Below are 57,671 nucleotides of genomic sequence, written 5' to 3'. Positions count from 1 at the left end.
GTGGTCATGCTGCCGTGACGGATGCCGATCTGCTCGTGAATCACTTTTACGACCGGAGCCAGGCAATTGGTGGTGCAGCTGGCGGCCGTCACAATGTGGTGCTGGGCTGGATCATAAAGATGATCATTCACCCCAACCACCACATTTAAGACTCCGGCTTCTTTGACTGGCGCGGTGACGACGATACGTTTTACACCTTGATCCAGATAGGCTTGCAGCAATTCTACTTTGCGCATTTTGCCCGAAGCTTCGATGACCACATCGCAGCCCGACCAATCGGTGTCGCCAATCGCCTTATTGTGGCTGACTTTAATTCGCTGTTCGCCAATCACAATTTCATCATTGATCGCTTCAGCATTATGCGCAAAGCGCCCGTGTACCGAATCAAAGTTAAGTAAATGCGCCAAGGTGGCCGCGTCGCCAGCCGGATCGTTGATCTGCACAAATTCAATATCGGGCCAGCTCCAAGCGGCGCGTAGGGTTAAACGTCCCATACGGCCAAAGCCGTTAATACCTACTTTGATGCTCATTTTAGATTCCTTAGTTATCTTGGCCGATTTCATCAACACGAAGCTTTAATGCCAAATTATCTAATTTATCGATAGGTAAGGCAGTGAACATATCAATCCGGCGTCTCAGGATCAGCATGGTATCTAAAAAGGCTTTACGTTGAGCGTCTTTACCATCGTTTTCACTTGGAGATGCAATGCCCCAATGGGCCCGAGTCGGGTGGCCCGACCATACAGGGCATGCTTCCCCAGCGGCGGCATCACAAAGTGTAAAGACAAAATCCATTGCTGGTGCATCTGCTGTAGCAAACTCATCCCAGTTTTTACAACGTAAGCCCTCAGTCTTAACACCTGCATGTTCAAGCGTTTCGATGGCCAGAGGGTTCACTTGATTGCCAGGATGACTCCCTGCGCTATAAGCCTTAAAACGCGTATTGCTCGTATGATTTAATAATGCTTCTGCCATCTGACTGCGGGCCGAGTTGCCGGTACAAATAAATAGGACGTTGTAGACTTTGCTCACGCTTTTCTCCGTATTGGCATAAATTGCCGGTTTGGTAAGAATGACTATACAATATTTCAAATATGGTTGTATAGTTGAAGTGTATAAAAACCTGCCGCTTCCATTTTAAAATTTCTGCCATCCGCTCGAGGATCAGAAATTTAGGACAAATCGTTTGAACCAAAATCAAGGTTCAGAGCACGGGGAAAAGCACTACCTACCTTACCGAGCAAATATTTCATTGATGTTGAACTCGTCTTCAGCGCTCTAGAGCAAGGCCTTCTGGTGTCTAGAGCGAGATAAGGCGAAGGCAGTGCGTACCCAATCCTATCAACTTAAGCAAAACGTTATTCGTAGGGCGGGTGCAACCCGCGAGCAATGCTGAAAAATACGCGGGTTGCACCCGCCCTACGGTGATTCAATGCTTGTCATGGTGTGGCAGCACCATGATATATGGCTAAGTTGATAGGATTGAGTGCATACCTATTACGATCTCAAAAAGCCTCAACAGGAGAATAACTATGAACACAATTCAGATTTTTGATCCCGCACTTTGTTGTAGCACGGGTGTATGCGGTGTAGACATCGATCAGGCACTGGTGAGCTTTTCTGCCGATGTTGATTGGGCGAAGCAAAATGGTGGGCAGATTGAGCGCTTTAATTTGGCACAACAGCCCATGGATTTTGCCGAAAACGGCGTAGTTAAAGCGTTTCTTGAGCGCTCAGGCGCAGACGCTCTACCTTTGATTTTAGTGAATGGAGAGGTCGCACTCGCAGGACGTTATCCTGCACGCGCTGAATTAGCACGCTGGGCCCAGATCCCGCTGCCGGTTGAGGAAGTCGAGAGCAGCTGCTGCTCAGGTGGTCGTTGCTGCTAAGTTAGCCAAATTAAAAGAGAACATCATGAAATTTCTCGAACAAGTACCGCGTTTTATCTTTTTTACTGGTAAAGGCGGCGTAGGTAAAACATCGATTGCTTGCGCGACGGCCATTCAGCTGGCCGCAAGAGGTAAAGAAGTCTTATTGGTAAGCACTGATCCCGCCTCTAATGTGGGGCAAGTATTTGGCATTCATATTGGTAATCAGATTACCGCCATTCCTGCCGTTGCTCATTTGGCCGCCTTAGAAATTGACCCGCAAGCCGCAGCCCAAGTTTACCGTGATCGTATTGTTGGCCCGGTACGCGGTGTGTTGCCTGAGGCGGTGGTAAAAGGGATTGAAGAACAACTCTCTGGTGCATGTACTACCGAAATTGCTGCCTTTGATGAATTTACAGCCTTACTGGTTGATTCAAAACTCACCACGGCTTATGAGCATATTATTTTCGATACCGCCCCAACGGGCCACACCATCCGTTTATTGCAATTACCGGGGGCATGGAGTGGCTTTTTAGCGGAAGGCAAAGGCGATGCGTCCTGCCTTGGCCCTTTAGCGGGGCTAGAAAAACAGCGCAGTCAATATAAAGCAGCCGTTGATGCCTTGGCTGACCCGCAGCGCACCCGTCTAGTGTTGGTGGCTCGTGCTCAACAAGCCACCTTACGCGAAGTGGCCCGTACCCATGAAGAGCTGGCATCGATTGGCCTAAGCCAGCAATATTTAGTGATTAACGGCGTGCTTCCCGCCAGCGAAGCTAAGCTTGATCCATTAGCCGCCGCAATCTGCACGCGCGAAGCGGCTGCTTTACAAGCCATGCCGCTCATTCTTAAAAGCTTACCTTGCGACCAGCTGGCCTTAAAACCATTTAATCTTGTGGGCTTGGACGCTCTGCGCCACTTATTTAGCGCTGTAGCGCCTGCTACTACGGCCGTTCCAGTTCCTTTAGTCCATGCACTTAATTTGTCCGCTTTAGTGGATGAGATTGCTGCCGATGGGCATGGCTTGGTGATGTTAATGGGCAAAGGCGGCGTAGGTAAAACGACGCTAGCAGCGGCTGTTGCGGTTGAGCTGGCTCATCGTGGCTTGCCCGTTTTATTGACCACATCTGATCCTGCTGCACATTTAAACGAAACATTAGCAGGCTCGCTAGAGCAGCTCAGCGTCAGCCGCATCGATCCTCATGAGGAAACTGAGCGCTATCGTCAGCATGTACTCAAAACCAAAGGGGCCAAGTTGGATGAGGCGGGCCGAGCCATGCTAGCAGAAGATTTGCGCTCGCCTTGCACCGAGGAAATCGCCGTCTTTCAGGCTTTTTCTCGGATTATTCGTGAGGCGGGCAAAAAGTTTGTGGTGATGGATACCGCCCCTACAGGGCATACGCTGCTGCTATTAGATGCAACCGGCGCTTATCACCGTGAAGTAAGCCGCCAAATGGTCGACAAAAATCTGCATTACCTCACCCCAATGATGCAGCTACAAGACCCAAAGCAAACCAAAGTGCTACTGGTCTCCTTGGCCGAAACCACGCCGGTACTGGAGGCGGCTCAGTTGCAAGCCGATTTACGTCGTGCAGGGATCGAGCCTTGGGCTTGGGTGATCAATAACAGCATCGCCGCCACCCAAGCGCAATCCCCTTTATTGCGCCAACGCGCCCACAATGAGCTAGCAGAAATTGACGCGGTGATGAGTAAGCACGCTATGCGCTATGCACTGGTTCCCTTGCTAAAGGAAGAGCCTGTTGGCGTAGAAAGATTATTGGCACTCTCTGCGAGTAATCAATAAAAGGATGTTCAAGGTCATTAGGCCAGCCTTAAAAGGCAGGCCTAAAACAGTTTTACTTACTGATGTTACGCAGGTGTTCAGTAGGAATGCGGCCTGTAGCTCATTTGAAAAATCGTAACGCATTGATTTTTAGTTTGGGCTGCGTAACATCAGTGACTTAGAGGAAGAAAACCCGTGTCTGTTCAATGTGAAGTAAGTTGCGCACCCAGCGCATCGATGAGCGTGTTTGAGCGCTATCTCACGCTCTGGGTATTTGCGTGCATTCTGGTGGGGATAGTCTTAGGCCAGTTTTGGCCGACAGTGTTTCAGTCCATTGGCAGCATGGAGATCGCCAAAGTGAACCTGCCTGTGGGGGTGTTGATCTGGATTATGATTATCCGGATGCTCGTCAAGGTGGATTTTTCAGCCCTTGGCGAGGTGCGTAAACATATCCGTGGCATCGGCGTGACGCTGTTTATTAATTGGTTGGTCAAGCCGTTTTCGATGGCGTTTTTGGCGTGGTTATTTATTCGGCAATGGTTTTCGCCCTATTTGCCAAGCGATCAAATTGATAGCTATATCGCTGGATTGATTTTACTCGCCGCCGCACCATGCACGGCGATGGTGTTTGTTTGGAGCAAGCTCACCAAAGGTGACCCTTTATTTACTCTGTCACAAGTGGCCTTAAACGACGCCATTATGGTGGTAGCTTTTGCACCGCTGGTGGCGTTTTTACTCGGGATGTCGGCAATTATTGTGCCGTGGGATACGCTGATTACTTCGGTGGTTTTATATATTGTGATTCCGGTGATCATCGCCCAAATCCTGCGCAAATCTTTATTAAGCAAAGGCCTAGCGGCATTTGATACGGCGATGTCTAAAATTGGGCCGTGGTCGATTACTGCATTATTAGCCACCTTAGTGCTGCTGTTTGCCTTTCAAGGTGAGGCGATTCTGAAACAGCCTTTAATTATTGCTCTATTGGCCGTGCCGATCTTGATTCAAGTGTTATTTAACTCTGGCTTGGCTTATTGGCTGAACCGTGTAGTGGGTGAGAAACACAATGTCGCCGGGCCATCGGCGCTCATTGGCGCATCTAATTTCTTTGAGCTCGCTGTGGCTGCTGCTATTAGTCTCTTTGGCTTTCATTCTGGCGCGGCGCTGGCCACGGTGGTGGGTGTATTGATTGAAGTGCCTGTGATGTTGCTGGTGGTGAACGTAGTAAATCGCAGCAAGCCTTGGTATGAGAAAAAGGCGGTGATTGAGCTTTAAGCTTTGAGCGTTAGGGCTTGGCCTTAATGCCGTGTTTTTATGGGCTGCGCGGTGTGAGGGAGATTACACACGTTTTTATGCTTTTTGCATGATTGAGCTAAAAAATCATAATTTATCCTTTAAAAAATGCTTATTTTTCAGAATTAATGGTTTTTTATTTAGAACGAGGCTAAGCAGCTGTTTTAGTCTAGCAGGCATAAGCCACCATCCGACGGGAGGGGCAATTGCTGAGTTTAGTTAAGTCTAGAGTGGATTAATACTTATTTGAATAGGAGTTAAATCATGCCCACCCAGCTGCTTGCGCTTGGTGTGATCGGCGTGCGTTTATATGAACGTATTTTGACATCTAAGGCACAGTATTCGAATGAATTAGCGGATCACGTTGTTGATGAAATTAACTATTACCTGCCTATGGCACCTTTGAAAGAAAAAACTTTATTGTTTCACTTGGCTTGCGAAATTCATGTGGCTCTAGAAGAGTGCGATGAAAAAATTAATACAATTGCAGGTCGTCATCAGGCTGCGGTGATTGTGGCTGGCTTAATTGCTCAATCTAAGCGCTTCTCTTACCTATACCATGACTAAATTAGACTGTTTTTATAATCTGATTTGGCTATTTCTTCAAGTGTAGCTTGGTCTCTTATTTTTAGATGTTTGTAATGCCACTGATTAGAGTGAATCGTAGATGAGCTGCGGGGAGAGCGCTTCGCGTCTGTGAGTTTGCTTTTAAAGTGATTTAGAGTAATTGAACATTCAAAAGTAAAAAACAGGAATGTTCTTAGGCAATATGTAGCGGTCAATTACCACTTTTAAGGGTATGCTAGCAACGCCCATTCTGGAGGCTAAAGGCGAGCTGATATGCGTATACGTAGTTCTGATTTGATCGAACCTCTGGCAGCAATCCTGGCGATGGGGGCGCTAATCTGGTTGGGTTTAATGATTATGGCACCGTTTCTAGCTTCGGTTATTTGGGGTGCCATTTTGGTTTATACCACCTGGAAACCTTATCAATGGTTAGTCAGGCTTTGCAGAGGAAGCCGTTTTAGTGCTGCTTTGCTATTAATGGGGGCTTTGCTGACTTTCTTAGTGCTTCCTTTGTTGATGGCTGGCTTTGAATTTGCGAGTCAGGCTGCTACCTTAATTAAAACCATTAGCCAGCAATTTCAAATGGGCTGGCCAAGTTTGCCTGCTTGGATTAGCACATTTCCTTATTTGGGCGAGTGGGTTAATGGTTTCTGGATTCAATTAGGCCAGGGGGACCCTGCCTTATTAGAGCGTATTCGGGGCCTGAGTGGCCCGGTGGCTTCGGGGCTATTACATTTTGGCGGGATTGTGGGTGGCGGGTTTTTGTTATTGGTTTTAAGTTTGATTGTGGCCTTTTTCTTTTATCTACATGGTGAAAATGCCGCTGCATGGCTAAAAGGCATGATGTGGCGTATTGCAGGCGAGAAGGGGGAGGCACTTCTCAATGTGGCAGCAGGCACGGTGAGAGGCGTAGTGTATGGCTTCTTGGGCACAGCTTTGGTGCAAGGCGTTTTAGCTTGGTTTAGTTTCTTTATTGCGGGCGTGCCTAATTCTCTGACCTTGGGTTTTGCTAGCTGCTTTCTTTCTATTTTGCCGGGTGGGCCGGGGCTGATTGGTTTACCTGCAGCAGCTTGGCTTTATTATCAAGGCCATACTGGTTGGGCCATTTTTATGGCGATCTGGATGATTTTTGTGGTGGGCACTGCAGATAATGTGGTGAAGCCACTCTTTATTGGCCAAGAAAGCGATTTGCCATTTATTTTGATTTTATTTGGTGTGCTGGGCGGCGCTTTGGCTTTTGGTTTGCTGGGCGTCTTTCTGGGGCCGACTTTACTGGCGGTGTGCTATGCACTGCTGGGCAGCTGGGTTCGGGGCGGCACGGGGATCAATGCCGATAAGATTTAAATTGTTTGAGTAAATAAAAAGGCACCGTTTAATTTCGGTGCCTTTTTTATTATTTGATTTCGAAAATTTTGCCAAAATTGGCAATTTCTAAAACCGCTTTTACCGTGCCTCTACAGTTGACTAGGGTGACCTTGCGGCCATTTGCTCGCTCGTTAAGTAAGAGCAGCATGCCTAGCGCTGCGGAGTCCATATAGTCGACCGCGCTAAAGTCCATCTCAAGCTCGGTTAGCCCCGGAGTTTCTAATGCTGCAGTAGTGGCTTGTTTAAATTCGCGGTGCGATTCAAACGTAAAATTGCCGTTCAGCATAATGCGGCCTTTATGATCGTCAATTTTGGTACTGGTTTGCATGGTTTGGTCCCTCGTTGATCTTGACTTAGTCTAGCACTCTGGGAGGCTTTATTTCGCCCGACAGCAGCCAGAGCTTTTACTTCTTCCTTATTGTAGAGATGCATTTGGGTTTTTGCTGGTATTGATACCCTACCGTTGATTAGCTGATGCCATAGCGTTGTTTTGTTTTACGAAAAAACTCTTGTAATTGCAAACCCCGGCCATTGATGGGATCTAACTCATGGATGCGTAACAGGTAATCGTTGCTCAGCAGCATCCATTCCTGATGCCAGCCATGCTGATTGGTATAGGCAAGCAGTGCGTTCACGGTATTGAGCAGCACTTGTATATTGCCCGGCATATCTGTGGCTGCCCGGATAAATAATTCGGCGGCCCCAGCCAGATCACCACTGCGTGCTAGTTTTACTGCTTCATTATTCAGGGCAACAATACTGGCGCTATTTTCTTTGATGAGCTGCTCGGCTTGATCTTGCTGGCCCTGCTGGCGGTAAAGTGAGGTGATTTTTGCGGCTAATGTTAAATCATCATGGCTGTTTTTAAGCAGATTACGCACCACGATTTCCGCCAGAGCACCTTGTTGCTGATTAAAGCAGGCTTTAGCCAGCGCCATGCCTACGGTAACTGAAGGTGGCAGTGCGAGCTGCACTAATTGAGCCAAGGCTGTTCTGAGCAGATTCTGGGCTTTTTCAGTTTCACCCGTTTGCATGTAGATGTCTGCATCAAGGGCATCGGCGAGCACACTGACCTGAGGGTCTTTAAAGTCTTTACGCACTTCTTCAACGGTCAGCTTTGCTGCAGCCACATCACCCCGACTAATTTGTATATCAGCCAGCTGCCCGTAATCGGCAGGATTACGCAAAAACGAATGGCGGGAGATTTTAACGGTTTCCAGCATCGCGCTTTCTGCCGTGGCTAAATCTCCGCTTCTTAAAGCAAGCTCACCAAGCTGACGTTGTCTGGTGGCGATATAGGGTGACTTATTCAGAGCGCGTTTAAGCGTGTCCTGCGCGGCTTGATCTTCACCCATGGCCTGTTGTGTGCGGGCCAGCCAGTCGTAGGCTTCCAGTGCGTGCGCATGGCTGCTGATTATCGCTTTAAACAGGGCTAAGGCTTCTGCATAGTTTTTGAGTTGATACAGGGCTTTGCCAAGTGCCATTTTGGCCCAAGGTAGCTCTTGTTCTACTAGTAGCTGTCTGCATTCATCCCGAACACTGGTCCAATCTCCAATACGTAGTAAGAGATGAATTTTGAGGCGTAAAAAATCAAGGGTGTATTCGGCGCTGGTGTTGGCGGCTTTGCTGCAAAGCTGGATAGCATTTAAGAAATCATGCGCCATGATGGCTTCATCAACTAATTTAAAGCGCACTTTCTTTTGTAAAGCGGTGAGCACCCGGCTGTAAAGCATTTCGCCGGTAAAGGGTTTTAGCAAAATGGCGTCGGGTGATTGCTCGGCCGCCCCCAGCACTTTTTGCGCGCCGCGTTCGGCAGTCGTGATAATAAAGATGCAAGACGCTTTGAGTAAATCGAGCCTGCGTGCTTCATCAAATAAAAACAAGCCATCCTGACCTTTGCCTAAATCATATTCGCAAAGGATAAGCTCGTATTTAAGCTTCTTCATGCTGGCCAGGGCTTCAGTGCTACTACTGGCATGATCGATATGGCTGGTGCCGTATTGACCTAATGTCATGCCAATGGTGCGCCGTATTTCTGCCACGGGGTCGATAAGCAGTACGCGCAAAGTGGCCACGTCCGGTACTCCACTGGCCGCTTTACGCTTGGCTGTGGCAGAGGAGATAACCGAGAAGGCGCTTATTTTTTCAGCCATAGTCTGAGGCTTAGTTGTCCGTTGTAAAACGTATAAACCCCCCTGGTTTATGGCGGGGAGGGCTTATAGCTCAAGAGTAAATCAAAGTAAGCACTTTGCCCATATAAGGCGGCCATTCTTAGAGTACGGTTAGTTTGGCATAAGCCACCGCCAGCCATTTAGAGCCCGCCTCCGCAAAATTCACCTGCACATTGCCGCTTGAGCCGCCTTCATGATCGGTAACCACGCCTTTACCAAATTTTGGATGCGCTACATTCATGCCGATGGCCAAGCCATGCTCTGGCGTAGGAGCCTTAATTTTGCTGGCGAGCGTGGCAGGGCCGGAATAACCTTGCGGGGCATAACCGCGATTTAAGAATTTTAATAGTTGCTGCGGAATCTCTTGCATAAAGCGGCTGGCTACGGCGTAGCGCGTTTGCCCATGCAGCATACGGCTTTGCGCAAGAGTGATGTAAAGCCGGCGGCGGGCACGTGTAATCGCCACATACATCAGGCGGCGTTCTTCTTCCACCGCGCTGGCATCATTCATGCTGTTGTCGTGTGGGAATAAGCCTTCTTCAAGCCCGCATAAAAATACCGCGTGAAATTCCAGCCCTTTGGAGGCGTGTACCGTCATTAGCTGGAGCGCCTCTTCGTGCGCGCCTGCTTGATGGTCTCCCGCTTCTAAGCTGGCATGCGACAAAAAGGCGATGAGGTTGTTTTCGTCTTCTTGCACAAAATTGGTGGCGGCGTTAATCAACTCACCCAAGTTGGCAAGCCGCTCCTCGCCTTCTTTGTCTGCTTGGTAATGCGCGCGTAAGCCCGATAGATCGAGCATCATGTCCACCAGCTCGGGCATGGCTAGGCCGGTGGCTTGGGATCGCATGCTTTCGATGGTTTCGGCGAATTTCTTAACTGCCGCGGCTCCACGGCCAGCGCCGCCAGAGCAGGCTGCTTGCCATAGGCTGATGCCTGCGTTACGGGCGTTTTCTTGAATGCTTTCGATGGTGCGCGCACCGATGCCACGAGTCGGAAAATTGATGACGCGTAGCAGCGCATTATCGTCACTTGGATTCGCAATTAAGCGCAAATAAGCTAAAGAATGCTTAATTTCCTGGCGTTCAAAAAAGCGTAAACCACCATAAACCCGATAAGGTACGCCCGCAGTAAATAAGGCGTGCTCAATTACGCGTGATTGAGCGTTGGCACGATAAAGAATCGCAATGTCATTAGCGTGATTGCCTTCTCTGATCAGCGTTTGCGCTTCCTCTACAATAAATGCGGCTTCTTCAAAATCTGTTGCGGCTTCAAAAACCCGAATTGGCTCGCCAGCAGGTTCGCTTGTCCATAATTCTTTGCCTAAGCGGCTGCGGTTATTACTAATAACGGCATTGGCGGCTTCTAAGATATTCCCTTGTGAGCGGTAATTCTGCTCTAAGCGAATCACATGCTTAACGGCGAAATCACTTTGAAAATCATGCATATTGCCGACATTTGCGCCGCGGAATGCATAAATGGATTGGTCATCATCGCCAACAGCAAATAACGCATTATTCTGGCCTGCTAAAAGCTTTAACCATGCATATTGCAGTTTATTGGTGTCTTGAAATTCGTCGACTAAAATGTGGCGGAAACGACTTTGATAATGTTCACGTAAAGATTCATTTTTAGAAAGTAATTCGTAACAGCGTAGTAATAATTCAGAGAAATCAGCTACACCTTCACGTTGGCATTGTTTCTCATATTCCTCATAAATTAATCGCAGCATGCGTGAATAATCATCCCAAGCGTCTACATCACTTGCGCGCCGGCCATTTTCTTTATGACCATTAATATATTGCTGAACTACTTTTGCCGGATATTTTTCATCATCAATATTTAATGCTTTCAATATGCGCTTAATTGCTGAAAGCTGCTCGGCAGAATCTAAAATTGCAAAAGCTTCGGGTAAGCCAGCATCCCGCCAATGTAAACGCAGCATTCGATTACATAAGCCATGAAATGTGCCAACCCATAATCCACGCGGATTAAGTGGCATCATGGAGGTAATGCGAACCAGCATTTCTTTGGCGGCTTTATTGGTAAAAGTAACTGACAATAAACCGGCCGGGCTGCATTGCCCGGTGGATAAAAGCCAAGCAATACGTGTGGTGAGCACGCTTGTTTTGCCGCTGCCTGCACCGGCCAGGATGAGCGCGTGTTCCGGCGGTAATTCTACGGCGGCGGCTTGTTCTGGATTAAGTTTTTCGGTGAGGGGATGCGGCATGGCAATGATTCACAGGTAAAGAGGAGGGATTGTACAGCTGAATACAAACAAGGCAGCCTAAGCTGCCTTGTTTGGTGATGCATGCAAAGCGTCAATATTTTATAAAATTACACGGATACTGAGTGGTTTCTTTTTTAAAAGCACTTTTGGCAACGGCGTCAGGTTTTTCTAATCGGCTATTTGCTTAAAGATCGCTTATAGAACAAGGCACTACGGAGTTATTCGTCATTTCATAAAAAGCATATTGATTAGGCGATGCGTAATTCTTCTAATGAGCGACCTGTTGCCAGGAATTCAATTGCCCATTGTGGCTTACGGCCACGGCCAGTCCATGTTTGTTCTGCATCAGCTGGATTGCGGAATTGTGCTTTAGCTGTAGAAGCTGCTTTTTTAGCTGCTTTTTTGTCGCTGCTTGTGCCTAAAACATCAGACAACGAGAAGCCTTTAGAAGCAACTAGGTTTTGCAGTTCAGCAATCAGGTTTTGCTTTTCTGATTCTTTACGGCGAACAATTTCAACTTCCAGGTTTTTCTTGAGTTCAACTAAGTCGCTATAGCTCAGTGGGGAAAGATCAATCATGGTAATTCTCCTTGGGTCTTTGAATTGGGGTACTCCACCGAACGGATTATGGATATCTATTCTCCACAATTCAAGCTTTCTTAATTACCTAGCCAAAGATTTACTGAATTTAGATCTTTTTCAGACAATTCTCCACTGGTTGCTGCCAATTGTAGGCGGGCATACAAATAGGTGTAACGCGCTACGGTAAGGTCATAACGAGTGGAGAAATAAGTTTGTTCGGCATTAAGTACATCAATCGTAGTACGTACTCCAACTTCACGACCTAATTTAGTTGATGCTAATGATGATTCACTCGATTTAAGCGCTTGCTGTAAAGCGACAATTTGCGCTGCACCCGAACTCACGCCTAAAAAAGCTTGTTTAGTGAATTGCGCTGTATCGCGGCGACTTGCTTCTACTGTTTGACGCTGTTGTTCTTTTTTTGCAAGTGCTTCACGTAATTTGGATGAACGATCGCCCCCTGTATACAAAGGAATTGATAATTGCAAACCAATTTGACCAGAGCCTGTACGGTCTAATCCACCCGATTTGGATATGCCGGCTGAATTCCAAGTGTCACCATAACTAGCGGTTAAATCGAGAGTAGGGGAGTTTTCTAAGCGATATTTATCAATTTCACGGCCGGCAATATCTAAGCCTAATTGTTGGCCTGCAATCACTAAGCTGCCATTTTCGCTGCGCTGCAGCCACGTATTCATATCATTGGGTTGCGGAGGAGTGGGTTGCTGGCGATTGCTAATAGGCTTGAGATGACCTGGGTTAAGTTGAGTCAGCTGCTCATAAGCATTGCGTTTAATGGCCATATCATTATGTGCAGCAATTTCGGCTGAGTTGATTGCATCAAAACGGGCCTGTGCTTCATCGGTGTCGGTAATGGTGGACACGCCAACTTCAAAGGATTTTTTTGCTTGGGCAAGTTGCTGAGCTACAGCTTCTTTTTGCGCCTTGGTTTGTTTTACTTTTTCTTCGCTACCCAAAACTTCAAAATAAGCTTTAGCTACGCGCAAAATTAAATCCTGCTCGGCTACCCGAAAAATGACTTCGGCTTGTTCGGTTTGCTTTTTTAACTGATCAGCACCTGCAAATGCTTCTGCACGGTAAATAGGTTGAGTAAGTTTTAGGCCATAGCCATAGTTATTGCCATTACTGGAAACCGAGCTGCTATTTTCAGGGGTGTACTCAGAAGTGTTGCGATTGGCATTTCCTGAGAGGGAAATTTGCGGTAGTAATAAGGCTTTGCCCTGTTCGGCTTTTTCCCGTCCTGCATCAAGCCCTGCGCGTGCGGCAGCAAAATTGGCGTCATATTTTTGCGCGGCATGCCAGGATTCAAGTAAATCAGCAGCAAAAAGCGGTTGGGAAAGAATGGCCATGCTCAGTGCAATTAAGGTTTTCTTCATTATTAGCTTCTCAGGTGTCTGTTGAATGAGATGTTAAATATCTTGTCCATGCGAGAAAGTCTTTTCAAGTACAACTATTACTTGAAGGAAAATATTCGCTAGTGTTCGTGCTTAAAAAGGGGGCTTGCCTTGGCAAAAGTAATATCCCCCTTCTTTTGTTAAAAATTGTCGTAATTTCGTATGATTTATGTCGCTTCTTTGTTTGTTGGCGGGCTGAGCCTAAACCATGCTGCATATAAAGCCGGCAAGAACAAAAGCGTTAACACTGTGGCCACAAACAAGCCGCCCATAATGGCAATCGCCATCGGCCCCCAGAAAGTGTCGCGCGTTAGTGGAATCATGGCCAGAATCGCAGCTGCTGCGGTCAGCATAATCGGCCGAAAGCGTCTGACTGCCGATTCAATGACCGCCGTCCAAGCATCGTCGCCTGCTGCGCGGTCTTGTTCAATCTGATCCATCAGAATCACTGAATTGCGCATAATCATGCCTGAAAGCGCGATCACGCCCAACATCGCCACAAATCCGAAGGGGGCTTGAAACAGTAGTAAGGAAATCGCCACGCCAATCAGGCCCAGTGGTGCGGTGAGCAGTACCATAATCATGCGCTGGATACTTTGCAGTTGCAGCATCAGTAGCGTCATGACGACCAGTAGCATCAGTGGCATAACTTTATTGATCGATTTTTGCCCCTTTGCCGATGACTCAAGTGTGCCGCCGGTTTCAATATGATAACCCTGAGGCAGCTTGGCTTCGATTTCCCGCACCTTAGGCATGAGCGCATTGCTCACATCGGGGGCTTGGGCGCTTCCTGCCACGTCGGCACGCACCGTGAGTGTGGCTACCCGATTACGTCGCCAGATCAGGCTCTCTTCGTTCTCCAGTTGCAAAGTAGCCAGTTGTGAAAGCGGTACAAATTGCCCTGATGGCAAAGGCACACGCAGGTCTTTTAGAAAGTCGAGGCGGGTACGCTCGCTGCTGGTGAGGCGGGTGACTACATCGATGCTCTGATCGGCTTCACGGTATTGCGTGGCGGTAATGCCGGAGACGGCCATTTGCAGGTACGTTGCCAGCTCTTGCGAAGTCAGTCCTAGTTGGCGTAAGCGATCCTGATTAGTGAGTAAACGGACTACTTTTACTTTTTCACCCCAATCGGTATGGACTTGCCGGGTCTGCGGATTTTTGCGCATCACATCGGCCAGCTCAGTGGCGATGCGATTGAGCACTACTGGATCAACGCCACTAATACGAAATTGCACCGGATAGCCTACAGGCGGGCCGTTTTCCAGCCGGGTGACACGGCCACGCACCAGTGGGAAATCGTCGGCAAATTTTTGGCTCAGGCGCTTATAAACGTTCTCCCGTACTTTCTCGTCTTTGGTCATCACGGTGAGCTGGCCAAAGTTTAAATTTGGCATTTGCTCATCGAGTGGCAGGTAGTAACGTGGTGAACCAACGCCGATATAGCTGGTGACATGCGAAACATCGGGGTCTTTGATTGCAATGGCTTCCATGCGCTTGACTTCGCGCTCGGTGGCTTCATACGAGGCGGTATAGGGCAGCCACATATCAACCATCAGCTCGGGCCTTGCCGAGGCAGGGAAGAATTGTTGAGGGATAAAGAGGGCAAAGGTTGCTACGGCGGCCAGAAACGCGCCTAGGGTGGCTGCAATCACCGTTTTACGCCATGTAACGCACCACGTTACCAGCTTTCGAAAACGCGCGTAAAAACCACCCTGATAGATGTCGTGTTCTTCATGGCGCGGGGTTTCCGGCAGCAGGTGATAGCCCATATAGGGCGTAAACACCACGGCCACAATCCACGACAGCACAAGAGCAATACCAATCACCGCAAAAATAGAGAAGGTGTATTCACCCGCGTCCGATTTAGCCAGCCCCACAGGTAAAAAGCCCGCAGCGGTAATCAGTGTGCCGGTCAGCATAGGAAAAGCGGTAGAGGTATAGGCAAAGGTGGCGGCTTCAAAGCGGCTCCAGCCCTGCTCTAATTTAAGCGCCATCATTTCTACGGCAATAATGGCGTCATCCACCAAAAGCCCAAGCGCAATAACGAGTGCGCCGAGCGAAATCCTTTGCAGCTCCAGATTAAAAATATTCATGCCCAGAAAGGTGAGCAGCAGCACCAGCGGAATCGATAAAGCCACCACAATCCCGGTACGCCAGCCTAGGCTTAAAAAGCTCACCGCCAAGACAATCACCACGGCTTCCAGTAAGGACTTCATAAAAATATGAATGGCGTTTTTAACCACGGCAGGCTGGTCTGAGATGGTATGAATTTCGATGCCTACCGGCAGATTGCTTCTGATTTTGGCTAGGGATGCATCAATTTGCTGGCCCATCTTTACAACATCGCCCCCTTTACGCATCGAAATACCCAAGCCAACCGCATCTTGCCCCTGATAGCGCATTTTGGTTTGTGGCGGATCGATCGTGGCGCGAAATACCTGTGCGATATCACCCAGCAAAAAGGTTTTTCCCGCCACTGTAATTGGCAGGCTGCGTAGGTGGTCTACGGCATTAAAGCCGCCAGTCACGCGTAAATAAACGTGCTCGTCCTTGCCATCAATCGCACCTGCGGGGGTGACGGTATTGGTGGCGGCAATCACCTTATTAATTTGAAAGGGTGAAATGCCAAGGCTGGCTAGCTTTGCATTGGAGTATTCCACATAGATTTTTTCATCTTGCTGACCAATTAACAGCGCTTTATTCACATCAGGAATACGCAGTAATTCTGTACGGGCCAGCTCGATATACTTTTTAAGCTCGGGATAAGTAAAGCCATCGCCGGTAAAGGCATAGAGATTGCCGTAGGTATCACCAAACTCATCATTAAAAAATGGCCCTGCCACACCGGGGGGGAGTTTTCCCTTGGCGTCGTTAATGCGTTTTCTGACTTGATACCAAGCATCGGCCACATTATTTTTCTGATCTTCGTGCAACATAATCGTGATCAGCGATTCGCCACTGCGGGAATAACTTTTAGTGTAGTTGATGTAAGCAATACCCTGTAAGGCTTCTTCCAGCTTATCCGTAACCTGCTGCTCCATTTCTGGCGCGCTGGCCCCGGGCCAGAAGCTTCTGACTACCATTGCTTTAAACGTGAACTCCGGGTCTTCTTTCATCCCCAGCTTGCCGTAGGCCAGAATGCCGCCAAGGGTAAGCACCACCATCAGATACAGCACCAGTGACTGATGCTTAAGTGCCCAAGCGGATAAATTGAAGCGTTGCTGACTGAGATCGGGTTTTTGCATGGTTTATTCCCCTTGCGCAGCGAGTAATTTGACTGCTTGCCCTTCGCGCAACAGATGCACACCTGCCGTGACGACTACATCGCCTGCTTTCAAACCTTTGACCTGCACTTGCTCGCCGTTTTTAGCCTGAGCATCAATTTGTGCATCAATCATCTTACTTTTCACGCGATTGCCTTCAACCAGCCACACGCGCTGCTCTTTTGCTTTGCCGTAAATTGCGGTAAGCGGCAGGGTAGTGCTGCTTTCGGTATTGCTGGTCTGGCTGCTTTTTACTGTGGCGCTCATGCCGAGGCGAATCTCATCAGAGGGTTTTTCTAAAGTCACCTTGGCGCGGTAAGTACGGCTGACCGGGTCGGCAGCGGGAGAAACTTCACGTACCTTGCCGCTAAATGTTTTGCCTGGTAGTGCCCAGAGGCTGATTTCTGTTTTTTGGCCGGGTTTTAAATCGCCACTGCGGGCTTCTGGCAAATCTACAAAGACCTCTACTTCACCGGCTTTGGCTAATTGCACAACAGGCTGCCCGGCGGCCAGCACTTGGCCCGGCTCGGCCAGCGTAGCGGTAATCACGCCATCGCTGGTCGCTAAGAGGGTGGTATAGCCCGCCTGATTTTGCGCAAGCTGCTGCTGGGACTGCGCTTGAACCAATTGTTTTTGCGCAGCAATCACAGCGGTCTGGCGGCGATCTACATCGGCTTGGCTGACAAATTTTTTGGCCAGTAGCTCTTGGGCACGGGTGAGATCCAGCTTGAGCTGGTTAAGCTGGCTGAGTGCTGATTCGGTTTGAGCTTTGGCGGCTGCGGCATTGAGCACCATATCTTGTGCATCAATTTTGGCCAGCGGCGTGCCGGTTTTAACTTCTGCGCCGATATCGACCAAACGGCTAATGAGCTTGCCTGGAATCCTAAACCCCAAGGCACTTTCCTGACGGGAATGCAGCTCGCCGGAGAATTCGGCATGGCTATTGGCTGCATTGGTGGCCAGCGTGATGGTGCGCACCGGGCGAACTTCTTCCTGAGGCTTGGCTTCTTCCTTGCAAGCGCTGAGTAATGCTGCGCTGATTAATAGCAGGGGAATCGCTTTATTCATGTGCTTTGTCCTTGGGTGAGGCCATCAGGCCGTTAAGGAGGAGATCAAGGGTGGTATTTAGGAATCTTTCAGGATCTAAAGCTTCAGGCAGGCAGTTGATCAGTGAGTGCTTCATCAGCATGGCGACAATAATCGGGGCGGAAATCACCTCAATGGCGTAATCGATATCGGCCACTCTGAATTCGCCGCTGGCTACCCCTCTTTCTAAAATATGTCTGAGGATTTTATTGCCGGGTACAACAAATTCTTCCTGATAAATTTTTGCAATCTGGGGAAAGTTACTACCCTCGGCAATCATCAGTTTGGGAAAAGCAGACAGCTGGCTTTCCCCCATCGCTTGCCACCATGTTTTAAGCATGACCCGTAGTAAATCAGCCGAGCTGCCTTGAAAACTTGCAAGCAACTCATAGCCAATAGTAAGTTGCGGTAATAATATCTCACGCATCACCGCTTCGAATATCTCTTCTTTGCCAGCAAAGTAAATATATGGCGTGCCGCTTGTTACTCCGGCAGCTTTGGCGATGTCGGCCATCTTGGTGGCCGCAAAGCCTTTACTCACAAATAAGCCCAGCGCAGCCTCTAAAATTTCCTGTGGCCGTGCTTCTTTCCTTCGGGTCCAGCGTTTGCACAGCATGATGAACCTACAGTTAATAAATAAATATTCATTTATTATTCTGCGGCGGTCCCTTTTTGTCAAAAATAAAGCGCGGTCAGGCTCGAGACTGTTAGAATTCTGCTCGAGCCTTAGCAGCCTGCTGGTCTTTGCATCAGTCGGCTGCAAAATAACTTGATTGGCCCATATTTCAGCCATGTGTGATTAGATAGCGCCTTATTGGCGCTGAAAATACGGCAAAATCTGGCCTCAACCATGCAATTTTTCTACGAGCCGCCTAAGCCCGACAGGCTGCTAGCTTTTGGACACGCCATGACCACAATTACTCCGCAAGAAAAAGCCGAAATTCTCTCGGAAGCCTTGCCTTATATTCAGCGTTTTTTTGATAAGACCATCGTCATCAAATACGGTGGTAATGCAATGACCGAACCCGAGTTAAAAGAAGGGTTTGCTAGTGATGTGGTGCTGCTTAAATTAGTTGGGATGAACCCCGTGGTAGTGCACGGTGGTGGCCCGCAAATTAATGAATTGCTTGATCGTATCGGTAAAAAAGGCGAGTTTATCCAAGGCATGCGTGTGACTGATGCCGAAACCATGGATGTGGTAGAAATGGTTTTGGGTGGCCATGTGAACAAGGAAATCGTTTCCCTGATCAATAAGCATGGTGGTAAAGCGGTGGGCTTAACCGGCCAAGACGGGCACTTTATTAAGGCCCGTAAAATGTATCTGAAAGATAGCTCGGATGAGCTACTGGATATTGGTCAGGTGGGTGAAATTGAATCCATCGATCCAACTATCGTGGCTCACCTCGACGCTGGCGATTTTATCCCTGTAATTGCCCCGATTGGCGTGGATAGAAACGGTGAAAGCTACAATATCAATGCCGATTTAGTGGCTGGCAAGCTAGCTGAAGTGCTGCATGCTGAAAAACTAATCATGATGACCAATACGCCAGGCGTACTCGATAAGGAAGGTAATTTGCTTACGAAGCTTTCTGCCAAACGTATCGATGAGCTATTTGCGGATGGCACGATTTCTGGCGGCATGTTGCCTAAAATTTCATCAGCGCTGGATGCCGCCAAGAGCGGTGTGAACGCGGTGCATATTATTGATGGACGAGTGAAACACGCGCTGCTGCTGGAAGTTCTGACCGAGCAGGGTGTGGGGACGATGATTCGCGCTAAGTAACTGATGTTAGGCAGAGCCAAATCCTGAACCACATAGAAAACAGAGTTTCACAGAGAAACCCGCGCTGATGGGTTTCTCTGTGTTTGTGGTTTAAGGTTTTGCACTCTATCAATCAAAAACGTGTTGATTCTTGTTTTTTTGCGAAAAGTAATCTACGTCTTCCTTGCATGTTACGTTTGGCCTACTAAAGTTAAAGCTCAAGTCATCAGGGAGATGCCCATATGAAAACAGCACACCAGCTGCTCGCAGAAAAAGCCATAGATAATATTTTGTCAGTTGCTCCGCAAGCTTCGGTTTATCAGGCCTTACAGCTGCTTGCAGAAAAAAATATTGGTGCATTGCTGGTGATGGAAGAAAACCACTTGGTTGGGATTTTTTCAGAGCGTGATTACGCCAGAAAAGTGATTTTGATGGGCAAGACTTCGGCAGGAACGCCGGTATCAGAAATTATGACGCGTAAATTACTCTGTGTGCCGCCATCGGCTACCATTGATGAATGTATGGCTATCATGAGCGAAAAACGCATTCGCCATTTGCCGGTTTTAGACGGTGATAAAGTATTAGGTGTGTTATCGATTGGCGATTTAGTGCGGGAAATTATCGAAGAACAAAAATTCACGATTGCCCAGCTAGAACACTATATCCATTCCTGAGCGGCCCGCTCAGCCACCCAATGAGACCAGCATGGCTGGTCTTTTTTTACGCTGAAACAATGAAACCAGTCTGGATTTTTGATCTCGATAACACCTTGCATAACGCAGACTTACATGCTTTTCCGGTGATTAACCGGGCAATGACGGCTTATCTTTCCCAGCATTTACAGCTCAGCGAGCAAGCCGCCATGGCTTTGCGCACTGATTACTGGCTGCGTTATGGCGCAACACTGCTTGGGTTGCGCCGCCACCATCCGCACATTAATCCTCAGCATTTCTTGCGCATGACGCATCCTTTGAACGAGCTGCTGATGGCTGTTCACCCCATGCCGGGCTTGGCCATGGCGATTCGTAGCTTACCGGGCGATAAATTGCTCTTCACCAATGGCCCTCGCCATTACGCGATTGCCATGTTGCTGGCGCTGGGAATCGATGATTGCTTCAGTGGCGTGGTGAGCGTAGAAGATGTTGATCTCATTCCCAAGCCGCAGATTGCGGCTTATCGCAAGCTCTTGGCGCGTTTTAAGCTCGATCCGCGCCACTGCATTTTGGTGGAAGATACCTTGGCTAATTTAAAAACGGCCAGGCGGTTGGGAATGAAAACAGTGTGGATGAACCCACGCAGCTACGGGGCCGGAGTGGTTGATTTAAGCATCACTAAACTGGCCGATATTGCCAAGCGCGGGAGATGGCTCTATGCGGGAAAATGACAAGGTGTTGCGAAGTACTGAAATTAAATGCCGTTGAAAATAGTAAATTTGCACACTTATTCTGCCTCGTGTAATTTAATTGGCATAAGGCATTGGCCAACTTATATAAAACATTGGAGAGCACCTTGGAAGCAGCACGTCAGCTATTTGAAGCCCTTAACCGCGATTATCTTGCTGTTCATAAAACTAAAGAAGATTTGTTTTGGGATACCTATATGGCCGTTTCTGACGATCATGATGGCTTTGCCAAGGCAGAAGAAGCATATAAAAACTTTATTTCTGATCCAGTAAAGCTGGCCGAAGTGCGCGATGCGCTGGCGCGTTTAAATCCAGAGGAAGCTGCTGAGCTTAAGCATGGCTTGCAAGGTTGGTTGGCGCTGTTTGAAAGCAATATTATTGATAGCGATGAAGCGCGCACTTTAATGAGCCAGTTAATTGCTCAGGAAGCCGCTTTGTTTGCTAAAAAGCGCGATTATGTGCAAACGCATATCAATGAAAAAGGCGAGCGCGAAGAAGCCACCCAAGGCATGTTGTCGACCAATATGGCGACCAACCCCTCTGAGGCGGCGCGTAAAAGCTCGTTTGATGCGATGGCTGCCCTTGAGCATTGGGTGCTGGAAAACGGCTTTTTAGAGATTGTGAAGCAGCGTAATGCCTTTGCTCGCGCTCAGGGTTTTCCTGATTATTTTGCGTATAAAGTGCGTAAAAATGAGCAAATGTCGGTCGAAGAATTATTCGCTATTTTGGATGATTTTGAGCTGCGTACCCGTGAAGCCAATCAGCGTGGCTTACAGGAGCTAGCACAGCAGCATGGAAAAGACGCGCTACTACCATGGAATTTTCGCTATACAGTGAGCGGTGATGTCGCCCGCCAGATGGACCCCTATCTTCCTTTTGCCAAAGGGCTTGAGCGCTGGGTAGAAAGCTTTCGCAAGCTGGGCATCGCCTATCGCGGCGCGACTATGCAACTGGATTTACTGGAGCGTAAGGGCAAGTATCAGAATGGCTTTTGCCATGGCCCGATTCCTTCTTTTTTTGAAGCAGATGGCAGCTGGGTAGCGGGGCAGATTAACTTTACGGCCGATGCCAAGCCTGATCAGGTAGGCAGTGGCGCACGCGCGATTAACACCTTATTTCATGAAGGTGGCCACGCGGCGCACTTTGCCAATGTGACGCAGAATTCACCTTGTTTCTCGCAAGAATTCGCCCCCACTTCGATGGCTTATGCCGAAACCCAATCGATGTTCTGCGATAGCCTGCTTGATGATGCAGATTGGCTAAAGCGTTACGCTAAAAACGCCGCTGGCGAGGCTGTGCCGGATGCTTTGATTAAAGCGCGTATCGAAAAAACTCAGCCTTTTGCTGCGCTCAATGAGCGCAATATTTTGGTCGTGCCGTATTTTGAGCGCGCCTTGTATTTGCTAAGTGATAGCAAGCTGACCGCCGAGAATGCGCTGGCGCTGGCTCGTAAATTTGAAATGCAAATCTTGGGCTTTGAGCAGGCAGGGCGGCCACTGTTGGCGATTCCGCATCTGTTAAATCAGGAATCGGCAGCGGCTTATCATGGCTATTTACTAGCCAATATGGCGGTTTATCAGACCCGCGCTTACTTTGAGCATGAATACGGCTATTTAACCGATAACTCAGCAATTGGTCCATTGCTGGCTAAGCATTATTGGTCCACAGGCAATAGTATTAACCACAACGCCACGCTGATCAGCCTGACTGGCGAAGCATTTAACGCCAAATATTTAGCCGATGCCTGCAATCAAACCGTGGAAGCTGCATGGGCCGATGCGCAAATGCAAATCAGCGCGGCTGCGAGCCGAGTCTATCCAGAGTCCCCATTAACAAATCTGGATGCGCATATTCGCATTGTGCATGGTGCTGAGCTATTGGCGGATAACACCCAATCAGACGCGCAAATGTTTGCGGACTTTGAGCGGGTAGTGAGCGAGCGTTATGGGGCTTGATGTTTGGGGGTGGATAGATGTATCAAGTTAGGTATTAGTCATATTTTCTACTACTTATTTGCAAGCATTGAATCATTCGTAGGGCGGGTGAAACCCGCGTATTTTTCAGCACCGCTCGCGGGTTTCACCCGCCCTACATGAAGTGCATTGTAGATATTGGCTTAGCTTGATGTTTATTGGGTTTTGTTCGGGAGTGGGGCGGGTAAAATCCCCCGACTCCCAATCAGCGCTGCGCCGTTGCCAGTAATCCACCTACTGTAAAGAAAGCCGCGCCGCAGCCTTGGTTAAAGCGCTTGATGCGGTTCGGGCCTTGTAGCCAGTTGCCTAGTTTTGCACCGCCTGCCGCGTAGGCAACTTGCCAGCCTGCTTCGATGATAAAAAAGCTACCTAGCAAAATAGCCCATTGCCCTGTTTGCGGCTGTGTTGTGTTGATAAATTGCGGCAAGAAAGCACCCGCAAATAAAATTGCTTTGGGGTTTGATAGCGCTACGGTGAGCCCTAGGCGAAAACGCCTTGCTGCCGAATCAGCTGTGGCATTGGGCATTTCTAAATGGCTCCCCGCTTTAAAGCATTGCCAGCCTAAATAAATTAAATACACCGCTCCGGCTAATTTAAAAATTAGAAACAGCGTAGCGGATGTAGCAAGGATGGTGGCCATGCCAAAGGCCGATAGCGCAAACAATAAGCCTAATCCAGCCAGTGCACCGCTCATGGTGGCCAGCGTCGCCTGCCAGCCATAGCGTGTGCCGTGCGATAGCATCAGCAGCATATTAGGGCCGGGGGTGGCGGAAATAAAAAAGGTGGTGGCAATAAAGGTTAGCCAGATGGTCATGCTCATGGGTTTATTCCTTTTTCGGGAGTATTTTTAGTGCCTTCGGCACGGTGTTTAGGTGCGGGAATCCCCCGCGTGGGCCTCACTTTCTTGCTTCGCCAAGAAAGTAAGCAAAGAAGGCGACCCCACGAAACACGAAAGCTCCTGCGCTGCGGACAATCGAGTCGGCGGCAGGCGGGATTGGCTCGTTCCTCGCTCCCTGGCCGAAACCCCGCCCCGCTTGTTCCTCGCTCCGGCGTGTTTCAAGGGGAAATTTAAGCCCCGTGCAACGAGCTGCGATACGAATTCTAATTGCTGGTTTTTTTTAAGATTTAAAATCTAGAAAACAATTTAATTCTAGGCTTGTTTTTCTCCGCGAAACTCCGTGTTCTCTGTGGACTTCGTGGTTCAAGGTCTGGGTTTATCGCATCAGCTAAATAATATTTAATCCCGGATGATCTCTCATGGGTTTATCAAGGTAATAGCCCTGTACCTGATCAATTCCCAGCTCGATCAACATATTAAAAATGGCTTCGTTTTCTACAAACTCGGCAATCGTTGTTTTACCCATTTCATGGGCCATGCTGACCATGCCGCGCACAAAGACCTGGCTGTCGTGATCGCTGATTAAGTCTTTGATAAAGAAGCCGTCAATTTTAAGCACGTCAGCTTTAAGTTGTTTTAAATAGGCGAAAGAGGCAAAGCCTGTACCAAAGTCATCAAGGCATACGGTGCAGCCTGTGGCACGCAGTGCATCAATAAAGCGTTCTGCATCGCGAATATCAGAAACAGCCGCCGTTTCGGTTAACTCAACCAATAATCTGGCCGGATTTACTTTATGTAGTTTGAGCTGCTGGCTGATATATTCGGGCATTTCCGGCTCGTCAAAAGAGCGGCCGGAGATATTGATGGCAATAGATGGAATATTGGCTTTTTTGCCCAGTAATTCAATCGTGCTGCGAATCACCCAGCGATCAATATCAATAATTTTGCCGGTCTTTTCCGCATGGGGAATAAATAGTCCCGGCATAATGATTTCATCGGGTTTTTGCAAATCTTTCATTCGCACCAGTGCTTCTAAGTGCGCTAGTTTGCGGGTTTTCGGGTAGTAAATACCTTGGAAATGTAGCTCTAAGCCATTGTTTTCCAGTGCCTCGGTAATCCGGTCTTTCCAGGAAAGGCGGGTAATGGCTGATCGGGATGGATCGGCATCCTGACGATACATACGCCAAGTGGATTTACCTGCCGATTTAGCTTGATACATGGCTGAATCGGCGTGGGCAACCAGCTCCAGCGAGTTGCTGGCGTGATTTGGAAACAAGGCTACGCCAACCGATGAAGAAGGGCGCAATACATGGCCTTCTACTGTAAATGGAATTTGCGAGATCGAGCTGACAATGCGCTCGGCCAGTTTGCTCACTTCAAACTCATTGCAATCAGGCACTAAAATTGCAAATTCATCGCCGCCAAGGCGTGAAAATACTTCATGGCGGCGCACTTGGGTACCTATGGTTTTGGCGATGCTTTTGAGTAAATCATCGCCTACGCCATGGCCAAAGGTGTCGTTGACGTGCTTAAACTCATCCAGATCAAAGAAAACCAACGCCATGGCGCTTTGTTTGCGATCGGCTTCAGACACCATGCGATCCAGCTCCTGCTGAAAGCGATGGCGGTTATAGAGGCCGGTGAGGGCGTCACGCTCGGCCAGCTTGATCATATGTTCGGAGATTTCACGCTGTTGCGTCACATCTTCGTAAATCCACATCCGCCCATTGGCGGTGCCTTGGCTATCCAATACCCTGAAGCCATGCTGGGTAATGACACGGCCATCGTTCATGGATAGCTCGCCAAAATCGACTTTATCGTCTGATAGCGCCAGCTCTTCAAGGTAGTTGGCAATGATATCGCCCAGTGCAGGACGGTTTTCGGCGATTTGTAGAATTTGGCCTATGGGCTTGCCCGGTAGTTGATTGCCCGGCCCCAAGCCCCATAAATCACAGAATGCAGGGTTGTGAAAGACCACGCGGTTTTCGTTATCCACAAACAGCACGCCAAAGCGCATGGCTGAGAGCAGGGCCGTGAGGCGGGCGCGTTCAGATTCGGCGCGTGATAAATAGCTTTGGCCCAAGGATTGAATTTGCCGTAATTCGATGACTGCTTTGCGTAGTGAAAGCCGATCTTCTTTTAACTCGCTGTTATCCCGGATACTGGCGCGTAAACCTAGGTAGTTATTGAAAGGGTCGTAAATGGGCTGCCATGAAACCGAGGCCCAGAAAGGCTGACCATCGCGGCGAACCGCGCGAAATTCAAAATCTTGAATCACGGTGCGATGCTCTAGTGCTTGTTTGAGCGTTTCTGTTACGCGGGCGCGCTCTTCAGGCATGGTGAGCGATAAGGGAAAATCGCCAAGCAGCATGCATTCATTGACTGAATAACCGGAAAGCCGCGTCACTGAGTCGTTAATCCAGACCAGTTGACCTTCTTCCGGGGATAGCCATAGCTCGGTGCTATGCGTGTAGTTGGCAATGGTATGAAATTTTTCTTCGTTCATGACCAGAGAATCGACACGTTCTTTAATCAGACTAGCCATTTCATTAAAGCGGCGGGTGAGCTGGCTGATCTCATCCTGACCATGGGAGAGAGGAGCTGCAAGCGTATCGTAATCACCTTGCGCGGCGTTTTCTGCGGCCTTAATTAAACGGTGAATATGCCGGGTGAGCCAAACGCCTAACAGCCCCATCATCAGGGCTGATAATAAAATGCCGACCACCATGGTGATGGCGTTTTGCAGTAGTAATTGATTTACACCGCCGCGCATAATTTCTGTGGAGATCCCAAAGCGTAATTCGCCAAAAGGCTCACCCGCAAATTCAATCGGTGTGGCGGCATGAATGAGGGTAGGAAGGGCGTGCTCCAGTGATAGCTTATCTACAGGCGGAAGAGGGTGCGCAATATCCCAGCCTCTTGCGGCGATAATTTGTTTTTTATTATTCAGTAAAATAATGTAATCAATGCCTTCGGCGGTGCGAATTCCTTCTAATAAATCAGCTGCCTGCGCCAGATTGCCGGTTGAAAGAGGTGTGGCAAATGCGGCATTGAGCAGCCTGGATAATTCCTGAACACGCACTTCTGTGGCATGGGTGGCCATTTCTGTCCATATTCTCGATGTATTGAGCAATAAAATGGCTAAGATTGTACATTGCACTAAGGTGCTGGCCACGATTAAACGTGTTCGAAGCGAATTAAAAAACGGAAGCGATGCCATGCAAACCTGTCGTGAAATGATTGCTTAATTTAGGTCAGGTGGCCTGAACGCCTGAAGCCACTTGATCGCTGTTTTATGCTAAAGCATCGTTAATAAATTAAATGTCGCCAAAATGATTTGGCGACGGGTGCAACGTCAATAATAATCAGTAATTGAAATGCCGTATATTTATTTACAAAATAGCGTTTAGTTGCGTAGTTGCTTAATAAATACTTTAGAGCGTCTTTGGTAATTGTAGAGCTGCTTTCTTTCAATTGGTAAAGCATCGACCGTAGCCAGTGCAAAGCCCCTTTCTACAAACCAATGAGCGGTACGTGTGGTCAGCACAAAGAGCTCGCGTACCCCAAGGCTTTTGGCGTGCTGTTCAATATGTTTAAGTAATTGCTCGCCCCGGTTGGCATCACGATAGTCGGGATGAATCACCAGACAGGCCATTTCTGCCATATGGCTTTTGGGGAAAGGGTACATGGCCACACAGCCCACGATTTTGCTGTCGTGCTCAAGCACAGAGTAGCGGTGGATTTCCCGCTCCAGCAGCTCCCGGCCACGCTTTACCAGCACGCCATCGTCTTCCAGTGGCTCAATCAGCGCCAATACACCGCCCACATCATCAATCGTAGCTTCACGCATGGTTTCGAGCGAATCCCTCGAGATCATGGTGCCTATCCCATCATGGGTAAACAGCTCTTTGAGCAGGGCTCCATCTACATGATGGCTGACCAAATGCGCCCGCGCCACACCGCTACGTACCGATTTAATGGCACAAGGCAGATAAAGGCGGATATCTTCGTGCGGGTGTGGATGTGTACTCAAAAATTGATCGGCTTGCAGGGCCGTTAGCTCGGTGAGCAGCTCGCCTGCTAAGTCTTCCACCCCTTGCAGGCCTAATAAAAAGATCAGCTTATCGGCCCGCAAAGCAATGGCGGTACTGGTGGCTACGTCTTCTAGCGGCACATTAAAGACTTCGCCTGTCGGTGAGTAGCCCAGCGTAGATAGCAGAACCAGCTCGCCATCATCCAGACGATAACGGATGGCGGTGGTGTCTACCTTGCGTACTTCGCCGGTGTACATCAGATCTAAGCCATCGCGAATACCCATAGGCTGCGCGGTAATAAAGTTGCCAGCAGAAACCCGGATATCCGCATTGGCCATGGGCGAGTTTGCCAGGCCCATAGAGAGCCATGATTCAATTTCCACTCTTACTTGGCCTACCGCTTGAATGACGCACTCTAATGTTTGTGCGTCGGTGACTCGTAAGCCGTGGTGATAGCGGGTTTCTAAGCCTCGCTCAGAGATACGTGCTTCAATTTGCGGGCGTGCGCCATGCACCACAATCAAGCGCACACCTAGGCTGGTGAGCAAATTGATGTCGTGGGTAATGGTGGCAAATTTGCCGTCTCGAACGACTTCTCCTCCCAAAGCAATCACAAATGTGCGGCCACGGAAGGCATGGATATAGGGGGCGGCCAGGCGAAATGACTGGACGAACTCATCGGCTTGCATGGTATTCCTAAAAAAATTATGAGCTTTGCACAAAGGATAACGTCAGCTAGAAAAATATAAAAGGATTGCAGTGTCTATATTGTAAAGACGCCACCGATAAGGAGCCCCGTTATGCTTGCATTAGGAATCCGGTTTTGCCTGATCTGTATCTTGCTTGCGGCGGCTGATGCAAAGGCTTTTGAGTGGCAAGTGAGCGCAGGTCAAGGCATACAGCCCAAGCATGTTGAGCAGCATCACTTGTTCCGGGTGGCATGGCGTACTGATTTACCTTGGTCGTGGTATGAAAGTAAAACAGGAAAATTGAGTACGGGTCTGGCAATGGGAGCCGGATTTTGGCGTGGTGACAGCCGCAATACGGGTGAATTATTTATTACACCCGAGCTGCGTTATGAATGGACACCGGAAGAAGAGGGCTTGCAGTGGTTTGTGGAGGCTGGCTTGGGCGGGCATTTGTTTTCCCGCACCGATTATGCCAAACGCGGCCCTTTTAGTACGGCTTTTCAGTTTGGCGAGCAATTGGGCGCAGGAGTTCGCTTTGGTGAGCGCAGATCACAAGATTTAACGTTGTTGTATCAGCACCACTCTAATAGCGATATAAAAACACCGAATTACGGTGCTGATTTTTTTGTGCTGAGGTACGGCTTTAAAATGTAAGGGAGTGCAGTACGCCAGCCATGAACAAAACGGCGTACTGCGCTCTTCGCTGAGCGACAAAAAACTGCTTCGAGTACGCCCTACATCTTCTTAATACGCCCCGCGCCCAGTCGCCACGGTTTTGATGGTTTTGCAGACAATCGCCACGTCGTACCAAAGATTCCAGTTTTTTACATACCAAGCATCCAGCGCCACGCGTTCGGCGTAGGTGGTGTCGTTGCGGCCCGATACTTGCCACAGGCCTGTTAGACCGGGGCGTGCTTCCAGATAGAAATCAACGTGATCGCCATAGCGTTCCAGTTCGGCAGTGATAATGGGGCGCGGGCCAACCAAGCTCATTTCGCCCTTGATCACATTCCAAAGTTGCGGGATTTCATCGAGGCTGGTTTTTCTTAAAAACTCGCCAATTGGTGTGATGCGTGGATCATTTTTAAGCTTAAAGTCTTTATCCCACTCGGCACGGGCCTCGCTACTGCTGGCGAGCAGTTTTTCTAGCACCTCTTGGCTATTAGAAACCATGGTGCGAAATTTCCAGCACTTAAATGGCTTGCCGTTAATGCCGACGCGCACATGGCCAAAAAAGATACTGCCAGGGCCACCTTGGCGTTTAATTTGCAGCGCCACATAGGCAAGTAAAGGTGAAAGCAGCAGCAGACCCACACTAGCACCAAATAAATCGAAAGCGCGTTTTAAGGTGGTCAGCGATTTAACTGACAGATTATTACGCACGCGTAGCAGCAGCACTTCATGGCTAAAGAAATGATGCGGCACTACGCCAAATAGCGGCAAGCCCGCGATCGGCGGGATGATGTGCATATCTTTGTATTTAAGCGAGAGCAGCTCAATTTGCGGGCCAAGACGGCGCAGCTCGTCTTCATCTACCGCCACAACGACATGAGGGCGGCCATTTAGATCCAGCCATGATAAAAGCCCCGCTTCATCGAGCTGAATGACTGGCCGAGTCTTGCCATCAATAGCCAGCTCGGCGGGATCATTTTTATTAATCGATAAAAAAGCCTGCACTTCAAAACCCAGCTGGCGTTCGCTATGCATGGCGCGGCAGGCATCGATGGCATTGCTGCTGGCCCCGATAATTACTGTTGGCAGCTGCCACAACGTTTTAGACAACAGCCAGTTTTTCATTTGCGAGCGTAAAAACGGCAAGAGCAGCAGCGCTAAGCTCCAGGACATCGGCCATAAAAAGCGCGATACCGTGAATTTACCCAGCAGCACCAGCATGCCGTTTAATAATGCCGCTAAGAGTAGGGCGCGTAGGATTTCCAGCAGCTCATCCCAAAACGGCAGGCGCAGGCTGTAATGGCCACGCCACCAAAAGTTGCCCACGGTGAGTAAGGCCAAAAAGAGAAAAGCGGTACTTTGCTGCGAGCCTTCCCACCACCACCAAGCGACAAAGTCGCCACCAATTCTTTGGTGGCGGAAAAAACTCAGCATGGCCAGCGCCACGCAAAATGACGCGGTAAGCGCAACAAAATCGGCCAGCGCCAATAAAGGCTTGGCCCTTTCGGCTTGTAAATGCTTATTCATTTTACTTCCTGATGTTTAAAGCAATTGTAGGGCGCACTCGAAGCGCTGCGTGCGACGGCTTTTAGTCGCGCGCGGAGCGCAGTGCGCCGTAGCGTTTATCATGTAATTCCATAAGCCCTATAAAGACTCGCCATCATCTTATCCAGCGAGTAATTCGTTTCAGCAAACAGCCTTGCTTGTGTGCCAAGCTTCTGTCGGGTGCTAAGGTCTTCGATCAGCGTGTTCAGATGCTTTACAAAGTCGCTGCTGTTTTCGCAGAGATAGCCATTTTCGCCGTCAATCACCAAATCTTTATTGCCCACCACATTAGTCGCCAATACGGGCAGGCCAGCGGCCATGGCTTCGATCACGGCGACGGGCAGGCCTTCCCAGCGCGAGGTTTGGATATAGATGTCTAAATTGGCTAGCAGCTCTAAAGCCTGGCTGCGATCTACCCAGCCGCTGAGTTTTACATTGGCATTTTTCAGGTTTTTTTCTGATGCCACATCGCCGCCGCCTATCCATACAAACTCGACGCCGGGCTGGGCCACTTGGCTGGCGATGCTGGCAAATAGCTCGGGATTGCGGGCCAAGGTGACTCGGCCCACGGTGCCGATGCGCACAATATCTTGATTACCTTTGGCGGGATGAATCGCCGCCAGATCGACCGCATTATTCACCACCACCACATTGCTGCTGAGATGGCTGCGGATTTCTGCGCCTTCGGAAGGCGAGCAGGCGATAAAGGTGGTGGGGATTTCTGAGAGGATTTTTTCGAACGTAAGGAAAATGGTATTTTTTAAACGCCCTTCAGCCCGCTGCAAAAATGACAGCCCATGCGGCGAGAAAAACCACCGTGGCGCAGTTTTGCCGCGAATAAATAAACTGACAATTCGCCCCAGCGCACCGGCCTTGGATGAATGCATATGCACTACATCGGGCTTTAACTCACGCAACCAATGGTAAAGCGCCCGACCCGCACGCCAGTCGGCCGCTGGGTTAATGGCGCGAACCATGGGCAGCTGAATAAAGCGGATGGCATCGACAAATAGCGCTCGCCAGTTATCCGGCGTTTCTTCGCGTACCGAATGAATAATGGTGACGTTATGGCCGTCTTTGGTCTGCGCATTGGCCATCGCCGACACCATAGACAGTGTGCCAGCGCCAAATGCCTCAACAATATGCACAATTTTAGCGGCGTGTTTTACGGGGATCAGGCTCATCGTTTTTTTGCTCTTAGTTTTAATTTGAGCTTAAACACCAGAGAATAGGGTAGCAAGAGTAAGAGTTGCGTTCTGGCCATGCCGATCAGGGCGGCAACGCTGCCATCGCTGTATTTCTTTTGCACCGCTAGGCGGGATTGGAGCTGCTGGCGGCGTTTACTCAGTGAAATGCCGCTTGGGTCTAGTTCGTAGCGGATCAGCACATCGGGCAGGTTGGCTACTTTAAATTGGCGGGTGAATTCACTAAACAGCGCATAGTCTTCTGCGGCAGGCATATCCAAAGGATAAGGGCCGGTGCTTGCTAAAGCCGCTGTTCTGAACATTACCGCCGGATGAATAAAGGCCGAGTTATTACGCATGGCGTGGCGAATAGCCGCGTGCTCACACGGGTGGCGCAGCACAAATTGCTCGGCACCAGCCTGATCGACAAAACTAGCCGCGCCGCCAAGCAGCATTACATCGGGGTGGCTCTTTAAAAAAGCGATTTGTTTGGCAAAGCGATCGGGCAGGTTTTCATCGCCACAATCCAAGCGGGCAATCAGCTCGTAGCCGCGAGAAGTAATCCACGTCAGGCCAGAATTGAGTGCGTGTTCAATGCCACGATTGGCCGGTAAATTTAAAAACCGCAGCTCGCCCTCTGCCTTGAATGCATTTCTGGCTACCGTATGCTCGATGGGCGCACGCGTGCTGCCATCGTCCACCACCAGCACATCACATTGCTCGCTGGGGCCGATGGAGGCGAGTGATTTAATCAGCCCGGCAGGATTATTAAAATGCGGTATCAGTAAAATAAGGCGTGTCATGTGTGCTTCTGTTTTTGCGAGTACTGGTTCGCGTTTAAATTAACAATTGTAGGGCAGGTGGAAATCCAAACTTAGGTAACTGAGTACGGGTCGCTGTTGTAGGTTGGGTTAGCAGTTTTATCGCGTAACCCAACATTCTATTTGCGCCGAAATGTTGGGTTACGCTGATTTGTCCGCTTAAAATCTGCGAATAAACCAGCTAACCCAACCTACGAAAGTACCACTCCCGCTGGTCTTGCTTAAGTTGATCGGCTCCCCACATCAATCAATCCCACTTCCCCATCCCCAGCAGGCGTTTGATTTTACGGGTGAAGCTGACCGGTAGGGCGAAGGATAGGCTGGCTTTGCTGATTTTTATGAAGGATCGCGGTGAATAATCAAAGTAGCGCCATAGCAGCTTGATTCGCATCGCTTGTTGCTGGCGGCGGTGGCTCATGGAGATGCCTGCGTCGTTATATTCGCTGCGGGTCAGTACTTCGGCCAAGTTGGCCGTTTGATAACGCGCCACAAAGCGCCAGAAATACGCAAAGTCTTCTGCGGCTTTACAGTCCGTCGGATAAAGCCCCAGCGCTTTTACACCAGCGGCCCTAAACATCACCGTAGGATGGGTAAAGGCATTGTCGTCGTGCATTTGTCGCACGATTTCATCGTGCGTCTGTGGCTGATTAATCGTAAAACGATCGCCACTGGCATCAAAAAACGTCACCGCACTACCTAATAAATACACATCCGAGTGGCTATCTAAAAAAGCCATCTGCTTAGTAAAGCGATCCGGCGCGCATAGATCATCGCAATCCAACCGGGCAATATATTCATATCCCGCCTCAAGAATCGCCTGCAAGCCGGTATTGAGCGCATGCTCGATGCCCTGATTGTGCGGTAAATAAATAAAATGTAGCTCTCCCTCCGCCTGCCAAGCTCTTGCACAAGCCGCTTCATCGATGCGCTGCCTGCTACTGCCGTCATCCACAATAAAAGCATCAATCTGCTCGTGCTCCCCCACAGACGCTAAAGATGCAGCAAGGCCCTGTGGATTATTAAAGTGAGGAATAAGTAAGGCCGTGCGGTTCATCGAAGCGCTTTGTGCAAAGAGAGGGCGCCATTTTAACGGGTTTTGCGGCTGGGCGTGCTGAGGTGAAATGTAAATTGGGCGGATTGATGTGGTGGGGTAGGTTGTAAGGCTAGGGTTGCATTTACACGACTGCTGACAGGCCTTTTGATGTAAGTACGATCGCGACTCGTTTCCTTTGCAAAAATGGCAGTTGCTCGCTGGCGGCCAAGCGGCCTTTAATCCTTGTGTTTCTTGTTTTTTAGTAGCACTAAGTGCTACTATTTAGCATGCTAAATTTATCAGAATCCTGTGCGCGGGCCTTTAAGACGGCTTGGTTTGCCAAGGCAGCGAAAAAAGCCCTTATCACGGATGTGGAGCTGTGCGATGCCATGCGGCAGGTGATGCAAGGTCAAACTGATGATTTGGGTGGCGGCGTTTATAAGAAGCGTTTGAACAGCAATAGACATCGCTCGATTATTTTGGCCAAAGCTGGGCGATATTGGGTGTATGAGTATCTATTTGCCAAAAAAGATCGTGACAATATTGAAGATGATGAGCTGGCCAGTTTTCGCGTGCTAGCCAAGGCGTATGCGGGGATGACTAACAGCCAGCTTACGCAACTATTGCAAGACCAAGATTTGATGGAGATATGTCATGAGCAAACCTAAATTCAAAAGTGAAGCTTTCGCTGTTATGCATGGATCGGCCAGTGCTTTGCTTAAAGTCGGTGCGATTGATAAAGCAACGATGCGCACTTTTGATGACTCCTGCCTTGCTGTGCCGCATGAGCTGGAGCCTGCCCAGATTAAACAGCTGCGCGAGCAGAATCATGTTAGCCAGCCTGTATTTGCACGTTATTTAAATACTAGCGAATCGACGGTGCAAAAATGGGAATCAGGCGCGAAGCGCCCTAGCGGTATGGCTTTGAAACTGCTTGAAGTGATTCAAAAGCATGGATTACAGGTATTGACCTAAGTGCTAAATATATTCATCCCCTTTAGTACCTAAAGCCTCCAGTGCAACGATCTTACGAGGCTGTTTTGTAACTACCCAAACCCGTGCGTCTCAAGCTAAGGTCGAACACCACACAAAGTATGGTTTTTCGTAGGGTGTGTAAGTCGTTTTTCTTGCGCACCGGCATTCGGTGCGCAACGACTTCGTCGTTGTACACCCTACGAAACTATCCCTTACAAAGCCCCCAATCTCCCCGCCCTAAAATCCGCCACCGCCTGCGAAATTTCTGTCTGCGAGTTCATCACAAAGGGGCCGTATTGCACGATGGGCTCTTTGAGTGGTTGGCCTGCGAACAGCAGTACGCGGCTAGCGGCTGGGCTTTGGATGCGGATGCCGTCGCTCTCCGCTTCGTTGGCAAAAATGGCCAGTTGCTCGCTGGCGACCGCGCTGCCTTCAACTTCTACATCGCCACGATAAACATAGATAAAGGCATTGTGTCCGGCAGAAATCGCTTGGGTAAATTCGCTGCCTGCGGGCAGATGCAAATCTAAATACAGCGCTTGGGTGGTGGCTTTTTCGACGAGGCCTTTGGTGCCGTGGCTTTGGCCTGCGATCACATGTACGGCCACACCCGCGTCTGTTACTACGCTGGGTACGGTTTTAAAATCCCGATACCAAGGCGCACTCATTTTCTCGTTTGCTGGCAGGTTTAGCCATAGCTGAAAGCCTTCCATGCGGCCGTTTTCTTGCTCGGGCATTTCAGAATGCACCACGCCGCTGGCTGCGCTCATCCATTGCACTCCGCCGTTTTCTAAGAGGCCTTCGTGGCCCGCGCTGTCTTTGTGGCGCATTTTGCCAGCAATCATATAGGTGACGGTTTCAAAACCTCGGTGGGGATGCTCTGGAAAACCGGCCAAATAATCTTGTGGATCGTCACTTTTAAAGGCGTCGAGCATTAAAAACGGGTCGAGTCTTTGTTGCAAAGATTGGGTTAGCGCACGGTTAATTTTAACCCCCGCACCTTCCATCACTGGGCGTCCTTGTACTTTTCTTTCCAAAGCGCGTGGACGAGTTACAAGTTCGGTGTTCATGGTGTATCTCCATTTATTAACTGTGCAAACAAAACTGCAATCTAAACCTAAATCTTGAACCACAGAGAACACGGAGGACACAGAGTTTCACGGAGAAAATCAAGGAGACTAAAATAGCCAATATATTTGAATGATCTACTTCGGCATTTTTATCTGTTTTTTCTCTATTTTTTTGTTTTTAACTCCGTGTTCTCTGTGTCCTCCGTGGTTCAAGATTTGGGTTTTTGTGAGTTGCTTTGCCTTAAGCCACCGCGAGTTCGATTTCGCTGTGGGCTTGGCTGATGCCTTTGTTTTGCATTTCATCGCCCATATTCAGGCCTTCGGCGTAGATAAATTCCACACGGCTCATGCCTAAAAAGCCTAAAACGGTACGCATATAATCGGCGATGGTGTCGCCCGCGGTGCCGCGATGTACGCCGCCACGGGTGAGCACCACATAAACTTGTTTGTCAGTCAGCAAGCCTTCTGGGCCATTCGCGCCGTATTTAAAGGTGACGCCTGCGCGGGCAATCGCGTCTATCCAGTTTTTAAGCTGGGCGGTGATGCCAAAGTTATACATCGGGGCGGCGATGATTAAGGTGTCAGCCGCTTGTACTTCAGCGATTAAAGCGTCGCTACGGGCAACGCTGGCGGCTTGCTCTGCGCTGCGTGCTTCGGCGGTAGTCATCAAAGCGCCTAAAGTGGCTTCATCCAGTACCGGATGTGGGTTGATGGCTAAATCACGCAAAACTAATTTTGAGCCTGCATTGCCAGCAAGTAGTTTTTCAGCCAGCACATTAGCCAGTTGGGTAGAAAAAGCACCGTTGCTACGTGCGCTGGAGTTGATTTGTAAGATGTTCATGGCTTGATCTCTTCTGTGCTGCGTTGGAATGACGCTAATGTAACTCCTTCGATAAATGGGCAGAAGTCCATAAAATGGATAGTATTGTTCCATTGATGGAACAATGGTGCTGGCCCTAAATGAAAATCGAAGCCAATGATTTAGTGTTGTTTGCCAGAGTGGTTGAGTGCGGCAGCTTTAGCCGTGCGGCTGAGCGTATCGGCCAGCCTAAATCGACCGTATCGCGGCGGATTGCCAATATGGAAACGGCACTGGGCGAGCGGCTTTTGATACGCAGCACACGCAAATTGATGTTGACCGAGTTTGGCCAGCATGTGCTCGATCATGGCCGGCAAATTGCCAGCGAAGTGGATGCGGCGGTGGCTTTGGTTGAGCACCGGCAAGCCGAGCCAAGCGGTTTGTTGCGAATATCTATGCCGGGGGATATGGCGGGCTGGTCTATGGAAAATTTCTTAAGCGATTTTAGCCAGCGTTATCCTTTGATCCGGCTGGAGATTGATATCTCGCCACGCAGGGTGGATATCTTGGGTGAAGGCTTTGATCTGGCGATCAGAATCGGCGATCTACCTAGTGATGCACATCTTTCTGCGCGGCGATTAGCGCTGTTTAGTACGGGCCTTTATGCAGCGCCGCAATATATTGCCCAGCGAGGTTTGCCAGAGCACCCCGATCAGTTGGCCACGCACGATATCTTGGGTGTATTAAGCCGTCAGGGTGGCGCGATGTCTTGGGCTTTACAGCGGGGTAAGGCGCTGCATCATTTTCAGCCGGTGGCTAAATTCAGTATTAATTCGCCTCAGCTCTTAGTGCGCTTGGCGTGCCAAGGCTTGGGGGTGCTGGCGGTCACCGAATCATTTGCCAAGCCTTATTTACAGCAGGGTAAGCTGGTGCGTATCTTGCCAGAATGGTGTTTGCCTGCCGTGCCTGCCTGGGCGGTTTTTCCTGAGCGGCGGCTGATGCCCGCTAAAACGAGGGTGTTTTTAGATCAGTTAGAGCATGTTTTACAGTCCGATTAGTGTTTTTATGTGGGGTGTCGGTGTTTGTATTCATTTTGGAGTAATTTTATTATTAATAATCTCTTTTTATGATTTCAATCTTTGTAAAAATATTGACGATTGAATAAGCACTTGGCAGTATTGAATGAATAGGGTTTTGGGGCGGAACTCTTTGAGGCAAGCTCCCTTCTTACCGTGTGTGGGCTGAGCGATTGAAGGATGCAGCCCAAGTAGTTACTTATTTAAACTAGAAAGGATTAAAAATGGCTATTTCATTAAACAAAGGCGGCAATCTTTCCCTCTCTAAAACAGAGCCTGGCCTGAAATCGATTTTGCTTGGCTTAGGCTGGGACGCTCGTTCTACCGATGGCGCGGCTTTTGACTTAGACGCGACGGCATTTTTGCTTGGGGAAAATGGCAAAGTGCGTGGCGATGCCGATTTCATTTTTTACAATCAACTGAAATCGAGCTGCGGCTCGGTTGAGCACACCGGCGACAATCGCACTGGCGCTGGCGACGGTGACGATGAAGCGCTCAAAATCAATTTAGATAATGTGCCAGCAGAGATTATGCGGGTTGCCGTGTGTGTCACCATTCATGATGCTGAAGCACGTAAGCAAAACTTTGGTCAGGTGAAAGACGCATTTATGCGCGTGGTGAATCTGGATAACAATGTAGAAATCGTGCGTTTTGATTTATCAGAAGATTACAGCACCGAAACCGCCATGATTTTTGGTGAAGTGTACCGCCACAATGCCGAGTGGAAATTCAAAGCGGTAGGTCAAGGTTTTGCGGGTGGCCTTGGCCCTCTGTGCGCGCAATTTGGTATTTCAGCAAGCTAAATCACCATTGGCTTGGCTTACTTTGGTTTGCAGATTGATATCAGCAAATCATTTAAGGACTTGGTTCATATTACTTTCCCAAAATGCCTACCCGTCATCCTCTAGTGTTTTTATCGGGGATCCAGCAACACAGCTGGATTCCCGCCAAAGGCATTCGGGAATGACGGTAAAGCCATATTGGGATTTATTTCGAGCCGTATCTTAGGGTCTGTTGACGTTTCATTCATAATTGCGCTGAGCCGTGAATGAAACGTCAACAGACCCTAAGCCAAGCTACCCATTTCTTCCGTATTTCTCCTATCGTCTGTTAATGGTGTTTTGTAAGGAATTCATATGGCTCTGTCTCTAAAAAAAGGCCAAGGTATTAGCCTCAAAAAAAATGAGCATGATCTCTCTACCGTGACCATTGGTCTGGGGTGGGATATTCGGCAAGAAAAGAAAGGGTTTTTGGGCGGCTTATTTGGTAAAAAAGAAGAAGAATACGATTTAGATGTGATTGCGTTTCTTTGTGGTGCTGATGGCAAGGTGCAGAATTTTGGCGGTACCGAAGGCGGGCGTTCTACCTTGGTGGGCGGCGATATTATCTTTTTTAACTCTCTGCGCCATCATTCCGGCCAGATCTGGATGACGGGGGACAATCGCACTGGCGCGGGCGATGGGGACGATGAGCAGGTGATCGCCCGGCTGAATGATTTACCTGAACAATATGCAAAAGTGGTGTTTGTGGTGCAAATTTATAATGCAGCAGAAAACGGCCAAAGCTTTGGCAAAGTGCAAAATGCGTTTATTCGTGCAGAAGATGGCAAAGGGCAAGAGATGGTGCGCTTTGATTTATCTGGCGGTGCTCAATATGAAAATTGCCGCTCTATGCTGTTTGCAGAGTTGATTCGTGAGGATGGTGGCTGGAAATTCAATGCAATTGGCGAGCCATCGCAATCAGATTCATTTGTTGAATGGTTAAAACAATATAGTTGAGCATGCGTTAATTGATTTGATCGCATTATTCCCGCACAGAGCCTGCCCTCGAGTGTTGTAGTTGGGGGTGGGAATTCAATATTTGTACGTCATCCCAGGCAAAAGCATTTGGGGATGGCGAGTTTCATCGCTTCCCTAAGAGAGCATCATGAGCAGACGCCTTCCCGTTTACATTCTTCTTGATACATCCGGCTCTATGCGTGGCGAGCCCATTCACTCGGTGAACGTGGGCTTGCAAGCTATGCTGAGTGCGCTTAGGCAGGATCCTTACGCTTTAGAAAGCGTGGCGCTGTCGATTATTACTTTTGATTTAGAAGCGCGCGAATACCTGCCCTTAACGCCACTGGCGGATGTGCAGCTGCATGATGTGAGCTCGCCTAATGCCGGGGCCACTTTTATGGGCGCTGCATTGGAGCTGCTGCTTGAGTGCCTTGCGCGCGATGTGCAAAAAAGCAGCGAAGATGAAAAAGGCGATTGGCGTCCGCTGATGTTTTTAATGACCGACGGCAGCCCGTCTGATCTGCACGCTTACAGACAAGCGATTCCAGCGATTAAGCAGTGTCAGTTTGGGGCCATTATTGCGTGTGCCGCAGGCCCTAAGGCCAAGCAAGAATATTTGCTAGAGCTAACTGATCGCGTCGTCACGCTGGACACCCTAGATGCCTCGGCGTTTTCCGGCTTCTTTAAATGGGTTTCTGCCAGCGTAGCCGTAGGCAGCAGCAGCGCGGGCGTCGCTAATGATGTGGCTTTGCCGCCTCCACCACCGGAAATCCATTTGGTTCTGTAGCCCCGTATTGCCCACGCTAAGGTATCAAGTGAAGACAATGATATGTGGTGCAATTTTTGTAGGGCGGGTGCAACCCGCCGGACTTTGGCATGAAATGCTAAGAAAAGCGGCGGGTTGCACCCGCCCTACAAAGAAGTAAGCACTGGCAAACGCGTATCTTTCAAAGCGACGAATTTAATTAAAAGAGCAAAACCATGCGCAGATTGCCGGTATTTTTTGTTTTGGATTGTTCCGAATCGATGGTGGGCGATAGCCTGCAAAAAATGGAAGATGGCTTGCAAGCTATCGTTCGCGCGCTCAGAACCGATCCTCATGCCTTAGAAACGGTTTATATCTCGGTGATTGCCTTTGCGGGCGTGGCTAAAACCATTGCCCCCTTGGTTGAGCTGGTTTCTTTTTACCCGCCCAAATTGCCGCTTGGTGGGGGAACCAGTTTAGGCGTGGCATTAGAAACGCTGATGGCCGAGCTAGATACCGCTGTGGTGAAAACCACGCCCGATCGCAAAGGCGATTGGAAGCCGATTGTTTACCTCTTTACCGATGGTCGCCCAACCGATAATCCCAATACGGCCATTGATCGCTGGAATGCCAAATACGCCAAAAAAGCCACGCTGATTGCGGTGGGTTTGGGCCAGTCAGTTGATTTTGAAACGCTGCGCAGACTAACCGACAACGCCATGATGTTTGAAGACACGCAGGAAGGCGACTTCAAAAAGTTTATTAACTGGGTAACTGCTTCAGTGGTTGCTCAAAGCAAAAGCGTGGGGGAAAGCGATGCGCAATCTCTGGCCAATATCGATGCCAGCCTGATGCGTATTTTCAAAAATCCACCCTCAAAACAAGCCGATGAAGCCTGCATCACCTTGGTAGGCCGCTGCCAGAAAACCCGCAAACCCTATTTGATGAAGTACGACCGGGCCATTCAGGATGTAGCAACCAGAGATTTTAAGCTGCAAGTATCACGCTTTGAAATTGCGGGCTGCTACCCGCTGGAAGAAGATTATTTTATTTGGTCTGATCCACGTGCCATGGATCTAAAAGTAAATAGCGCAGATTTAATCGGCACACCGGGCTGCCCACACTGCGGCAACTTCACCGCCTTTGCCGCCTGCGGCTGTGGAAAACTCATGTGCATCAACGGCCCAGAAGAAGGCTTTTGCCCCTGGTGCAAAAAATTAGTCTCGTTTAGTTGTTCTGGAGACGAAGATGGCTTTGATGTAGGGCGCGGGAGAGGGTGATTTTTTTCTAGCCCTATAGGCATCACTAAAGACAACAACATAGCAAAAATGATTTTTATAGGGTGTGCAAGTCGTTTTTCTTGCGCACCGCCCTTTGGTGCGCAACGACTGCGTCGTTGTACACCCTATAAACTCGATTCACTCTATGGCAGAAACTTATCTTGATGCTTATAGGGCGATGGTTTTTCTAGCCCCTCCCCATTTAGGGGGAGGGGGTGGGGAGACGGGACGTGCCAAGGCCCACGATTTATAAATGACACATCCCCGTGGCCCTTCCACCGGGAACACACGAGACTGCTATGCACCTTCCTTCTGATGCAAATTCCTCGCCTGAATCCGCTCCTCTTCATTTATCCAATAAGCCCGGCGCAATACCGCCTGCTGGCACGGTGGCGAGCCAGCCGCTGGGTGCCAAGGTGGTTTTTCAAGCACCTAATGCTAAGGCGGGGCAGGCTTATTGCGGCAAGTTGCGTGAAGTGGCGGGCAATAGTCGAGCCTTGCAGTTTAAAGAGATTGGCTTGCCTGCCGCTCTGACGCTGACTTTGAGCGAGGAGGGAGAATTACAGGGGCAGCCTGCTGTGGCTGGCGATCATCTCATTACTTTTCAGTGGACAGAGGATGGCTTGCGGTGGCGTGCTGGCCAATGCGTGCTGCTGGTGAACCCTGATCCGCGCAGCCTGTGGCAAATCAATGAGCCAGCCAGTGACGCGATCTACCCCAAGCCGCATAGCGCCGCGCAGGCACTTCATGCGGGCGATTTAAATATCGCTGCCGCCAGCCGCCGTGGCCGCTCGCACGAGCATGCGGGCCTTTTTAGAGATGATGATTTTTTTGTGCAGCACGATGTCGCATCGGGCTGGAGCGTGCTGCTGGTGGCCGATGGTGCTGGCAGTGCCAAGTATTCTCGTTGGGGCGCAAAGCGGGCGGTAGATACGGCGGGTGAGCATTTGCTGGCCGTCTTAAAAGGGGATCTTGGAGCCAGCATCAACCATGCCTTGCAAGCTTGGGATGCTGATTCAGAATCTACCAGCGGGCAAATTGGCAGGCAGTTTCATTCCTTGTTTTACGATGCAGCTACTTTGGCGGTGGACGCCATCGAGCAAGCCGCAATATCACAGCAAAGCGACGCCAAGGATTACGCAACGACACTTTTAGCTGCGGCGGTTAAGCAGGAAGGTGAGCAAGTCTTTTTAGCCACATTCTGGATAGGCGACGGGGCGATTGCCGCTTATGGGCCGCGCGGCAAAGTGCGGCTGATGGGCCTGCCGGATAGTGGTGAATTTGCCGGGCAAACGCGCTTTCTAGACCGCGCCGCCTTAGCTTCAGAGCGCTTTGCGCAGCGGGTAAAAATTGGCCGTTATACCGATGTTTCGGCCATTGTTTTGATGAGTGACGGTATTTCAGATCCAAAATTTGAAACAGATAAAGGCTTAGCCAGCGGCGATAAATGGGACGCCCTCTGGGACGAAATCGTCCCTTGCCTTGCGGCGGATCAGCCAGAGCAAGGCCTGCTGGATTGGATGGGATTTTTTATCCCCGGCCACCATGATGACCGAAGCATGGCGCTGCTTTGGAGGTGAGATGTTAAAACCCAAATCTTGAACCTCTTCGGTCCCAGAGAACACGGAGTTTCACGGAGAAAACCTAGTAATGTAGGGTGGGCAGGTTTTTATGCCCACGCGTTCATGCGCGATTCACTTTTGTCATGGAACGAATCAGTTTTTATAGGGTGTACAACGACGCAGTCGGAGCGCAAAAGGGCGGTGCGCAAGAAAAGCGACTTGCACACCCTATGAAAAACAGCTTTTTTGCTATGTTTTTTTCTTTAGTGATACCCCCTAAAGGTTTTCTCCGTGTCCCTCCGTTTCCTCCCAAACTCCGTGGTTCAAGATTTGGGTTTTAGATCTCAAGATTTGGGTTTCTTCACAAGTTGACTTGCAGCAGGCAATCAGGAGCTAGGTATGGCGAAGGTAATTCAGTGCCGCACATTGGATGGGCAGCTGGTTGAGTTTGTAGATGAGATGATTGCTTCTGGGGCGATGAAAGAGGTTTATTTTTCGCCGGATAAGTCTTATGTAGTGGCGTTTTATAAGAAGCAGCAAGATGCCCAAGCGCTTGAGCGGCTGCAGATGATTATTGGCAAATACCGCGAGGGAATCTTTAATCAGGTGGGCGGTGATTACTGGAAGAACCTGTTTTGCTGGCCAACGGCGCTTCTGGAGTACGAAGGCAAGCTTGGGTTGATTGCACCTACTTACTCTAAGCATTTTTTCTTTGAATTCGGCTCCAAAAATCATGACATGCTCGAGATCAAGGGCAAGGAAAAAGAAGGTAAGTGGTTTGCTGCCGCCAATTTGCGCCAGCGTTTTGTCGATCAGCGCGAGCTGGGTGATTGGCTTAGCCATTTAAAGATTTGTGTGCTGATTGCCCGCGCGGTGCGCCGTATGCATATGGCTGGGCTGGCGCATTCTGATTTGTCGTATAAAAACGTACTGGTCGATCCGTCGGGGGGCTTTGCCTGCGTGATCGATGTGGATGGCCTAGTGGTGCCGGGCCGCTATCCGCCGGATGTGGTGGGTACGCCTGATTTTATTGCGCCCGAAGTGGTCAGCACCAGTCATCTGGCTAAGGGCGATCCGCAGCGCAATTTACCGCGCCGCGAAACAGACCAACATGCGCTGGCCGTGTTGATTTATATGTATTTGCTGTATCGCCACCCTCTGCGCGGCGGCAAAGTGCACGATATGGATGATGAGCAGCGGGACGAAGCGCTTGCTATGGGCGAGCGTGCGCTGTTTATTGAACACCCTAGCGATTCAAGCAATCGCATCAATCTGAATGACGCCAAGCCGACTGAGCTGCCGTGGGCCGACAGCAGCAAGCTGCCTTACACCCTAACCGGCCCTTATCTAGCGCCATTGTTTAAACAAGCTTTTGTTGACGGTCTGCATCAGCCTAATCAGCGCCCATCGGCCAATGATTGGGAAACGGCACTGCTTAAAACCATTGATCTAGCGCTGCCTTGCCGTTGCGAGCAAAAATGGTTTGTGTTCGATAATTCTACCCAGCCAGCCTGCCCGTTTTGCGGCTCGGCTTATCACGGCCAGCTGCCGGTGCTTAATCTGTATTCATCCCGCCAGGAAGGGCAGTTCCGGCCTGATAACCACCGGCTGATGGTTTGGGAAGGACAATCGCTTTACGCTTGGCACGCCAACTATTTGCTAGCCCCAAATGAAAAACTGGCGGATGAACATAAGCCGCGCGTGGCCTACTTTATTTTTTATCGCAATGTGTGGTGGATTTTTAATGTCGGCCTGCCCGATTTAATGGATGTGGTAACTAAAAAAACAGTGGCTATTGGCGGCAAACTGGAGCTAAAAGACGGCCAGCAAATTCTGCTAGATAAGGGCGAGGGAGGCAGGCTGGTGGTGGTGCAGATGGTGGGCGAGGCGTGTAGGTAGGCTGTGCTCATCAACTGAAGCCTCTGGCGTCATTCCCGCGAAGACGGGAATCCAGCTGCGCTGCTGGATCCCCGATAGTCGGGGATGACGGGCTTTTGATAAGGCCGTCGCGCTTAAGTGCATGCCTATAGGCGACAGCCAAGGATAAGCAGCAGGCAAAATGCAGCAGGCAAAATAAATGCAGGTGGATGAAACTTCTATGCCCTTGTCCTGTCTTTTGTAAGCACATGATCTTTATGAGTTGGCGGATGTTTTGTTTGTACTTGTCTAATTACTGATGATCAAAGCAAGAAATTATTAATAATTATAATTACTTATCTTGCTTCGCTTGAAAATGGCAGAGGGCGAACAGATCTATAAGGTCTGGCCGCTTAAGGGAAAAACTGTGCTATTTTTGGCCCGAGTGAAAGATGCTAAATAGATGATTTTTGGTATTATTGGGTTTGATGTGTGTTCTTTGTAAGAGTGTCGCCGTTTTTCGTAAGGCGTATCGTTGATTTTTTAAAGGAATATCGTTCATGGCTATTAGTCTACAAAAAGGCGGCAACGTCAATCTAAGTAAAGAAGCGCCTTCCCTTCAAAAGCTAGTGCTTGGTTTGGGCTGGGATCCACGCGTTACCGATGGTTCTGCTTTCGATTTGGATGGCAGTGCTTTTATGCTCAAAGCAGACGGCAAAGTTCGTGCTGATTCTGATTTCATTTTTTACAATAACTTGAAATCAACTGACGGCTCAGTGACCCACGCAGGTGACAACACCAGCGGACAAGGCGATGGCGATGATGAAAAAATCGTGATTGACTTGGCTTTAGTGCCTGCAGAAATTGAAAAAATCACCGTTGGCGTGACGATTCATGATGCCGAAGCACGTAAGCAAAACTTTGGTATGGTAGGCAAAGCGTACATCCGCTGCCTTGATGCCAATGGCGATAAAGAAATCGCTCGTTATGACTTGTCTGAAGACAGCTCAACAGAAACCGCCATGGTCTTCGGCGAAATCTACCGTGCTGGCGCAGAGTGGAAATTCAAAGCGGTAGGTCAGGGCTTTGCGGGTGGCTTAGGCCCACTGGCACGCTCTTTCGGTATTAGCGCTTAAAAAGGGCAGCTTGATGACCTTACTTGCAAAGGGCCAACGCCTGAAGATTCGGGATTTGGTTTCGACGGGCGCCTTTCAAGTGGGTCTTGTTGCCGAAGGTTTGCCAGTCGATTTCGCCTGCTTTGGGCTGGATTCGGCTGGCAAATTATCTGACGATCGATATATGACGTTTTTTAATCAGCCACGTAGCCCTTGCGGCGGCGTTGAGCTGTGTAAAACGCCAGCGGATGCAGTAGGTTTTGCTTTCCAGCTCGATCAATTACCCCTCAGCATTGAGCGGGTAGTGGTGGCGGTTAGTGCGAGCGAAGATGGGGCGATGTCGGCTTTACGCTCTGGTTATTTAAGAATTATTGAGGGAGAGCGTGAACATGCCCGCTTTCCTTTTTTGGGATCTGATTTTTCTGCCGAGCGCGCTTTAATGCTGGGCGAGTTTTATCGTAAAGAGGGCGATTGGCGTTTTATGGCCGTGGGTCAAGGCTTTGATGGCGGGATGGATGCTTTAGTGAGGCATTTTGGTGGCAGCGTCGAAGATGATCCGCTGCCGGTTAAGGTGTCTTTAGAGAAAAAAATAGCCAGCGAAGCGCCGCAGCTGGTCAATTTACATAAGGCTGCGGGTGTTTCGCTGCAAAAAGCGGGCTTAGAGCGCCATCGCGCCAGAGTCTGTTTATGCCTTGATATTTCCGGCTCAATGAGTGCCCTGTATAAAAAGGGGCTAGTACAATCTTTTGCAGAGCGCATCCTTGCATTGGCTTGTCAGTTTGACGATGACGGTGCCATTGATGTGTTCTTGTTTGGCGAAAAGGTCCATCAGCCAGCACCGATGGAACTCGCTAATTTTCAGGGCTATATCCAGCAGATTATCCAGCGCCACCCCTTAGAAGGCGACACGCGCTACGGGCGTGCGATGGAGGCGATTCGCAAATTTTACTTTCCAGAAAACGCAGCTGGTGAATGCCAAGGGGTGAGTAAAGCCAGCCAGCCGGTCTATGTGATGTTTGTAACCGATGGATCGACTTCTGATAAAGCACTGACCGAAAAGCAATTGCGCTGGTCGAGTAAAGAGCCCATTTTCTGGCAGTTTATGGGGATTGGTAAGGGCAGAAAATCGAAGAATAAACGCTTATTGGCGTTTGCCGATTCTGATTTCCCCTTTCTAGAAAGCCTTGATGATTTACCAGGGCGCTTGATTGATAATGCCGATTATTTCTCGCTGAGCTCCCCTGATGAGTATTCAGATGCCGCGCTGTATGACCTGCTCATGACTGAATACCCTGGCTGGCTAAAGCTGGCTACTCAGCATGGGCTGATTTAAATAATTTGTGTGAAACAAAAACGTATAAAGGTGTTGCTGACTAATGACTGTATTTACTGCTACCGGTGATGTTGATCCGTTTTTGCATGTGTCCTTACAAAAGGGCGACAAGATCTATTGCGAATCTGATGCAATGGTGATGATGGAAGCCAATCTAGATTTGAAAGGCAGTATGAATGGCGGGATCGGCGGGGCGATTATGCGTCGTTTTGCTAATGGCGAGTCTTTCTTTCAGCAGCAAATTGAGGCGGTAAGGGGGGAAGGCGATTGCCTGTTGTCCCCAACACTGCCAGGCGCTTTGCGCGTTATTGATGTGGGTACAAAACAGTATTTATTAAACGATGGCGCTTTTGTTGCGGCAACATCGGGCACAGAAATGAAAGTGCGTACGCAAAGTATTGGCAATGCGCTCTTTGCCCAGTCTGGCGGTTTTTTTATTATGGAAACCTCCGGCACGGGGCAGGTGGTGGTATCGGGCTTTGGCTCGATGTTTGAGCTGGATGTCGCGCCCGGCAAAGATGTGATTATCGATAACTCGCATGTGGTGTGCTGGGACAATAATTTGCAATACGAAATCTCTGTGACCACAGGCAATACCGGCGGTGGCTTGGGCGGCATGCTGGGTAATTTGGTCAATAGCGTGACCAGTGGCGAAGGCATTGTGTTGCGTTTTAGCGGCACAGGTAAGGTATTTATTTGCTCTAGAAACCGTGATTCTTTTGCCGAGTGGCTGAAGAAAAAGACCGGCGTTTAAATTAAAAATGGCCTAACGGCCTTTGTATGGCGGGTGAAGCCAGCGGATTTTTCAGCATCGCTCGCGGGTTTCACCCGCCATACGAAAAACATTTCACTTAAGTTGATAGGATTGGGGTGAAATCCGTCGTTTGACTAGTATTTCATGTCCTCATTGGCGGGTTTTACCCGCCCTACAATACTTACCATCAAGGAGTACAGCATGGCGATTAACCTCGAGAAAGGCCAAAAGATTTCCCTCGATAAAGAGGCTGGCGTTACATTAAGCAAGATCATCATGGGCCTTGCCTGGGATGCGGTGAAGTCCAAAGGTTTCCTGGGCTTTGGCGGCAGCGCACCGGATATCGATCTAGATGCGTCTTGCATTTTGTTTGATGAGCAAAATCATCCGATTGATGCAGTATGGTTCCGTCAGCTGAAATCTAAAGATGGCTCAGTGATGCATACTGGTGATAATCGCACTGGGGACGGCGATGGCGATGATGAGCAAATTGTGGTTGATCTGAGCCGCGTGCCTGCCAATGTTAAAAGCTTGGTATTCACGGTGAATAGCTTTACTGGCCAGAATTTCTCGCAAATTGCCAATGCCACTTGCCGTATCCTGAATGCGAACGACAATAAAGAAGTCGCACGTTTTAATCTGACCGCTTTGGGCTCGCACAATGCGCAAATTATGGCCAAGCTGTATCGCCATAATAATGAATGGAAAATGCACGCCATCGGTGAAATTGGCAATGGCCGCACCTTTGATGAGCTGATGCCGCAAATTACACCGCATTTATAATTTTTTCTAAGAAAAGCACGGCTGGTAAGCGTTGATTGTGATTTTGTATGGTGGGTGAAAACCCGCCGTTTGCAATGCTGTTTGTGGCGGGTTTTACCCTTCCCATGAAATGACATCGAGCTTGCTTGGCCTTGCGATTAATCGCGCCTTAAGGTTCCCATGCAGCACGTCTGGTTTAATAAAACATTTTCATCTGTTGCCGCCGCCATCAGCCTCATTCGTGAGGCTGATGTTCTTGGTGAATATCATATTGTATCTAGCCATACCAATCCGTATTCAGCGGCTTTTCAAGAAGCGCACGAATCTGCGGTTGAGCCTTCTGGTTTGCAGGGCGAAGTGTATCTGGCTTGGTGCTTACAATTTTGTCTTGATCACGCCATTACGATTTTTATCCCCGGTAAGGAAGCGGTATTAATCAGTGCAGAGCGTGAGCGCTTTGAGCAGCAGGGCACGCGTGTTTTATCCGTGGCCTCAGCTGAAATGCTGGAGCTGCTGCACGATAAGGCGGCGTTTTATCAAGCGGTTGATTTGCCGCTCACGCCACCGGCCGCATTTCGGGTTGTGGAAACGGCAGAGCAGTTTGAAGAGGCTTATCGAGCGCTTAAGCAAGATCACGCCAAGCTCTGTATTAAGCCAGCCAAATCGGTGTTTGGCTTGGGCTTTGCGGTGATTGAAGAAGAGCGATCCAGCGCGCAGCTCTTGGTAGAAGGCGTGCAATACCATATTGGTTTGGATGATTTGCGTCGTGGTTTTGCCGCAATGGGCACTTTTAAAACCATGATTGTCATGGAATATCTTGATGGACATGAATACAGCGTGGATTGCGTTGGCGACAATGGCCGCCTGGTATGTGCCGTGCCGCGTAAAAAAATGAAGCAAGCTGGCCGTGGCCAGATGATCGAGATGCGCAGCGATATTTTAGATAGCGTGCGTCAGCTGGCTAAAACCTTTGGTTTGAATGGCAATTTCAATGTGCAATTCAAAGAAAGAGCGGGTGGCCTTGGTCTATTAGAAATTAATCCTCGCATGTCAGGCGGTATCGCTATGGCCTGCCTTGCCGGAGCTAATTTACCTTACCTCGCTTTGGCTGGCTTTGATCGCGGTTTTGAGCACTTACATGTCCCGGAAGTGCGGCATGGAATCCGGGTTGCAGAGTTAGGCCGTGCTGCCATACTGGCGGATGCCGAAGTGCAGGTCATGGCACCTGAAGCTGAAGTCTCATGTGCGGCGCTCTAATGACTGGCCCGCATACCATTAAAGTTGAATTGCCTACCGGGCTGATGGAGCTCAGCGTTGATGCGGGTGCATTCAGCGTGGACGAGCTGATGGGCTTTGCTGCACGCGCCAACGCCAAGCGGGGGTTTCTGTTTTTAAGCAAGGTGCTGGGTAAGCACTGGCCGGTGCGCCCCTCGCTCATGCGTAAAATCCATATGGATTTGGCCGGGCAAGTACCGGCCGATTTAGCCGGCCCTGTGGTGTTTATTGCCATGGCCGAGACGGCGATTGGCTTGGGGCAAGGGGTTTTTGAGGCTTATAAAAGCGCTCACCCAGTTACAGAAGCGCTGTTTTTGCATACCTCGCGTTATCACGTGGGTGGCGCAGAGATTATCGAATTTTCCGAGGCACACAGCCACGCGCCACGGCAGTTTTTGCATATGCCGCAAGATGCCGAGCTGCGAGCACTGCTACTCAGCGCTAAATCCCTCGTGCTGGTGGACGATGAAGCCAGCACCGGAAATACCTTTTTAAATTTAAGCAATGCTTGTCGGGCACTCAATCCCCATATCGAGCACGTCCACCTTGCTACCATTACTAATTTTATGGGCAAGGCCGCGAATGAGGCTTTATCGCAGCGCTTTGGGGTTCCCGTATCGATTGCCGCCAGCTTAAGCGGTGAATATGTGTTTACAGCTGGCAACTTGCAGCCGTCCAGTGCAGCGGCGCAGGTGTTTGAGGCGCACGCTGATCGAGGCGCAAATGGCGATTTTGGCCGCTTGGGGCTGAATCGTGCGCTCGCAGCGCCGCATGCTTTGGCGCAAAAATTAGCTGCTGGTATTAAGGCCGGCGAGCAGGTATTGGTTTTAGGCACGGGCGAGTTTATGCATCTGGCTTATCTGCTGGGCAGCGCTTTGGAAGCCTTGGGAGTCGATGTGCTGGTGCAGTCGACCACACGTTCCCCGATCCTGAAATGGGGCGCGGTGAGCCAAGCTTTAAGCTTTGCCGATAACTATGGCGAAGGGGTGGCAAACTATATTTATAACGTCACACTCGGCCAGTACGATCATGTATTAGTTTGTCATGAAACCCCGCCCAATGAAGCGCTGTACAGCACGGCGCAAGCCGTAGGCGGCCGTTTATTCCATTTTTTATCTGAGAATCATATTGAAGAAATATCTGTTCGTTGATCTGGACGACACCTTATTCCAAACGCTAGGCAAGTGCGCTGGAGTAGATGATTTACGTCCGGTCGGCTATCTGAAAGACGGCGTGGCGATTTCATTTACTACGCCTCGCCAGCGTGCGTTTTTTGAAATGATGAGCGCTTCCATGACGCTGATCCCAAGCACCGCGCGCAATCTAGATGCTTTGCGCCGAGTTGATTTACCTTTTAATAGTTATTCCATCATCGATTACGGCGGCGTGGTGCTCAAGCCCTGTGGCAGTGTGGATGAGTTTTGGCTGGAAAATATGCGTGTGGATATGGAGCAGGCATTGCCAGGCTTGCATGCGGTGATGGCAGTGATTGATGATTATTGCGAAAAAGTGGGCTTAAAGGGCCGCGCTCGTTTGGTTGAGGATTGCAATACGCCGTTTTATGCCCTGATTAAAGACCCTGACAAGATTGACGCTAATCTGGAGCAAATCGAGCGTGAAGCGGTTGCGCCTTGGGTGGCGGGCGAGGGTAAAGATTTCTTTATTCACCGCAATGGCAATAATTTAGCCGTGCTACCAAAAACACTGAATAAAGCCCGCGCCGTGGAATATGTGCGCTCCTTACTGCAAAAAGAGCACGGCGAAATCATGACTATCGGCATGGGCGACAGCCAATCCGATGCGCGCTTTATGGCGAGCTGTGATTACGCTTTAATCCCGAATGGCACACAGCTGGCCAAGCTGACTGTTGCCGCTTTATGAACAGTCGTGGTTTTTGCGGTAGTTATCGTCCGGATGATGTGCGCTTTTTGCTTAAACGCTTATCGCAACAGCCGTTTATTGATGTGGCAAATAAAGAGTTTTTGATTCAATCCGGCGCGCGTCATTACAGCGAAATGCTGTCGCCAGAGTCCTTGCCTTCACCGCGCTATTTGCAGGTTTTTAAAGATGCACTCGCAGCTAATCGTCAGCAAATGGCAGGAGATTGCCTAAGGCTGGCGGCGCTGATTGCAGCAAGACGCAGTGGGCCGATCACGCTGGTTTCTTTGGTGCGGGCGGGAACGCCCGTTGGCGTGATTTTGAAGCATCTTTTGCAAGGTGTATTAGGGCGGGAAGTGGCGCATTACTCGGTGTCGATTATTCGTGATCGAGGCATTGATGCGGTAGCCTTGCAGCATATTTTGCAGCAAGGGCATCGCCCGGAATCTATTGTGTTTATTGATGGCTGGACTGGTAAAGGCGTGATTTCACGCGTGCTGGAGCAGGCAGTAAATGCGTTTAATTTGCAGCATCGAGTCGCCATTGATAGTGGCCTCTATGTGTTGTCTGATCTGGCGGGCACGGCGGCGTGTGCGGCCTCGGCAGAAGATTATTTGATTCCATCGAGCATCTTGAACGCTACCGTTTCTGGCCTAGTTAGCCGCTCGGTGCTCAATGATTCAATCGGGCCGGACGATTTTCATGGCTGTGTTTATTACGATGAGTTTGAGTCACAAGACCAGTCGCAATTATTTTCTGATGGCTTAGTGGCCGATGCGACTCGATTGGCAAAGGATCAGGGCGTGCCTGCCGCCTTGCCGATTGATCGGGTAAAAATGGCGCAAATTTCAGCTGATTTTTTGCAAGCTACCCAAGAGCAGTACGGCGTTGAAGACCTTAATCTGATTAAGCCCGGCATAGGCGAAGCCACCCGCGTGTTGCTGCGCAGAGTGCCAAGGTTGCTGATTTTGCGCGATCCGTTTGTAGCCGATGTGGCGCATTTAAAACTATTAGCAATAGAAAAAAACGTGCCGCTTATTGTGGATGCGGGCCTGCCTTATCAAGCGGTATCACTGATTGGGAGTGTTTTAGATGGCTAAAGTATTGGGAACTTCTTTGTACGCACCCGTAATACATAAAGATTTGCAGGCAATCTCTCTGATAAGGAGCGCAATAGATGGCTAAGGTTCTGGGAGCTTCACTTTATGTGCCTGCCACACATAAAGATTTGCAGCAGATTGCTGATGGTGAGTTGCTGGGCGAGTTGCGCTCGGTGATTTTTTGTACCGAAGATGCGGTGGCTGAAAGCGAGCTGAGTTATGCCTTATTTAGCTTGTCGCTGGTCTTGCAGCAGATGGTTGAGCGGCCAACAACCGAGCGTTTTGTGCGGGTGAGAAACCCCGAAGTCATGAAACGCGTGCTGGCCATGCCGGGCGTAGAAAAGCTGACGGGCTTTGTATTGCCCAAAATCACTCATCATAATTTCGACTCTTACTTTAGGCAGGTGCGTAAAACGCATTTTATGCTGATGCCGACGCTAGAAACGGTGGAAGTATTTGATGATGCCGAAATGAAACAGCTGCGGCTTTGTCTAGAGCGCCCGGGTGTGCGAGATCATATTTTGGCGCTGCGCATTGGCGGCAATGATCTATTGGCGCTGCTGGGCATTCGTCGCCCACGGCATGTCAGTATTTATAGAACCCCTTTGGGCGCGGTGATTTCCAAACTAGTGACGATTTTCCGTCCCTATGGCTTTGTGCTGACCGCGCCGGTGTTCGAGCATCTGGATAATCCAACGCTCTTGGCTCAGGAGGTGGAAGAAGACTTGGCGCACGGCATGGTCGGCAAAACGGCGATTCATCCTAGCCAAGTAGCGCTGATTGAGCAGCACTATCGGGTGCAGCATCGGGATGTGGATGTGGCTTTAAAAATTATCGACGAAGCCAGCCCAGCGGTTTTTAGGATGCACGACTCCATGTGCGAAGTCGCCACCCACCGCGCATGGGCGCATGGCGTATTGGAGCAGGCAAGGGTGTTTGGGATTCATTCGATGGTGTGAGGGCTGTTGTGTGTAGGGCGGGTGAAATCCGCGAATTTGTTCTATTTAAATGCAAATTACGTGGGTTTGACTTCTTGGATGTTAAGCAAAGCTAAAAAGATATTTTTAGTGCCTTCGGCACGTTGATTTAGGTGCGGGCGTCCCGCTGGACCTTCCTTTCTTGTGCGGCCAAGAAACGAAGCCAAAGAAGGCCGCCCCACGAAACACGAAGGCCCCTGCGTTGCGGACAATCGAGTCGGCGGCGGGCGGGATTGGCTCGCTGCCTCGCTCCCTGGCCGAAACCCCGCCCCGCTTGTTCCTCGCTCCGGCGTGTTTCAAGGGGAGATTTAAGCCCTACGCTAAGAGCTGTGATATAGACCCAGATTGCTGTGTTTGAAAATGACCAAAACGCATGGCAAATGGCTATTTAAAAAAACGTTTTTCTCCGTGAAACTCCGTGTTCTCTGTGCCCTCCGTGTTTCAAGATTTGGGTTTTTTCTGCGTCATATCATTTATTAATTTATCTAAAGAATCGAGAGTCATGACAAATTTTGCGCGTGGACAGAAGGCTAAGTTGGCTGATTTGGGCTGCTCAGGGGCTTTTCCTGTGTTGCTGAATATGGCGGGGATGGACGTCGATATCGCTTGTTTTGGGCTGGATGCGAATGATCAGTTGTCTGATGATCGCTATATGGTGTTTTTTAACCAGAAATCGAGCCCGAATAACGCCGTGGTGCTGGAGTTGGGGGCGGGTAGTGCTCGTTTTATGACCGATCTGGCCCGTTTGCCGGACAGCATTCATAAGCTGGTGTTTGCGGCCTCGGTGAGTGGCGAAGGTGCGATGCGCCAGCTGAAAGCCAGCTCGATGAGCCTAGGGGACGCGGTGTTTGCATTCTCGGGCGCTGATTTTCAGGATGAAAAAGCGGTGATTGTCGGTGAGTTATATCGGCGCGATGGTTTATGGCGTTTTGGTGCGGTAGGGCAGGGTTTTAATGGTGGTTTATCGGCCTTGCTTAAGCATTTTGGCGGCACTGAGGCTGAATCATCTGCCGCACCCGCACCCGCACCCGCACCCGCACCCGTAGCAAAACCCATCTCTTTATCAAAAATTACGCTAGAAAAACGCGGTGATAAGATTTCTCTAGAGAAAAACACCAGCGGTGGCTTTGGCCGTATTCGGGTGAATTTAAATTGGAATCAATCGGTGCAGCTGGCCGAGCCTGAGAAAAGCGGTTTTTTTAATAAGCTCATCAATAAGCCAGCCCCTAGCAAGAATCAGATTGATCTTGATTTAGCCTGCATGTTTCAAATGGCCGATGGTACGCCAGGTGGTGTGCAAGCTTTGGGTAAGAGCTGGGGAAGTTTTACCCAGCCACCATTTATTCATCTGGAAGGCGACGATCGCTCAGGCAGTAATTCGGGCGGGGAAAATATCTTTATTAATGGTGATCAGTTTCAGCAGATTAAACGGCTGGTGATTTTTACTTTTATTTATGAAGGCGCAGCCAACTGGGCCGCAACTGACGGCGTAGTCACCATCGAAGTGCCCGGCAGAGCGCCAGTAGAAGTGCGGCTGGATAATGGTAGTGATGCATCGATGTGTGCGATTGCCATGATTGAAAACATCGGCGGCAATTTGCAAGTGACTAAGCTGGCGGAGTACTTTGCCCAAACCAATGGCAAAAGCGCACACGAGCAACTGAATGATAAATTTGGATTTGGTTTACGGTTTCAGAAGGGGTCTAAGGATTAGGATGTTTTGGGGGCACTTTTTGATTGAGCGATCTGATGCTGCCTCACAATCATTGAATTATCGTAGGGCGGGTGAAACCCGCCCTACGACTCCGTGATGAGCCACCTCAAACAGTAAGGGCCGCGAATATTCGCGGCCCTTACTGTTTGTAAATTTCCTCAACAACTAAACCGCACCGCCGCCAGCCTTAATGATTGAGCTAGCTCTGCATTGTGGTCTACCGCGATATTGATTTCTTTTGAGGCAGAGAACGAACGCTCGGTCATTACGGCAATCAGTTGTACATTCACGGCAATTTCCTGGCCTGCGGTGTTTTGCTCGGCTAAGGCATCGGTGATTTTTGCCATGGCGTCTTTGGTTTCTGCTGCACTTTTTCTGATCAGCCCCAGTATTTCGCTGCTGCGATTCGCATGCTCTAAAGCCAGCTCGGTCTGGCTTAGGCTGTTGCGCATATTGCTGGCTGCATCATGGGTGGTACTGGTAATGGTGCTGAGTGTTTCCTGGATTTCCCGGGTGGCTTGGGTGGTGCGCTCGGCCAATTTGCGTACTTCATCGGCCACTACGGCAAAGCCGCGTCCTTGCTCGCCTGCACGAGCAGCTTCAATGGCGGCGTTCAGGGCCAGCAGATTGGTTTGCTCGGCAATATCCTGAATTACACGGGCGACTCGACCAATGCTGGCGCTGTGTTCTTCCAGATTATTGACAGTATCGGTAACGATATGGGCGCTATCAGAGACGATTTGCATTTCTTTGGTCAGCTCTTCTAAGGCTTGAGCACCTTGCTCCGCATGATGGCCAGAAGTCGTGGCCACTTCAAAGGCGTAGCTTGAATAGTCTTTAAGATGAGCCATGCCGGTGGATAATTCTTCTACCGCTGCAGCCATTCTGGCAGCGGCATCGCTTTGCTCTCCGGCTGATTCGTGAACTTCCTGGCTGCTGCTGCGTGTTTGCGCGGCATCGGTGGCGAGCTGGGTGGATGAGTTTTGAATGTTTTCTACCAAGGCGGCAAGCTGGGTGCGCATTGATTCCATTGCGCCTGCCAAGCTATCCCGCATATTGCTGGGCACATGCACTGGCGAGGCTAAATCGCCTTCAGAGATACGTGTGGCTGCAGAGCGCATATCGCTGGGCTCTCCGCCCAGATCCTTGAGCAGTGAGCGAACAATCCAGAAGGTAAGGATAATGCCCGACAGGGTGGCAATGACGACAAATAAAGCGCCGCCCCAGATGGCCTGATTATGGCTATGCCTGAATAAATCTAGGTTTTCTTTGGCCACGCTAAGCTGTAGCTTAATCAGCTTGTCTACCGCATTAGTAATCGGATCAACACGCTGATACAAGGTGGTGGCTGCATATTCATTGATTGCTGCAAAGTTACTGCTTTCTAATGATTTTTCGAGTAGATCGAAGCTGGCGCTGGCCGGCATCATGCTTTTATCGGCGATTTGCACCAAGCTATCTTCTTCAGCCGTGAGCTTTGTGCCCTTATAGGTTTGCCATTCTTGCTCGATGGTTTTTCTGGCTGTTCTGACATTTTTTAAGCCTTCAATGGGAGCAATGCTGCCATTGGTAACCTTGTGAACGGTATCGACAATATTGATTGCATACATATCGGATACGCTTTTGAGCTGCACAAGCGGCATCACCCGATCTGCGATAGTTGTCTGGAAGTTTTGTGAGCCGCTTTCCAAGCAAGTTAGGCTAAGCATGGTAAGCATTAAAGTAATACCAATAAGACTGCCTGATAGTAGCATTAGCTTGTTTTTAACTTTCATGATTTTCTCTGAATTAGTCAGGCTGATCATTAAAATGTACGACTTTTTATCTTTTTTTAAAACAACTCGCACGAGTAAGCTGATGAGCGGACATTGTTTTGTTTTGGTTTTGTGAAAGGTTTTGTATTTTATTTGTAATATTTTTTAGATGCAGGCTACAGGCTCAGTATTTAAGAAATAAAAAAAGGCGATATAAATATCGCCTTTTTTTGGGATGAAACTTTAATTAGTTATTTTTTTTGTAATGCAGTGATGCCAGTAAAGAAATACCAATTAA

General features: G+C 49.4%; 50 protein-coding genes (2 of these 50 running past the window's edge). 29 read left to right on the top strand and 21 right to left on the bottom strand.

The genetic code is table 11. The features are described from left to right. Positions 1-530 carry the 5' portion of an ArsJ-associated glyceraldehyde-3-phosphate dehydrogenase gene (locus ACFQNF_RS08100; RefSeq protein ID WP_380187496.1) on the bottom strand. 481 nt of this gene lie to the left of the window's left edge, so the window shows 530 of its 1,011 coding nt (coding positions 1-530); the start codon lies at positions 528-530; its stop codon lies off the left edge, out of view. Positions 531-540: 10 nt separating this feature from the next. Beyond that, on the bottom strand, positions 541-1,032 hold the full coding sequence (locus ACFQNF_RS08095) for an arsenate reductase ArsC (RefSeq protein ID WP_380187495.1): 492 nt from the start codon (positions 1,030-1,032) through the stop codon (positions 541-543). A gap of 500 nt (positions 1,033-1,532) precedes the next feature. On the opposite strand from ACFQNF_RS08095, the gene arsD reads away from it, so the two are divergent. From arsD to ACFQNF_RS08070, 5 genes are all read left to right on the top strand, one after another. Continuing rightward, entirely contained in the window at positions 1,533-1,889 is a 357-nt protein-coding gene (gene arsD / locus ACFQNF_RS08090) for an arsenite efflux transporter metallochaperone ArsD (RefSeq protein WP_380187494.1), read from the top strand. 25 nt (positions 1,890-1,914) lie between these two features. Further along, complete coding sequence (gene arsA, locus ACFQNF_RS08085; RefSeq protein WP_380187493.1) at positions 1,915-3,669, top strand: arsenical pump-driving ATPase; 1,755 nt, start codon at positions 1,915-1,917, stop codon at positions 3,667-3,669. 174 nt (positions 3,670-3,843) lie between these two features. Further along, the gene (gene arsB / locus ACFQNF_RS08080) at positions 3,844-4,920 is read left to right on the top strand and encodes an ACR3 family arsenite efflux transporter (protein ID WP_465262207.1); all 1,077 of its coding nucleotides are present in this window, start codon (positions 3,844-3,846) and stop codon (positions 4,918-4,920) included. Between the two features lie 282 nt (positions 4,921-5,202). Beyond that, positions 5,203-5,505, top strand: coding sequence for a hypothetical protein (locus tag ACFQNF_RS08075; protein WP_380187492.1), 303 nt, complete (start codon positions 5,203-5,205; stop codon positions 5,503-5,505). A gap of 273 nt (positions 5,506-5,778) precedes the next feature. Further along, entirely contained in the window at positions 5,779-6,849 is a 1,071-nt protein-coding gene (locus tag ACFQNF_RS08070; protein WP_380187491.1) for an AI-2E family transporter, read from the top strand. 49 nt (positions 6,850-6,898) lie between these two features. Here ACFQNF_RS08070 and ACFQNF_RS08065 read toward each other — a convergent pair whose 3' ends face one another. From ACFQNF_RS08065 to ACFQNF_RS08030, 8 genes are all read right to left on the bottom strand, one after another. Further along, a complete protein-coding gene (locus tag ACFQNF_RS08065; protein WP_046352484.1) occupies positions 6,899-7,198 on the bottom strand; it encodes an STAS domain-containing protein in 300 nt (99 codons plus the stop codon). A 139-nt stretch (positions 7,199-7,337) separates the two neighbouring features. Beyond that, a complete protein-coding gene (locus ACFQNF_RS08060) occupies positions 7,338-9,023 on the bottom strand; it encodes a response regulator (RefSeq protein WP_380187490.1) in 1,686 nt (561 codons plus the stop codon). A 118-nt stretch (positions 9,024-9,141) separates the two neighbouring features. After that, on the bottom strand, positions 9,142-11,268 hold the full coding sequence (locus tag ACFQNF_RS08055; RefSeq protein WP_380187489.1) for a UvrD-helicase domain-containing protein: 2,127 nt from the start codon (positions 11,266-11,268) through the stop codon (positions 9,142-9,144). 248 nt (positions 11,269-11,516) lie between these two features. Further along, positions 11,517-11,846 carry an H-NS histone family protein gene (locus ACFQNF_RS08050; RefSeq protein WP_052746650.1) on the bottom strand — a complete coding sequence of 110 codons (330 nt, stop codon included), beginning with the start codon at positions 11,844-11,846 and terminating at the stop codon, positions 11,517-11,519. A gap of 80 nt (positions 11,847-11,926) precedes the next feature. After that, complete coding sequence (locus tag ACFQNF_RS08045; protein WP_380187488.1) at positions 11,927-13,246, bottom strand: TolC family outer membrane protein; 1,320 nt, start codon at positions 13,244-13,246, stop codon at positions 11,927-11,929. 185 nt (positions 13,247-13,431) lie between these two features. Next, positions 13,432-16,512: an efflux RND transporter permease subunit gene (locus ACFQNF_RS08040; RefSeq protein ID WP_380187487.1), complete on the bottom strand. Its 3,081-nt coding sequence runs from the start codon at positions 16,510-16,512 to the stop codon at positions 13,432-13,434. A gap of 3 nt (positions 16,513-16,515) precedes the next feature. Beyond that, positions 16,516-17,598: an efflux RND transporter periplasmic adaptor subunit gene (locus tag ACFQNF_RS08035; RefSeq protein ID WP_380187486.1), complete on the bottom strand. Its 1,083-nt coding sequence runs from the start codon at positions 17,596-17,598 to the stop codon at positions 16,516-16,518. Further along, on the bottom strand, positions 17,591-18,232 hold the full coding sequence (locus tag ACFQNF_RS08030) for a TetR/AcrR family transcriptional regulator (RefSeq protein ID WP_380187485.1): 642 nt from the start codon (positions 18,230-18,232) through the stop codon (positions 17,591-17,593). Before ACFQNF_RS08030 ends, ACFQNF_RS08035 begins: the two co-directional genes overlap by 8 nt. A gap of 291 nt (positions 18,233-18,523) precedes the next feature. On the opposite strand from ACFQNF_RS08030, the gene argB reads away from it, so the two are divergent. The 4 genes from argB (at position 18,524) to ACFQNF_RS08010 (ending at position 22,735) form a co-directional block, all read left to right on the top strand. Further along, positions 18,524-19,399, top strand: a complete 876-nt coding sequence (gene argB / locus ACFQNF_RS08025) for an acetylglutamate kinase (RefSeq protein WP_046352625.1) — start codon at positions 18,524-18,526, stop codon at positions 19,397-19,399. A gap of 221 nt (positions 19,400-19,620) precedes the next feature. Further along, positions 19,621-20,052, top strand: coding sequence for a CBS domain-containing protein (locus ACFQNF_RS08020; protein WP_380187484.1), 432 nt, complete (start codon positions 19,621-19,623; stop codon positions 20,050-20,052). A gap of 59 nt (positions 20,053-20,111) precedes the next feature. Then, the gene (locus ACFQNF_RS08015; RefSeq protein WP_380187483.1) at positions 20,112-20,762 is read left to right on the top strand and encodes a pyrimidine 5'-nucleotidase; all 651 of its coding nucleotides are present in this window, start codon (positions 20,112-20,114) and stop codon (positions 20,760-20,762) included. Positions 20,763-20,887: 125 nt separating this feature from the next. Beyond that, the gene (locus tag ACFQNF_RS08010; protein WP_380187482.1) at positions 20,888-22,735 is read left to right on the top strand and encodes a M3 family metallopeptidase; all 1,848 of its coding nucleotides are present in this window, start codon (positions 20,888-20,890) and stop codon (positions 22,733-22,735) included. A gap of 223 nt (positions 22,736-22,958) precedes the next feature. Here ACFQNF_RS08010 and ACFQNF_RS08005 read toward each other — a convergent pair whose 3' ends face one another. The 3 genes from ACFQNF_RS08005 to argA all read right to left on the bottom strand — a co-directional run bounded on the left by ACFQNF_RS08005 (position 22,959) and on the right by argA (position 28,314). Then, positions 22,959-23,573 carry a LysE family translocator gene (locus tag ACFQNF_RS08005; RefSeq protein WP_380187481.1) on the bottom strand — a complete coding sequence of 205 codons (615 nt, stop codon included), beginning with the start codon at positions 23,571-23,573 and terminating at the stop codon, positions 22,959-22,961. Positions 23,574-23,979: 406 nt separating this feature from the next. After that, positions 23,980-26,694, bottom strand: a complete 2,715-nt coding sequence (locus ACFQNF_RS08000; protein ID WP_380187480.1) for an EAL domain-containing protein — start codon at positions 26,692-26,694, stop codon at positions 23,980-23,982. Between the two features lie 303 nt (positions 26,695-26,997). Beyond that, on the bottom strand, positions 26,998-28,314 hold the full coding sequence (gene argA / locus ACFQNF_RS07995; RefSeq protein WP_380187479.1) for an amino-acid N-acetyltransferase: 1,317 nt from the start codon (positions 28,312-28,314) through the stop codon (positions 26,998-27,000). A 111-nt stretch (positions 28,315-28,425) separates the two neighbouring features. Between argA and ACFQNF_RS07990 the strand changes: the two genes are divergently transcribed. Further along, positions 28,426-28,968 carry an acyloxyacyl hydrolase gene (locus tag ACFQNF_RS07990; RefSeq protein ID WP_380187478.1) on the top strand — a complete coding sequence of 181 codons (543 nt, stop codon included), beginning with the start codon at positions 28,426-28,428 and terminating at the stop codon, positions 28,966-28,968. Between the two features lie 90 nt (positions 28,969-29,058). Here the strand turns inward: ACFQNF_RS07990 and wbaP are convergent, their stop codons facing one another. The 4 genes from wbaP to ACFQNF_RS07970 form a co-directional block, all read right to left on the bottom strand. After that, on the bottom strand, positions 29,059-30,513 hold the full coding sequence (wbaP, locus tag ACFQNF_RS07985) for an undecaprenyl-phosphate galactose phosphotransferase WbaP (protein ID WP_380187477.1): 1,455 nt from the start codon (positions 30,511-30,513) through the stop codon (positions 29,059-29,061). Positions 30,514-30,611: 98 nt separating this feature from the next. Then, positions 30,612-31,715, bottom strand: a complete 1,104-nt coding sequence (locus tag ACFQNF_RS07980; protein WP_380187476.1) for a glycosyltransferase — start codon at positions 31,713-31,715, stop codon at positions 30,612-30,614. Further along, positions 31,712-32,518 carry a glycosyltransferase gene (locus tag ACFQNF_RS07975; RefSeq protein WP_380187475.1) on the bottom strand — a complete coding sequence of 269 codons (807 nt, stop codon included), beginning with the start codon at positions 32,516-32,518 and terminating at the stop codon, positions 31,712-31,714. The genes ACFQNF_RS07980 and ACFQNF_RS07975 overlap by 4 nt, the downstream gene beginning before the upstream one ends. Before the next feature lie 265 nt (positions 32,519-32,783). After that, complete coding sequence (locus ACFQNF_RS07970; RefSeq protein WP_380187474.1) at positions 32,784-33,590, bottom strand: glycosyltransferase; 807 nt, start codon at positions 33,588-33,590, stop codon at positions 32,784-32,786. A gap of 266 nt (positions 33,591-33,856) precedes the next feature. Between ACFQNF_RS07970 and ACFQNF_RS07965 the strand changes: the two genes are divergently transcribed. Together ACFQNF_RS07965 and ACFQNF_RS07960 are read left to right on the top strand one after the other, a co-directional pair. Further along, entirely contained in the window at positions 33,857-34,237 is a 381-nt protein-coding gene (locus ACFQNF_RS07965) for a type II toxin-antitoxin system RelE/ParE family toxin (protein WP_380187473.1), read from the top strand. Then, positions 34,224-34,544, top strand: a complete 321-nt coding sequence (locus ACFQNF_RS07960; RefSeq protein ID WP_380187472.1) for a helix-turn-helix domain-containing protein — start codon at positions 34,224-34,226, stop codon at positions 34,542-34,544. The genes ACFQNF_RS07965 and ACFQNF_RS07960 overlap by 14 nt, the downstream gene beginning before the upstream one ends. A 212-nt stretch (positions 34,545-34,756) precedes the next feature. On the opposite strand, the gene ACFQNF_RS07955 is transcribed toward ACFQNF_RS07960, so the two are convergent. Next, positions 34,757-35,614, bottom strand: a complete 858-nt coding sequence (locus ACFQNF_RS07955) for a pirin family protein (RefSeq protein WP_380187471.1) — start codon at positions 35,612-35,614, stop codon at positions 34,757-34,759. Between the two features lie 241 nt (positions 35,615-35,855). Beyond that, positions 35,856-36,455: an FMN-dependent NADH-azoreductase gene (locus tag ACFQNF_RS07950; RefSeq protein WP_380187470.1), complete on the bottom strand. Its 600-nt coding sequence runs from the start codon at positions 36,453-36,455 to the stop codon at positions 35,856-35,858. Positions 36,456-36,574: 119 nt separating this feature from the next. Between ACFQNF_RS07950 and ACFQNF_RS07945 the strand changes: the two genes are divergently transcribed. The 17 genes from ACFQNF_RS07945 (at position 36,575) to ACFQNF_RS07865 (ending at position 55,619) form a co-directional block, all read left to right on the top strand. Continuing rightward, positions 36,575-37,471, top strand: coding sequence for a LysR family transcriptional regulator (locus ACFQNF_RS07945; RefSeq protein WP_380187469.1), 897 nt, complete (start codon positions 36,575-36,577; stop codon positions 37,469-37,471). A 242-nt stretch (positions 37,472-37,713) separates the two neighbouring features. Continuing rightward, positions 37,714-38,292, top strand: coding sequence for a TerD family protein (locus tag ACFQNF_RS07940; RefSeq protein WP_380187468.1), 579 nt, complete (start codon positions 37,714-37,716; stop codon positions 38,290-38,292). A 333-nt stretch (positions 38,293-38,625) separates the two neighbouring features. Continuing rightward, positions 38,626-39,267 carry a TerD family protein gene (locus tag ACFQNF_RS07935; RefSeq protein ID WP_380187467.1) on the top strand — a complete coding sequence of 214 codons (642 nt, stop codon included), beginning with the start codon at positions 38,626-38,628 and terminating at the stop codon, positions 39,265-39,267. A gap of 148 nt (positions 39,268-39,415) precedes the next feature. Further along, on the top strand, positions 39,416-40,054 hold the full coding sequence (locus tag ACFQNF_RS07930; protein ID WP_380187466.1) for a VWA domain-containing protein: 639 nt from the start codon (positions 39,416-39,418) through the stop codon (positions 40,052-40,054). A 194-nt stretch (positions 40,055-40,248) separates the two neighbouring features. Beyond that, positions 40,249-41,292 carry a TerY-C metal binding domain-containing protein gene (locus tag ACFQNF_RS07925; protein WP_380187465.1) on the top strand — a complete coding sequence of 348 codons (1,044 nt, stop codon included), beginning with the start codon at positions 40,249-40,251 and terminating at the stop codon, positions 41,290-41,292. 299 nt (positions 41,293-41,591) lie between these two features. Next, positions 41,592-42,872 carry a PP2C family serine/threonine-protein phosphatase gene (locus ACFQNF_RS07920; RefSeq protein ID WP_380187464.1) on the top strand — a complete coding sequence of 427 codons (1,281 nt, stop codon included), beginning with the start codon at positions 41,592-41,594 and terminating at the stop codon, positions 42,870-42,872. Between the two features lie 381 nt (positions 42,873-43,253). Beyond that, positions 43,254-44,753, top strand: a complete 1,500-nt coding sequence (locus tag ACFQNF_RS07915; protein ID WP_380187463.1) for a helix-hairpin-helix domain-containing protein — start codon at positions 43,254-43,256, stop codon at positions 44,751-44,753. Between the two features lie 518 nt (positions 44,754-45,271). Then, positions 45,272-45,847: a TerD family protein gene (locus ACFQNF_RS07910; protein WP_380187462.1), complete on the top strand. Its 576-nt coding sequence runs from the start codon at positions 45,272-45,274 to the stop codon at positions 45,845-45,847. 13 nt (positions 45,848-45,860) lie between these two features. Further along, positions 45,861-47,159 (top strand): VWA domain-containing protein, encoded by a 1,299-nt coding sequence (locus ACFQNF_RS07905; protein ID WP_380187461.1) that lies wholly within the window; start codon positions 45,861-45,863, stop codon positions 47,157-47,159. Between the two features lie 43 nt (positions 47,160-47,202). Then, complete coding sequence (locus ACFQNF_RS07900) at positions 47,203-47,913, top strand: TIGR00266 family protein (protein ID WP_380187460.1); 711 nt, start codon at positions 47,203-47,205, stop codon at positions 47,911-47,913. Positions 47,914-48,114: 201 nt separating this feature from the next. Beyond that, the gene (locus tag ACFQNF_RS07895) at positions 48,115-48,696 is read left to right on the top strand and encodes a TerD family protein (RefSeq protein WP_380187459.1); all 582 of its coding nucleotides are present in this window, start codon (positions 48,115-48,117) and stop codon (positions 48,694-48,696) included. 159 nt (positions 48,697-48,855) lie between these two features. After that, positions 48,856-49,932: an ATP-grasp domain-containing protein gene (locus tag ACFQNF_RS07890; RefSeq protein ID WP_380187458.1), complete on the top strand. Its 1,077-nt coding sequence runs from the start codon at positions 48,856-48,858 to the stop codon at positions 49,930-49,932. Beyond that, entirely contained in the window at positions 49,932-51,101 is a 1,170-nt protein-coding gene (locus tag ACFQNF_RS07885; RefSeq protein ID WP_380187457.1) for a phosphoribosyltransferase domain-containing protein, read from the top strand. The genes ACFQNF_RS07890 and ACFQNF_RS07885 overlap by 1 nt, the downstream gene beginning before the upstream one ends. Next, positions 51,079-51,831, top strand: a complete 753-nt coding sequence (locus ACFQNF_RS07880; RefSeq protein ID WP_380187456.1) for an HAD family hydrolase — start codon at positions 51,079-51,081, stop codon at positions 51,829-51,831. The genes ACFQNF_RS07885 and ACFQNF_RS07880 overlap by 23 nt, the downstream gene beginning before the upstream one ends. Next, positions 51,828-52,928 (top strand): cysteine protease StiP family protein, encoded by a 1,101-nt coding sequence (locus ACFQNF_RS07875; RefSeq protein WP_380187455.1) that lies wholly within the window; start codon positions 51,828-51,830, stop codon positions 52,926-52,928. The genes ACFQNF_RS07880 and ACFQNF_RS07875 overlap by 4 nt, the downstream gene beginning before the upstream one ends. Positions 52,929-53,005: 77 nt before the next feature. Further along, positions 53,006-53,887, top strand: a complete 882-nt coding sequence (locus ACFQNF_RS07870; RefSeq protein ID WP_380187454.1) for an HpcH/HpaI aldolase/citrate lyase family protein — start codon at positions 53,006-53,008, stop codon at positions 53,885-53,887. A 520-nt stretch (positions 53,888-54,407) separates the two neighbouring features. Continuing rightward, positions 54,408-55,619, top strand: a complete 1,212-nt coding sequence (locus tag ACFQNF_RS07865) for a TerD family protein (protein ID WP_380187453.1) — start codon at positions 54,408-54,410, stop codon at positions 55,617-55,619. A 158-nt stretch (positions 55,620-55,777) separates the two neighbouring features. Here the strand turns inward: ACFQNF_RS07865 and ACFQNF_RS07860 are convergent, their stop codons facing one another. Both ACFQNF_RS07860 and ACFQNF_RS07855 read right to left on the bottom strand, forming a co-directional pair. Then, positions 55,778-57,394: a methyl-accepting chemotaxis protein gene (locus ACFQNF_RS07860; RefSeq protein WP_380187452.1), complete on the bottom strand. Its 1,617-nt coding sequence runs from the start codon at positions 57,392-57,394 to the stop codon at positions 55,778-55,780. A gap of 226 nt (positions 57,395-57,620) precedes the next feature. After that, positions 57,621-57,671, bottom strand: partial view of a DUF475 domain-containing protein gene (locus ACFQNF_RS07855; protein ID WP_380187451.1) — the end only. Its footprint extends 957 nt past the window's final position; 51 of the gene's 1,008 nt are visible here — the last part of the coding sequence; its start codon lies beyond the right edge, outside the window; its stop codon occupies positions 57,621-57,623.

Origin of the sequence: Iodobacter arcticus, assembly GCF_042664895.1 — a bacterium.
GTDB lineage: Bacteria > Pseudomonadota > Gammaproteobacteria > Burkholderiales > Chitinibacteraceae > Iodobacter > Iodobacter arcticus.
This window is presented reverse-complemented; position numbering and strand designations above follow the sequence as displayed.

Bases quoted from the DNA above. Each gene is read 5' to 3' on its own strand.
- ACFQNF_RS07910 (WP_380187462.1), top strand. From the start codon at position 45,272: ATGGCTATTAGTCTACAAAAAGGCGGCAACGTCAATCTAAGTAAAGAA.
- ACFQNF_RS08075 (WP_380187492.1), top strand. From the start codon at position 5,203: ATGCCCACCCAGCTGCTTGCGCTTGGTGTGATCGGCGTGCGTTTATAT.
- ACFQNF_RS07870 (WP_380187454.1), top strand. From the start codon at position 53,006: ATGGCTAAGGTTCTGGGAGCTTCACTTTATGTGCCTGCCACACATAAA.
- ACFQNF_RS08045 (WP_380187488.1), bottom strand. From the start codon at position 13,246: ATGAAGAAAACCTTAATTGCACTGAGCATGGCCATTCTTTCCCAACCG.
- ACFQNF_RS08020 (WP_380187484.1), top strand. From the start codon at position 19,621: ATGAAAACAGCACACCAGCTGCTCGCAGAAAAAGCCATAGATAATATT.
- ACFQNF_RS07860 (WP_380187452.1), bottom strand. From the start codon at position 57,394: ATGAAAGTTAAAAACAAGCTAATGCTACTATCAGGCAGTCTTATTGGT.
- ACFQNF_RS08065 (WP_046352484.1), bottom strand. From the start codon at position 7,198: ATGCAAACCAGTACCAAAATTGACGATCATAAAGGCCGCATTATGCTG.
- ACFQNF_RS07925 (WP_380187465.1), top strand. From the start codon at position 40,249: ATGCGCAGATTGCCGGTATTTTTTGTTTTGGATTGTTCCGAATCGATG.
- ACFQNF_RS08030 (WP_380187485.1), bottom strand. From the start codon at position 18,232: ATGCTGTGCAAACGCTGGACCCGAAGGAAAGAAGCACGGCCACAGGAA.
- ACFQNF_RS08060 (WP_380187490.1), bottom strand. From the start codon at position 9,023: ATGGCTGAAAAAATAAGCGCCTTCTCGGTTATCTCCTCTGCCACAGCC.
- ACFQNF_RS08070 (WP_380187491.1), top strand. From the start codon at position 5,779: ATGCGTATACGTAGTTCTGATTTGATCGAACCTCTGGCAGCAATCCTG.
- ACFQNF_RS08055 (WP_380187489.1), bottom strand. From the start codon at position 11,268: ATGCCGCATCCCCTCACCGAAAAACTTAATCCAGAACAAGCCGCCGCC.
- ACFQNF_RS07935 (WP_380187467.1), top strand. From the start codon at position 38,626: ATGGCTCTGTCTCTAAAAAAAGGCCAAGGTATTAGCCTCAAAAAAAAT.
- ACFQNF_RS07960 (WP_380187472.1), top strand. From the start codon at position 34,224: ATGAGCAAACCTAAATTCAAAAGTGAAGCTTTCGCTGTTATGCATGGA.
- ACFQNF_RS07920 (WP_380187464.1), top strand. From the start codon at position 41,592: ATGCACCTTCCTTCTGATGCAAATTCCTCGCCTGAATCCGCTCCTCTT.
- ACFQNF_RS07900 (WP_380187460.1), top strand. From the start codon at position 47,203: ATGACTGTATTTACTGCTACCGGTGATGTTGATCCGTTTTTGCATGTG.
- ACFQNF_RS07905 (WP_380187461.1), top strand. From the start codon at position 45,861: ATGACCTTACTTGCAAAGGGCCAACGCCTGAAGATTCGGGATTTGGTT.
- ACFQNF_RS07980 (WP_380187476.1), bottom strand. From the start codon at position 31,715: ATGAGCCTGATCCCCGTAAAACACGCCGCTAAAATTGTGCATATTGTT.
- ACFQNF_RS07885 (WP_380187457.1), top strand. From the start codon at position 49,932: ATGACTGGCCCGCATACCATTAAAGTTGAATTGCCTACCGGGCTGATG.
- ACFQNF_RS07940 (WP_380187468.1), top strand. From the start codon at position 37,714: ATGGCTATTTCATTAAACAAAGGCGGCAATCTTTCCCTCTCTAAAACA.
- ACFQNF_RS07950 (WP_380187470.1), bottom strand. From the start codon at position 36,455: ATGAACATCTTACAAATCAACTCCAGCGCACGTAGCAACGGTGCTTTT.
- ACFQNF_RS07975 (WP_380187475.1), bottom strand. From the start codon at position 32,518: ATGACACGCCTTATTTTACTGATACCGCATTTTAATAATCCTGCCGGG.
- ACFQNF_RS07865 (WP_380187453.1), top strand. From the start codon at position 54,408: ATGACAAATTTTGCGCGTGGACAGAAGGCTAAGTTGGCTGATTTGGGC.
- ACFQNF_RS07915 (WP_380187463.1), top strand. From the start codon at position 43,254: ATGGCGAAGGTAATTCAGTGCCGCACATTGGATGGGCAGCTGGTTGAG.
- arsD (WP_380187494.1), top strand. From the start codon at position 1,533: ATGAACACAATTCAGATTTTTGATCCCGCACTTTGTTGTAGCACGGGT.
- ACFQNF_RS07945 (WP_380187469.1), top strand. From the start codon at position 36,575: ATGAAAATCGAAGCCAATGATTTAGTGTTGTTTGCCAGAGTGGTTGAG.
- argA (WP_380187479.1), bottom strand. From the start codon at position 28,314: ATGCAAGCCGATGAGTTCGTCCAGTCATTTCGCCTGGCCGCCCCCTAT.
- ACFQNF_RS07890 (WP_380187458.1), top strand. From the start codon at position 48,856: ATGCAGCACGTCTGGTTTAATAAAACATTTTCATCTGTTGCCGCCGCC.
- ACFQNF_RS08050 (WP_052746650.1), bottom strand. From the start codon at position 11,846: ATGATTGATCTTTCCCCACTGAGCTATAGCGACTTAGTTGAACTCAAG.
- ACFQNF_RS07875 (WP_380187455.1), top strand. From the start codon at position 51,828: ATGAACAGTCGTGGTTTTTGCGGTAGTTATCGTCCGGATGATGTGCGC.
- ACFQNF_RS08035 (WP_380187486.1), bottom strand. From the start codon at position 17,598: ATGAATAAAGCGATTCCCCTGCTATTAATCAGCGCAGCATTACTCAGC.
- wbaP (WP_380187477.1), bottom strand. From the start codon at position 30,513: ATGAATAAGCATTTACAAGCCGAAAGGGCCAAGCCTTTATTGGCGCTG.
- ACFQNF_RS08005 (WP_380187481.1), bottom strand. From the start codon at position 23,573: ATGAGCATGACCATCTGGCTAACCTTTATTGCCACCACCTTTTTTATT.
- ACFQNF_RS08015 (WP_380187483.1), top strand. From the start codon at position 20,112: ATGAAACCAGTCTGGATTTTTGATCTCGATAACACCTTGCATAACGCA.
- ACFQNF_RS07895 (WP_380187459.1), top strand. From the start codon at position 48,115: ATGGCGATTAACCTCGAGAAAGGCCAAAAGATTTCCCTCGATAAAGAG.
- ACFQNF_RS08000 (WP_380187480.1), bottom strand. From the start codon at position 26,694: ATGGCCACCCATGCCACAGAAGTGCGTGTTCAGGAATTATCCAGGCTG.
- ACFQNF_RS07930 (WP_380187466.1), top strand. From the start codon at position 39,416: ATGAGCAGACGCCTTCCCGTTTACATTCTTCTTGATACATCCGGCTCT.
- ACFQNF_RS08040 (WP_380187487.1), bottom strand. From the start codon at position 16,512: ATGCAAAAACCCGATCTCAGTCAGCAACGCTTCAATTTATCCGCTTGG.
- ACFQNF_RS07990 (WP_380187478.1), top strand. From the start codon at position 28,426: ATGCTTGCATTAGGAATCCGGTTTTGCCTGATCTGTATCTTGCTTGCG.
- ACFQNF_RS07970 (WP_380187474.1), bottom strand. From the start codon at position 33,590: ATGAACCGCACGGCCTTACTTATTCCTCACTTTAATAATCCACAGGGC.
- argB (WP_046352625.1), top strand. From the start codon at position 18,524: ATGACCACAATTACTCCGCAAGAAAAAGCCGAAATTCTCTCGGAAGCC.
- ACFQNF_RS07955 (WP_380187471.1), bottom strand. From the start codon at position 35,614: ATGAACACCGAACTTGTAACTCGTCCACGCGCTTTGGAAAGAAAAGTA.
- arsA (WP_380187493.1), top strand. From the start codon at position 1,915: ATGAAATTTCTCGAACAAGTACCGCGTTTTATCTTTTTTACTGGTAAA.
- ACFQNF_RS07965 (WP_380187473.1), top strand. From the start codon at position 33,857: ATGCTAAATTTATCAGAATCCTGTGCGCGGGCCTTTAAGACGGCTTGG.